This is a genomic window from Mesobacillus sp. AQ2, from assembly GCF_030122805.1.
Lineage (GTDB): Bacteria > Bacillota > Bacilli > Bacillales > Cytobacillaceae > Mesobacillus > Mesobacillus oceanisediminis_A.
This window is the reverse complement of the sequence record NZ_CP126080.1, coordinates 4,650,910-4,708,011: the sequence shown is the minus strand read 5'-3', so window position 1 is coordinate 4,708,011 and position 57,102 is coordinate 4,650,910. Positions and strand designations below refer to the sequence as shown.

The following is a 57,102-nucleotide window of genomic DNA, read 5'->3' as shown; positions in this document are numbered from 1 at the left end:
GTGGATTGCTCCAGGTAAATGCCGCGCTGGTTCAGGTAAAATTCATTGTCCAGGACGGTATTGCTTGTGCTCGTCTGGATGATGAGCCCGAATGAACGGGATCCCTGGTTGAAAGAAAACTGGTTCTCCTTCAATAAGATGTTCTGCGAATGCATGATGGCCGCGCCGCCGGTATTCTTATTGAAGCGGTTTTTATAAAAAACATTGTCATTAGAGTACATATAGTGCAGTCCGTACCTTGTTTCACTTACAAAATTATTGCGGATTTCATTTTTATCGGCGTATTCGACATAAATGCCGTCGCGTGTATTGGAAATCGTAGAGTCTTCAATAATATTGTTGGATGTGCGTACAAGCTGGATGCCGTTTCCCTGGCTGCCAAGCTTGCCTGTTCCCTGGCCAGTGACTTTGATATTTTTGACGAGAGTGTACTTTGAACTATTAATATAGAGTCCATGGTAAACATCGTGGATAACTAGATTAATAAACTGGTTATGCTCTCCCATCGTGCGGATCCCCGAATATTCCTCGTCGGAGCTCCTGTTTAGGCTGCCGTGTTCAATCTTTAAGTTTTTCAACGTAACATTCGAAGCTTTGATCAGGACGACATTTCCTTTCCCGTCGCCCCGGATCGTCGTGCCTTTTTTTCCAATGATTGTGATTGGTTTCTTAATCTCAACATTGCCATCGTATTGCTTGTTCTCTAAAATCAATTCGCCGTTAATTGGAGTTTCATCAATCAGCTGCTGCAGGGAGGCATCTGCCGAGACAGGCAGGGTGGATAAAATCCAGACGCCTATCCCAACAAAAAGGATCAGTAGCCTGTTCATCTTCGGCGCTCCAGCCAGAACGGCAGAAGTGTAAGGATGAAGGCTGCCCCGAGCAGGAAGGAACCTGTTGTGAAATAGCTGTGGGTCACAAAATTAGCAAGGATGTTTTCTCCAATGATCGGCGGTACGAATGGATCAAGTTCAATCGGTGCTTTCGGATCAAGCTCAGTTCCGAACTTCGTCAGCCAGCGGTGCATGTCATAGATGCCAAGAGCACCACCAACAGCCAGCAGTCCAATCGGAAAATAAAGCAGGCTTTTCCTTCTGACTAAAGCAATGATGATGAAAAGAATTGCCATCCCGATGATCAGGCTGGGCAGGTATTGAAGCTCAGGAAAGCTTTCATTGCTGAAGGGAGACATGCCGATATAATGGTTCAGGCCGTTGACGATATCGATGTCGCCGTCAAGCTTGCTTGGATAAACGACAATATCAAGACCTTCAGGATATTGCGGTGCGAAAAATTTCATCCCCCACCAGGGGAACTTGATAGAGGCAAATAGGAATGCTGCAGCCCCGATAAGACTAGCCATAGAACCGGCAGATATTTTCTTTGCCATCTGAATCATCTCCTAAAAGAAATGCGCATTGCCTCGATCAGGCTGGTCATTTCTCGATTTACAATCTTTATTAAAGGCTGTTTTCGTAATGATTGTTGTTAAAATCCTAAAGCCGATTTTAACGTATGATCAGGCATATTGCTGGTCGGTATCTAGTTTGAAAGCTCTTTTCTCATCCAAATCGTCCATTTAGCGAAGTTACCTAGGTCATCACTGCAATTTTGCAGTAATAGCAGCAAAGTTTTAGAAAAGAGCCTTTTTAAAAAGGGAGAAAGGGTATCGGCGAATACTCAATACCCTTTTCCGCCTTCAATTCCAGCTGTTACTTCGGTTCAACAAGCAGGTAGCCGCTCATTTCCTGGTGAAGCGCTGAACAGAAGTTTGTGCAATAAATTGGGAATGTACCGGCTTTGTCAGCTGTAAATTCGATGGTGCTCGTCTGGCCTGGCTGTACTTCATAGTTCAGGTCATGGTCCATGATGCCGAAGCCGTGGGTGATATCCTGGTCAAGGTCGATGTTCGTCAGGTGGATGACGACTTTGTCTCCCTGGTTGACCTTGATTTCATCCGGGCGCTTCGCTTTTGCATCGAAGACGAACTTGGAACGCATCGCGATTCCGTAAACATGGACTTCGTTGCCCTTGCGTTCGATCCGTGTATCTTCCTGTTTCCAAACTGAGTTTTCGCGGTTTACATCCTTTTCATAAATCTTCAGCGTCTTGATCTTGTCACGGTGGATCGTCTGCGCATAATGCGGTTCAGGATCGACCGGAGCTGTATAAGTCAGTGACATCTTGTCGCCGGAGATATCGATCAATTCCATTGATTCAGGGTGTGAAGGTCCGACAGACAGGAAATTGTCCTTCGCAATTTTATTCAAGGATACGATCCATTTGCCATCAGGAGAGGCTGTGTCACCCTCCGTTGCTGTTGAGTGTCCTGGTGAATAGTGGACAGGTGTACGGTCTAAAATTTCACCAGTATCGATTTTCCATTTAACGATCTCAGATGAAATGAACATCGTATTGTATGCATTGCCTCTGTCGTCAAATTGAGTGTGAAGCGGCCCCAATGCTCCCGGAGGATCGACTTCACGTTCAACTACCTTGTCGTATGGCAGGACAGGAATTCCGAACTTCTCTGTTTCAAAATTGCCAGACTTGATGGCTTCGAATGCTTTTTCAAAAGAGAACACTGTCATCAAAGGAGCCAGTTTTCCGGACGCGATGAAGCGTGTTCCATCTGGAGTGACGTCAACGCCGTGCGGTGATTTTGCGACAGGTACAGCGTAAATGGATCCTTTGTGCTTGCGCGGGTCAATCATCTTCGCACCGTTGACTTCCTCATACTCTCCTGCTGCTACTTTTTTCTCAAGCTCTTTCCAGTTCAATAAAACAATATAGTCACGGTCATTCTGGGATGCGTTGATTTCGTTATTGGTTGTCGCGAATTCTGTGTTGTAAGTCGTCATGACAATCCAGTCGCCAGACATCTTTTTGCCGGCGTCAGACAGGTCATAGGACCATGGCGGAAGCATGATCTGGTAAGCAAGGTCAAGGTTCTTCTTTTTCTGGTCAAAAGTGACCATGGATACAACGCCTTTATATTTCTCCTCGAATTCATCAAGAGGAGCATATTCTTTTCCAATCGGTACCGAGAAGCGGGTAGGCATCACAATGTATTCCGTATTCTGGGTGACGAACGTACCGGCGTGCGGTCCGCCCATATTCGGCATTTCCATGATATCGGCGGTATGGAATACACTTAAGTCGACTGCGGCGATCCGGTTATTGGCTACATCATTCGCAAACAAGAATTTGCCGTCATATTCAGCGTTTGTCTCAGAAATTGCTGGGTGGTGGAAATCCCCCCAAGTATATTTGCCCAGCATTTCTTTCGAGTCTTTGTCAAAACCATAACCTGTGGCCGGATCTGGCGAGAATACAGGCACGGTGCGAATTTTCCTCATGGAAGGCAGTCCGTATACAAATAGCTGGCCAGAATGTCCTCCTGATGAAAGCATGTAATACTCATCCAGCTCGCCATACGGTACATACACTTTTTCAGCATTTGACTTCTTTGAGTTGTTATCACTGCTTGCCGTTCCTTTAGGTCCTGGTGAAAAATCAGCGAAAAATACTGTTGCCGCCATAAAACCGGCGAGCAGCCCTGAAGCTGCGGGAACCCATTTTTTCATTAACACTGCACCACCTTTGGTTTATTTTTCAGAAGCTTCCTTCAAAATTTCTACGACTTGATTGATTTCTTCATCTGTCAGCGGGTTGCCGCCGATGACGCCTGACATGACTGCGGAGGTAGGCTCTTTCAAAAATTCATTGACAGGTTTGCCATGCTTTCCTTCGACATTATTGAATGCCTGGGACAGGTCCGGTCCGGTTGCTCCGCCTTTAAGGTTCAATGCTTCGACAGAGTGGCAGCCAAGGCAGCCTTTTGATTGCAGGATGCTTTCATCACCAGCAGAAGCTGTAGAAGTCTCAGTTGACTTCTTTTCTTCCTTGGCGGGTTCCTTAGCCTTTGGTGACTGATCGACAGCCGTGACTTCTTTTTCCTGCCCATTGCCTTGCGGGATGACGTCGTAGGCTATATAACCAATACCGAGTCCGAGTACAGCACTTAAGATGAAATGAATGACTGGTTTGTTCACTTTCTTCCCCCCTAGATTGATTTACAATTACATCCTAACTTTTTCAAAAAAACGTCAGTGTGATGTACGGCACACAAATTTGTGTTTATTGTGAATGATTTGTGAAAGCGCTATGAGGGGATGTGAAGAACATCACTTGCCCGGGAAATAAAGTTTAAAAATAGACAAAATTACATTTGCAGTTGGGCATTCACCCAGCGCTTAAGCCCTGCATATAGTAATGGGGAAGCAAAAACTTGCCGTTATGGTCAACGGCTGGAGGGAGTGCGATTAAATGGCAGGAAGAATCCTCAACTTTTTCGCCGGAGGCAACACTGCCCGCGGTTTTTACAGCTTGTATGATTCAAGCTTGCAGGGCTTGTCACGGTTGTTCATATTAAAGGGCGGTCCTGGAACAGGGAAGTCATCTCTCATGAAAAAGATCGGTAATGAATGGCAGGAAAAAGGATATGATATTCAATTTCTGCATTGCTCCTCTGATAATAAATCGATTGATGGTGTACTGATTCCTGAATTGAACGCGGGAATTGTGGACGGCACAGCCCCGCATGTCATCGAGCCTAAGGCTCCGGGGGCGGTAGAGGAGTATATCAATCTTGGGGAAGCATGGAATTCCGGGAAGCTGCAGGAGCATAAGGAGACAATCACGGAGCTGACTGAAAAAATCAGCGGAGCATTCAACACAGCATACAGCCTTTTTGCTGAAGCGCTGAGAATTCATGATGAATGGGAAAAAATCTATATAGAAAATATGGATTTTGAAAAAGCGAATGGCCTGACAAACAGATTGATCGAGAGCTTCTTTGGCGACAGCAGGTCAGAAACAGGAAATGGGCGAGTGTATGACCGGTTTCTCGGTGCCGCAACACCAGCTGGAGCAGTTGATTTTGTTCCGAACCTGACAGAGACCGTCGGGAAAAGATACTTCATTAAAGGACGTCCAGGCTCTGGAAAGTCGACGATGCTGAAAAAGTTGGCAGCGGAAGCGCAGTCTCGAGGATATGATGTAGAAGTTTACCACTGCGGATTTGATCCCCACAGCATTGATATGGTGATTGTCCGCGAGCTTGATTTTGCGATTTTTGACAGTACCGCACCACATGAGTATTTTCCTGAAAGAGAAACCGATGAAATTATCGATATGTACGATGAGCTGATCACACCGGGAACTGACGAGAGGTATGCCGCAGAAATCAAGGATGTCGGCGGAAGGTACAAAGATAAAATGAATGAAGCAATCGCCTCACTGGCAAATGCAAAAGAACTGCGCGACCAATTGGAGGCCATCTATATCGAAGCCATGGACTTTGCAAAGGTAGATGAACTCACCGGCAAGATCAAAAAAGAATTTGAAAAACTTGGTGCCATCTAGCACCAAACTGGGCGATTCGCATAGATTACATGGAATACATCAAGAGAGGGGATATGAGTTTGGATAACAACAACTTCTACCCATACGGACCTAATCAACAATTTGAAAATGATTATGATTGCTATGAAAATGAGTACGACCAGAATGTGGATATGAGGACAGTTGGCGGGTTTCCTGGAGGATTTCCAGGCAGCCCAGGAGGATTCCCGGGAGGCCCTGGTGGGTTTCCGGGCAGTCCAGGAGGATTCCCAGGAGGCCCTGGCGGGTTTCCGGGCGGTGCAGGAGGATTCCCGGGAGGTCCCGGCGGTTCACCAGGCGGAGGCCAGGCAGGAGGCCCGCCATCGTCACCGCCGCCAGCCTTTGTACCGCAAGAACAGGCGACTGCCTTTGCGGTCGACCCGGGAGGAATCCGGAGATGCATGTTCCGTTTCACTTACATCTGGCTGATTGATGGCAGAAGCTTCTGGTTCTATCCAGTCTTCCTGGGCCGCAATTCAGTTGCCGGCTGGAGATGGAGCCGCCGCCGCGGATGGGTTTACTTCGGCATAGACCTGAGACAGATTCGGTCATTCCAGTGTTAATAAGAGGAATTGAGAAGAGAAGCGTTTTGCTTCTCTTTTTTAACTGGGAAAAATCACGGGTTTTTTTCAGTTCGCGGAATTTGGTTTTGTTTTCGCGGAATTCAGTGCGATTTTCGCGGAATTGCTTTACGATGAAAAAACCGGCTGGCACTGTGCCAACCGGTTTATATTGATTTACATCTTCTAGATGGATCGTTGTTTGCCAAAATTACTTAAAAGAGCATATGCGCAACCAGTACGATGATTGGCAGTGTCACAATTGTACGCTGCAGGAAGATGATGAATAGTTCCCAGAATGAAACGGGAATTTTTGATCCTAGCAATAATCCGCCGACCTCTGACATGTAGATCAGCTGGGTTACGGAAACAGCCGCAACAATGAACCTTGTCATCGGGCTTGCTATATCGGCACCGATAACGGAAGGAAGGAACATGTCTGCAAAGCCGACGACCAGTGTTTCGGATGCAGCCTTCGCTTCAGGAACCTGCATAAGTTCAAGCAGCGGAATGAACGGCATTCCTAGCCATTGGAATACTGGTGTGTATTCAGCGACGATCAATGCCAGGGTTCCAAGCGCCATGACGATTGGGGCAACGCCCATCCACATATCAAGGATATTGCGGACACCGGCAAGGAGGAAATCCTTGAGGCTTTTATTGCTGCCTGCTTTTTCGACAGCCTGGGCCATCCCCCAGGAGAATGGTGTATAGCCTTCCGGGATGTTTTCCTCAGAGTAGTCATTGTTCTGCTCCACGAAATACGTATCCTGCTTCCTTGAAAGAGGCGGGATTCTCGGGAGCAGGATCGCAGCCACGACGCCAGCACCTGTCACCGTAAGATAAAACGGGACAAACATGCGGGCCAGGTCAACCTGGGAAATGACAACCAGGCTGAAAGTGATCGAAACAACCGAGAAGGTCGTACCGATGACAGCGGCTTCTCTTTTTGTATAGTAGCCCTCTTCATACTGCTTGCTTGTCAGCAGGACACCGATTGTACCATCGCCCAGCCATGATGTCAGACAGTCAATCGAAGAGCGGCCAGGCAATTTAAAAATCGGGCGCATCACTTTTGTCAGCAATGTTCCAAATAACTCAAGCAAACCGAAGTTCAAGAGCAATGGAAGGAACAAGCCCGCAAACAGGAAGACAGCGAACAGGATTGGCAAAAGGTCATTGAGCAGCAGTCCGCCTGTGTTCGGCGACCAAACGGCTTCTGGACCTAATTTGAATAAGGTCATAATCGCAAAAGTGGCGCCTAAGATACGCGCAACAAACCAGACCATCGGAACATCGAATAATGCTTTAAGAAAATGATTGCGATTCAGGATTTCCGGCCGGATGGTTTTTATTAAAAGTGTACCGATTAATGTCAACACAATGATGACAGTCATGATCGCTGGCAGTGTGCCGCCAAGCAATTCCTGGACCCAGCCTGACAATACCGCGATGGGAATCGTAATTTCTCCTTTATAGGAGATTGGTATCATGAAAAAGAATATTCCTATTAAAGAGGGGATGAGGAACGCTAATAAATCCCCTGTTGATCTTGTTTTACGCAATGGTTTTTCCAAAATTCATTCACCCTTAATACATATTTATAAGCCAAAAAACATTTTAATTCATTGCCCCTGATTTGCCAACCCTTTTCTCAGTCCAATTCCTTCCTGTGTTATATTCTCCTAAAGCTAGCAAGCTAAACTGTAAACAGACACCTTTTTAGTCAAATTCATTATTTACAAAAGGAATCCATCAATAAAAGCAGGATTTCTAACAGGACTAAAACCTTGTTTTCGACGAATGAATGTACTCTTGGAACAAAAAACAGGATGGGGAAGAGGTTACTTATCAAACATGTTTAATGGTATAAGCAAAGGGAGTGCCTCTATTAAGGCACTCCCTTTATGATTATTTAATATAAACCCTTGTTTCATAAGGCTTTAATGTTAACTCTGTCGCATGTCCATGCTCTTCCACTTCATAATTGTTAAGCAAAAGCTTGCTTGTCTCAAGCGGGAATCCACCAAATTCAAAGCTTGCCGGTTCACCAGAAAGGTTTGAAATCACAATTGCCTGCTTGTCGCCCAATGTTCGCGTATATGCATAGAGTTGGTCATGGTCTTCCACAACCAAATCATATATGCCGTAAGTGAACACTTCATGGGCCTTTTTCATCTGGATCATTTTTTTGTAAAAATGAAGGATGGAATCTGGGTCCTTTAGTTGTGCTTCGACATTGATGCCGGTGTAATTCGGGTTCATGCCCAGCCATGGATTTCCTGTCGTGAACCCGGCATTTTCAGCATCGGACCATTGCATAGGTGTCCTTGAGTTGTCACGGCTTGTTGCCCAAATGAAATCCATGATTTCTTCATGAGAGACTCCGTTTTCACGGCGGATTTTGTACAGGTTTTTGATGGCAACATCATCATAGTCATCGATGGAAGGGAACTGGACATTCGTCATGCCAATTTCCTGTCCCTGATAGATGAATGGTGTACCCTGCATCAGGAAATACATTGACGCAAGCGCTGTCGCACTTTCGCGCCAATACTCCTTGTCATCTCCCCAGGTCGAAACAATCCGCGCCTTATCATGGTTTTCAATGAATAATGCATTCCAGCCGTGGCCTTCAAGGCCTTTTTGCCAGCGGGTAAAAGTATTCTTCAATTTTGCCAGATCCAGTGCTTTCTTTTCAGAGTCCCACAGGTCAAGGTGTTCAAACTGGAAGACCATATTGAACTTGCCCTGTTCCTCGCCGACCCAGAGATCCGCTTCCTCGATGCTGACACCATTTGCTTCGCCGACTGTCATGATGTCGTATTTTGAAAAGGTCTCCTGTTTCAGCTCCTCAAGGAAAGTCTGGATTCCATTGACATTCATATGCTTGTCAAAGGAAGACACATACTGCAGTCCTTCAGGGTTTGGCATATCCTTCAGGCCTTCTTCCTTTTTGATATGGCTGATCGCATCAACACGGAAACCATCAATTCCCTTATCAAGCCACCAGTTGATCATGTCGTACAATGCCGTGCGGACCTCTTTGTTTTCCCAGTTCAGGTCCGGCTGTTTGCGGGAGAAGATATGCAGGAAGTACTGATCTGTCGTCTCATCATACTCCCAGGCAGATCCGCCAAAAATGCTCTCCCAGTTGTTAGGCTCAGCGCCGTCCTTGCCATCGCGCCAGATATACCAGTCGCGCTTAGGGCTTTCCTTGGATTCACGGGATTCGATAAACCATTGATGCTCATCGCTCGTATGGTTGATGACAAGGTCAATGATCAGCTTCATGCCGCGCTTGTGCGTCTCAGCAAGCAGTTGGTCAAAGTCCTCCATCGTTCCGAACTCATCCATGATATCCTGATAATCGCTGATATCATAACCGTTATCGTCATTAGGGGACTTGTACATCGGGCAAATCCAGATGACATCGATCCCTAAATCCTTTAAGTAATCAAGCTTTGAAATCATTCCTTGCAAATCGCCGATGCCGTCACCGTTGGAATCCATGAAGCTCCTTGGATATACCTGATAGGCAACAGCCTCTTTCCACCATGTATGTTTCAATGTGAACCCTCATTTCATTGTTTAATCCTGATGTAACCTGTCATTTCATAAGGCTCTTTTCTCAAACTTTGTTGCTATTGCCTAAATAATAGGATTGAATTACCTAAGATTATTCACACAATTAACGCTTATGCTGAGAAAAGAGCTTGCAAACTTAGTACCGACATACAAAATGGCTATTATCACGTTAAAATCGGCTTTAGGATTTTAACAACAATCTTTACGAAAACAGCCTTTCATTTTAATCATTTTGCGCTGCCAGTAACTTACTTATTAATTTCACTGCAAGATTTTCGCTCAATCATTTTTGCCGGGATTGTGACCCTTTTCGGCAAAGCGTCCGGATTCTTGATAAGCTCGATTAAACAGTTGGCCGCTTCGAATCCCAGCTGGAAAATGTCGATATTGACTGAAGTCAGCTGCGGTTTCATATGCTCTGCCAGCGGTACGTCATTGAAGCTGACAATCGAGATATCATCCGGAACCAATATATTCAATTCCTCTGAATAACTCATCAGTTCGATTGCTGTAAAATCATCCGCTACTACCAGGGCAGTAGGGGGCTCATGAGAGGAAAGGAACGACTGAATGCCTTCTTTCCCCTCGGATTTCAAGCATTGTTCATGAATGATATATTCCTTTTCAAAAGGAATGTTCGCTTCCTCAAGAGCCTGTTTGAAGCCTTCAAGCCGGTCAATCGTGAAAACATATTCAGTATTGACCCCGATAAACGCGATCCTTCTGTGGCCAAGGCTGATCAGATAGTCTGTCACTTGCCTGGTGATATAGATATTATCATTATCGACATACGTAATCCGCTCGGCATTCTTGCTCGGACGGCCGATGACGGTAAAAGGGAATTTTTGATTCAGCAGATATTTCATGATCTTATCGTCGGTCTTCGAGTAGAGGAGGATGATACCGTCAACCCTGCGGCCCTGTACCATCGAAACGACCTGCTGATAAATTTCTTCATCGGTGATGCCGGTTGTTAAATATACCCCAAATTGGTGTTCATGGGCTTTCATGCTTATTCCCCTGATGACTTCAGGGAAAAAAGGATTTTGCAATGCCTGGGTAGCCGAATTTGGCATGACGATCCCGATCGTTTCTGTACTTTTTCCCACGAGACTGCGTGCCTGGTAATTAGGATGATACCCCTTTTCATCCATCACCTTTCGCACACGTTTCTTCGTTTCGTCATTGATATGAGGATGGTCCCCAATTACCCGGGAAACGGTGGAAGGTGACACACCGGCTGCCCTGGCTACATCTTTGATTGTGACTGCCATTGGTCGTCTCTCCTATAGTATCGATTATTTTACCGAACCTTCTGAAACTCCCTTAATGATTTGTTTTTGCAGGAAGAAGTAGATGATGATGACCGGGATGATCGCGATCGTCAATCCTGCGAGCGCCAGATGCCATTGCTTTGTATATTCCCCAAAGAAGAAGAACATCTTTAGCGGTATTGTTTCCATTCCCTGCTGGTTGATGACAAGAGAAGGAAGCAGGTAGTCGTTCCAGATCCAGATGATGTTTAAAATTGCCACAGTAACGGAAACAGGCTTTAACATCGGGAAAATGATGTACCAGAAAATCTGGAACCGGTTCGCTCCGTCGATTGTCGCCGCTTCATCAAGCGACTTTGAAATCCCGCTCAATGTTCCATGATAAAGGAAAATGGACAGGCTCGCGCCAAAACCAAGATACATGAAAACCAGGCCGGCTCTGTTCAGCATTTCGAGCTTTCCGAAAATGGATACGAGCGGGATCATGACCGATTGGAAAGGAATCAGCATTGCCGCAACGAACAGCATGAAGATGATTCCGCTCGTTTTTCCGCCTCGTCTTGATAGGGCATAAGCAGCCATCGAGGAGAAAATGATGATCACTGCAACTGCTAGCACAGTAATCAGCACAGAGTTGAAAAATGTTTTGATAAAATCAAGCCGCTCAAACGCAATCGTATAGTTTTCGAATGAAAAAACATCCGGAAGCTTCAAAGTGTCCTCGAACATTTCCCGTTTCGTCTTAAACGAGTTGACGATCATCAAATAAAACGGGGAAAGCCAGATCAGCGCAAGAATGATGCCGAGAATTTCAAGAATGATTCGGCTTTGCTTCTTCTTTTTCATTACATCTCGACCTCCCGTTTCTTATTGATATACACCTGTGTCAACGAAATGGCCGCGACGATCAGGAAGAAGATGACTGCTTTTGCCTGTGCGAAAGCCATGGCGTTTTCGACGAACGCGGTCTTGAAAATTTCCATTGCGACCATCTGGGTGGAGTTGTAAGGACCTCCACCAGTAAGTGATAAGTTCTGATCATAAAGCTTGAAAGAGTTAGACAGTGTCAGGAACAAGCTGACCGTGAAAGCCGGCATGACCAGCGGGAACGTGACATGGTAAAAGCGCTGGAAGCTGTTCGCACCGTCAATTTCAGCTGCTTCAAGCAATTCCTGCGGCACGCCTTCCAGGAATGAGATATAGATGACCATGATGTAACCGGCCATTTGCCAGCTCATTAAAATTGCCATTGCCCAGAAGCCGGTCGTTTCAGTCGACAGCCAGCCCTGGAGACCTTCCACCCCGATCAATTCACCAATGCTGGCGAAAACCTTTGTGAAAATGAACTGCCAGATGAATCCAAGGATCAATCCGCCGATCAGGTTCGGCATGAAGAAAATCGTTCTCAGGATATTGTTCGTCCTGAATTTCTGTGTAACCAGCAAAGCCAGGGAAAGGCCAAAAAAGTTGATCAGGAACACAGAAACAACAGTGAATTTTGTAGTGAACCACAGGGCATCCCTGAATTCTTCTTCAGCAAATAGTGCTTTATAATGTTCTAGACCTACAAAAGATGGGGTCTTAATCCCATTCCAGTCTGTAAATGAGTAATAAACGCCGTAAGCCAGCGGCAGAAGAACCACCACAGCCAGGGCAAGCAAAGCTGGAGCAAGGAAAAGCCAGTACCAAAGATTCCGGTTGCGCATCTGTAAATCCTCCTATTCTTAATGGTGTAATAATCTAATTTAAATAAATGATGCTCCAATAGCGCTGCAGAAGAATTATGAAAAAACCAGCAGCAGGGCTTTTTCATAATTCCGCAAAAATCAGCGGCGGAGCGATAGCCTCCCAGAAAAAAGATAGGAAACAAAACAGCCGCGGCCGTTCTGTTTCCTTCTCTGATGAAAAGCTATTATTTACGAGCGTCTGCCCAAGCTTTGGAAGACTCTTTTACTAGTTCATCCCAGCTCATTTCACCGCTTACATACTTCTGGATGTTGACACCAAGCTTTTCTTGTCCCCAGCCAGTTGGGTAACCCATGAATGTCCAAGCCAAAGTCTTGCCAGCTGAAGAGTATTCATAGATTTCTTTTGCAAGAGGGTCAGAGATCTTGCCAGCGTCGTATCCTTCATATGCTGGAATGAATTTGAAATCTTCGATTACAGCAGTTTTTCCTTCTTCAGAAGTATATAGCCAGTCTAAGAATTCCTTAGCTGCTGCGACTTCTTTGTCATCCTTGTTGCTGTTTACAGCCCAATACATTGGCACGCCAACCGGGATTGAATCTTCTTTGTAGCCTTCAACTGGAATAGGAAGGATTCCTACGCCGCTGTTAGCAAGCTCTTCGTCGATTCCAGCGATTGAACCAGATACCCAGTTACCTTGCTGAATGATCGCTGCTTTGCCAGTAGAGAATAATTCTTCAACTTGTTTAGCATAGTCAAGGCTTACAGTAGGCTGGTCAGAATATTTGTTTTGCAGGTCAAGAATCTTCTTGAACGCATCACCATGCTTGAAAGTGACTTCCTTCGCATTGAATGCGTTGATTACGTTCTGGTCAAATTCAGGTGCCAGGAAGACGTTTGAAAGGTGAAGTCCTGTTACCCAAGTTTCTTTTGCAGGTAGAGCGAATACAGATGTAAGACCAAGGTCTTTCTTCTTGCTGTCTAAAGTCTTTACTGCATCTTCTAAAGCTTTGTAGCTAGTGATGCTCTTTGGATCGATACCAGCTTTTTCAAAAATGCCTTTGTTATAGATGAAGCCATAGCCTTCCTGGTTGTATGGAAGTCCAAGTACTTTGTCGTCTTTTGTTACGCCTTCAAGAGTTCCGCTAAGAGCTGCTTTAGCAGCATCTGTGTCAGAAAGGTCTGCCAGCTTATCTTCCCAGTCTGCAACGTCCTGTGGTCCGCCAACGTTGTAGATGGTAGGTTCATTGCCAGAAGCGAACTTGGATTTAAGTGCTGCACCGTAATCTTCCCCGCCGCCGACAGTAGTGATGTTGATGTCAACATCTTTATTAGCTTCTTCATAAGCCTTTGCAATGTCTTCGAACTGATCCTTGAATTCAACCTTGAATTGGAAAATGTCAACGGTAACCTGGTCGCCGCCGCCATCTCCTGATTTTTTCGCGTCATCATCTGATGAACATCCTGCCAGTCCGCCGCCAACTAAAAGCCCAAGAGAAAGAACTGCTGGAAATAGCTTTTTTGCTTTCATTGCTGAGATACCCCCAAATATTTTGTTTTTTGCGTGCAATACCTGCGTTCCGAAAGCGTTTGCATATTTTGCATAGATTCTAGGAAGATATTGATAATATACAACACCTTAAAAACGCTTACATAAAAGGGTAAAAAGTCTGCAAACACTAGCGTTATTGGACTTTTTGGCAAAAATAGAAGAGTGCTGCCCTTGTATGCAAACGATTGCAGCTTGTGGCTACATAATAGCATATGATTTTTCCGATGACAATATGAAAGTTTCAGAGAATTTAAGTTTGCCAAAAAGTTAGATAGTTGGAGATCAAAGCATAGCATGATGTATATACACGTATTATTTGCTTGTGGTGGGTTTGAAGGTCTATCATGGATGATAATACTGAAAAATAATAGCAGAAGGTGAAGACATGATTAAGTGCATAGCAACTGATATGGATGGAACATTATTGACGGCAACCCAGGAGATTACGCCTGAAAACCGCGAAGCGATTTTAAAAGCGAAGGAGCAGGGGGTCGAAGTAGTTGTCGCGACCGGGCGCTCTTACCAGGAGGCAAGATTCGTGGTGGAGGAAGCAGGACTTAAGCTGCCGATGATCTGTGTGAATGGTGCCGAGGTCCGTTCGGAAGCAGGCGAGGTTGTTGCCTCGAATCCACTGGAAAAGGCAAAGGCCCGTCAGGCTGCACTGCGTCTTGTGGAAAACGGTGTCTATTTCGAGGTGTATACAAACAAAGGAACATTCACGGAAGATGAAGATAAAGCGGTCTCGATCATCGCCGATATTTTTTCAACAGCCAATCCAGAAGTGCCAATCGAACAGATTGCCGCTGCGGCTGAGGAAAGGATGCATAAAGGACTAATTACAAAGATTGATCAATATGACCAGTTATTCGAGGATGACCAATACGAAATATACAAACTTCTGGCTTTTTCTCTCGATGATGCCAAGCTTGGTGCTGCCAGGTCTGGTTTGAAGGAAATTGCCGGATTAGCAGTAAGTTCATCCGGACGGGAGAATATCGAAATCACAAGCCTTGACGCCCAAAAAGGCATCGCTCTTGAAAAATTCGTTCAATCAAGAGGGATAAGCCTCGAAGAAACGATGGCCCTCGGAGATAATTTCAATGATGTGTCGATGCTTGAAAAAGTCGGGAAACCGGTCGCAATGGGCAATGCAGCTGAAGAAATAAAAGTCATATGCGGCGAAGTGACATTGACGAATGAAGAGAGCGGTGTAGGAAAGGCGATTATGAAGGTGTTGGAAGACTGATTTAAGAAAGGACTGGTGTCATGAAAAGAATTTTGTATGTGCTGCTGGCGATGCTGATGGTTTTATCAGGATGTACAGGCAGTGATGAAGAAACAAAGCCTGCCGGTGAAGCGAATGATAATCAAGCGGACGAGGAAGCTGTGGCCCAGGTTGGCGAGCTTGAGGTTGTGGCGGAAAATTTGCAAGTGCCGTGGTCGATCAATAAAAGCGGGGAAAGCTTTTACCTCAGTGAGCGTCCTGGTTCGATTGTAAAAGTGTCTGGTGAAAACATGACGCGACAAAATGTTTCATTGAAAAAGGACTTATCACAAGCCTCTGAAGCCGGTTTGCTTGGATTTGTCCTGGCACCAGGTTTCGAGCAATCGCAGAAGGCATTTGCATACTACACATACAAGAATGGCACCGGCCAGTTCAATCGGATTGTCGAGCTAACTTTGAAAAATGATGAATGGACGGAAGGGAAGTTGTTGCTCGATAACATCCCGAGCGGACGCTTCCATCATGGCGGCAGGCTGAAAATCGGTCCGGACGGAAAATTATATGCCACTGCAGGGGACGCGGCAACAAACCCGGAAATCGCTCAGGATTTAACCTCGCTCGGCGGAAAAATTCTGCGGATGAACCTTGATGGGTCTGTTCCCGAGGATAACCCGTTCAAAAATTCATACGTATACAGCTACGGCCACCGCAATCCTCAGGGAATCGCCTGGTCGGAGGATGGAACGATGTATTCCAGCGAGCACGGGCCTTCCGCTCATGATGAAATCAATCGGATTGAAGCGGGTAAAAACTACGGCTGGCCGGAGATTACAGGCGATGATACAAAGCAGGGCATGGAAACACCCATTTTCCAGTCTGGCAGCGATACATGGGCACCATCTGGCATGGCAGCGCATGATGGCAAGCTATATGTCGCAACGTTAAGGGGCAATGCACTCCGTGAATTCGATCCAGCTGCAAAAACGACGAAAGAGGTCGTTACCGGAGTCGGCCGGATCAGGGACGTAATGGCGGATGGGGAGTATCTGTATTTTATCAGCAATAATACAGACGGCCGCGGCACCCCAAGTGAGGGCGATGACAAACTATATCGCGTTAAACTTGAAGAATTGCGTTAAAATTGTACAGAAGAAGCACTTAAAACGGTGCTTCTTTTCTTTTTTGGGGAGAAAGGAGAGTTTTAACTTCCTATTATAAAGGCGCTAATCATTTTATTGGCGAAAATCGAGTTTTATTGGCGAAGTTCACAACTTTATTGGCGAAAATCAAAATTTATTGGCGAACTGGTAATTTTCCGTGATTTTTTCCAATTAAATAAACCGGGCACCCACACCCGGTTCAATTCTTACTGTTTGGTCCTGCCAATCCATGCATGATGAACTGGATTGTCCGTTCTGTTTCTGCTTCATCGTCCCAGTCTGCTTCGGGCAGAATCATATAGCGTGCAATCAAATAGCCGAAGATAGAGGAAAACGTCATCCTGAATACACTGTAGGCTGGAATATCAATAATTTGGCCTTTAGCCTGATAATGCTCAACAAGCCTTTCGAATTGGGCATATACTTTAAGGGCGATATGTTCCTTGAATAATTCCTTCAATTCAGGGTGGAACGGAATTTCCTGCACCAGAATTTTAACGGTAGCAAGGTTTTTGACAAGGAAATCACGGCGATTCATAAGCATTGCTGTAAGGAAGTCTTCAAAATGCTCATAATCCTGATGAAGGATCTTTTTTAAATCTTTTATGATAAAAGGAGCCACGAACTTTGCCATTACTGGTGAAACAATCGCCAGCAGCAAATCCTTTTTCGTTTTATAATGCCTGAAGATCGTTCCTTCCGCTACGCCTGCCTTTTTGGCGATTTCGCTGGTTGATGTAGCTGAAAATCCTTTTTCGGCGAAGGATTCAATCGCAGAGACAATAATCTTCTTCTGCTTATCTGTCAGCTCTTCTCCGTCCATCAACTCATCTATTGTTAAGTCTGGATCTGTCATTGTTTACTCCTTTCGCCGGTGTTTAGACTGCGCGGTGCTTTCTCAGCGCTAAAATATTCAGGAACATGAACAGAGCAGAGAACCCGGCAAGCATCAGCATATTCCCGTAAATAGCATCCCATCCGTATCCTCTCACCATAATATCACGCAATGCATCAGCAGCATAATAGAGCGGTGTGATCGGTCCAAGCCAGCTCAGCCAATCGGAAATCGTCTCAAGATTGATCAGGCCGGAGAAGAAAAACTGCGGCACGATGATGATCGGGATGAACTGAATCATCTGGAACTCGTTGTTCGCGAACGCCGACAGCAGTGTCCCGAGTGTCAGGGCCGTCATGGAAAGCATCAGCGTAATCAGCAGTACATAGATGAACGAACCTTCCATCAGCATTCCGAGAATATAGATCGCATACCAGGCGATCAAGGTAGCCTGCAGCAAGGTGAACAGCCCAAATCCAAGAATATAGCCGACAACAATCTCCCATTTCCTCAATGGACTCGACAGCAATTTTTCAAGGGTGCCGCTCGTTCTCTCCCGCAAAAATGAAATCCCGGAAATGATGAATACAAAGAAGAAGGCGAAGAATCCAAGCAAGACAGGCCCAAAATAATCAAATTGTCCCATATCCTCCGATCCGTGCAGGTATTCAGCGTTCAATTCAGGATTGCCTTGTGAAGGCATTAGCTGCTTGGCAGCCTGTTGGAACCACTTCATAAAAGCACCGTTACCGGATGGGTCGCTTCCTTCAAGCACAATTTTATCCACCATTGGACCTTCAAATACAACATATCCGTCAAGAGTATGGTCGAGGGCGGCTTCTTTCGCAATTTTTTCAGAGTCATATTCTGTCATTTTGACATCTTTTAAATTCAGTTTGTTAATGATTGTATCAGGGGCATTGACCAAACCGACCTTGGGAATATAGTTTTCGCCATTAAAGACAAGGTGGAGCATCGTCAAGATCAAGAGAGGAGCAACGAGCATCATCGCAAGCGTCCTTTTATCCCTCAGAAATTGCCGGATAATCCTGGTTGCCAGAGCTCTAATTCGCATGTTGGACACCTCCGTATGCTAAAAATGCTTCCTCGACGCTGGCTGAACCGGTCTTTTCCTTCAACTCGGCAGGAGTGCCGACTGCAATCAGTTTTCCGTCGCGGATCAGCCCCAGCCTGTCGCACTTTTCTGCTTCATCCATGACATGTGTTGTGACAATCAGCGTTTTGCCGCTGTTTTTCAAATCATAAAATCCTGACCAAATACTTTGACGGAGAACAGGGTCGATCCCAACGGTCGGCTCATCGAGGATCAGCAGCTCAGGCTCGTGCAGCAATGCCGCAGCAAGGGAGAGGCGCCGCTTCATGCCGCCAGAGTAATTGGTTACCAGTTTGTTAAGATGGTCGGACAAGTCCACCAGCTCCATCACTTCCAGAATTCGCTTTTTTCGCTGCGCACCCTTCAGGCCGAACAATGAAGCGAAGAATTCAAGGTTTTCCTTGGCGGATAATTCGGTATAAAGCGCGTCGGATTGAGCCATATAGCCAATTCTTTCAATCAGCTGCAATGATGGCATTTTTTCACCGAAAAGATAGTTTTCGCCTTCTGTCGGTGTTTCCAGTCCGACGAGCTGCCTGACAAGAGTGGTTTTTCCAGCACCTGAGGGACCCAGCAGTCCAAAGATTTCCCCGCTTTCAATCTCGAGATTGAGATCTTTTAAGACTTCATGAGTACCGTAACGTTTACTTACGTTTTTTATCGAAACAATCATTTGAGTTCACCTTCCTTTTTAGAAGTGAGTAATCACTCACTAAGAGCATAATGCATTCACATAAATTTGTATAGTGAGTAATCACTCACAAATTCACTTATAATCCGACAATTTTAATTGAAGCCAGGGTAATATGCTATTATAGGAAGTGACTGAAAATTTTAAAAAATGGGGAAGTGGTTGCTTGTTCCTGAAAAAGAAGAGATGGGTATTGATTCTTGCTCCGGTCTTGTTAATCGCTGGCCTTTACTTCTATGATGTGAACCTTGATGTGTATACCAGCAAAACAAGCGGGGTCCTGATCTTTAAGGACCAGGAATTCCATACCGGCTATGAAACGTATCAGAAATTTTATCATAATGGGGAACGGAATTTCGAAATCGACAGGTTGATCGGCAAGACAAACAACAGTAAATTCCTTGGATTCAAGGAATCAGTGTGGAAAATCAAAGGAGAGCCAGCCGAGGAAGTGGTGTTCGTGAAAGGCCTGATGATTGAAGGAGTATATGAAAGAAAATGAAAAATCCACCTGCAACAGGTGGATTAAAATTTATAGGTCCAAAAGCGTTCATTATTGAGCCACGCCATCGTTTGTGGATCTTTCTCTTTCAGCTTTTCCGCCATATTCTCAAGCATCAGCTCGGTTTGCGAGCGGTGGGCACGAATAGCATCCAGCTTGATATCGGCAACGGCGCTGATATTATGGACGATATCCGGTTCACCGAGCTCTTCAACACAGTTGCGCGAGAACGCTACGCAATGCAGTTTTGGCCGGTCTGCTTCAGGGATTTTCTCTACTGCGCGCACCACTGCTGCACCTGTTGCCTCGTGGTCCGGGTGTACGGAATAGCCAGGGTAGAATGTGATGACGAGTGAAGGGTTCAATTCAGCAATCAGTGAGGACATAAGGTTTGTCAGCATATTTTCATCCTCGAACTCAACCGTTTTGTCACGGAATCCAAGCTTCCGCAAATCGTTGATGCCCATAGCCCGTGCTGCGTTGTCTAATTCTTGCTCACGGATCGCAGGAAGGGTTTCCCTGTTTGCGAATGGCGGATTTCCCATATTTCGTCCCATCTGTCCAAGTGTCAAACACGCATATGTAACAGGTGTACCCATATTGACATGGGATGCGATTGTTCCTGAAACACCAAATGCCTCATCATCAGGATGAGGGAACACGACAAGTACCTGCCTTTCTTTTTCCATCGTAAGATCTCTCCTTTCTGTACGCTATTTATTCGAACGGCGTTTCGCTTATTTCAAGGGCGACGGCTAACTTCCCATTAAAATCATGGCCTGCAAGCAGCAGCCTGCCTTTATCATCAATTTCAAAATGGGTGATTCCTTCTGCGTAAACCCAGCCGAAGGGTATCTTTAAACCAGCCCGATATGGACCTTCGCCAGCAATCTTCGCGCGTTCATAAGTGACCTTCGCATTTCGAATATATGCGCCTGATGAAAAGAACGACTCATCGTTATGGGATGCGTATGCCCCATTTGTTGTTTCCAAATGAATATAGACTTCTTTGTCTTTAAAACGGTCCAATGCTTCCTGGACATCTGACAAAATCACCGGATCCATCCTTGTTCCTCCTTCCCGGATTTCGATGTTTTCAATTTATAATAGCCGAAGGGACAGCCTTCTATGTGAAAAATGAATGATTCGCCTTTCGGTCTATCGACAAGTTTTCGCGGCTTCGTCCTTCTGCTTTTGATTGCATCAATCTTTTTAAAATCGATTATATCTATATTACTAAAAAATCTTTCTTAAAGCGAAATGTACGCTCGGAGGTTTTACAGTAAGTGTTTAATCAGGAAAGTAAATGGAAATAGTGAAGGGAAAAGGAGGGAGCATATGGAGCACTCAAAAGCATTGCTGATTAAAGCCATCATGACATTTGCCATCCTGCTTCTGTTTTTGGGCAGTTATGCAGGGTTAGGAGACATCCTGATCATCACCCTTGTCCTTGGAGCTATATCCTACCTGGCTGGTGATTTGTTTATTCTTCCAAAAACAAGCAATCTGACAGCTTCACTTGCAGATTTTGCATTGTCGTTTCTCGTAATATGGGGACTGGGGCTGTTGTTGTTTGAACAGACTAATGGCTTGATTGGAGCGTCACTTTTTGCAGCTGCCCTGATCGCCTCTGGTGAATGGTTCTTCCATAGTTATGTCGCAGATCGGGTTCTTCATATCAACCGGAAAATATAATAGAAAAAATAGGCTGGATAATAGCTGTTAGACTCTTGGAGGTCGCTGTATAGTGGGCAGGAGAAGAGTCTATTGGACAAAAAGATGACGATTGCTGGTGTCCATTAGAAGAGCTCTAACGGACAAAAAGATGACGAATTCCCTGAAAAATGTCCGTAAGAGGGGCTCTAATGGACAAAAATAAAGAGAAATCCCAGAAAAGTGTCCATGAGAAGGGCCCTAATGGACAAAAACATGAGGAATTCCTGAAAAAGTGTCCGTAAGAAGGGCTCTAATGGACAAAAACAAGAGAAATTCCTGAAGAAGTGTCCATGAGAGGGGCTCTAATGGACAAAAATATAGAAGAATCCCAGAAAAGTGTCCATAAAAAGGGCTCTACCAGGCAAAAAGGCTTTTAAAATATCATTAGAAACAGAAATAGGGATAGAAAAAAGGATGGCGGCTGCCATCCTTTTTATTATGGTTTATTCTCCGCGGTTGCCGTCTGCGTATTTGTTGTAAGCAAGATGCGCGGTTGGTCCTACATATTCGTTCAGTCTGAAGCCATGCTTGATTGCTTCTGTGATGAATTTTTTTGCGACTTCCAGTGCTTCAGGGACTGTTTTGCCTTTTGCCAGCTGAGCTGTGATCGCTGACGCGAATGTGCAGCCTGCGCCATGCGTGAAGCTTGTTTCAACTTTTTCTGATTCGAATAGAGTGAAGTCTTTTCCATCATATAGAAGGTCGACTGCTTTTTCATGGTTCAGTTTGTTTCCGCCCTTGATCATGACGTTCTTCGCGCCAAGGTCATGGATTTTAGCAGCTGCTTCTTTCATGTCATCAATTGTGCGGATTGGTCCTGTCTGTGCCAGCTGCCATGCTTCGAAAAGGTTAGGCGTAACAACAGTCGCTCTTGGAAGAAGCAATTCCCTCATAGCATCTGTGTTTTCAGGCATCAAAACCTCATCTTCTCCCTTGCAGACCATGACAGGGTCGATGACAACTCTGTCCAAGTTATATTCATCGATTTTACGGGCAGAAAGCTCGATGATCTCAACCGTTCCCAGCATTCCTGTCTTCATGGCGTCAATTCCGACGGAAAGGATTGTTTCCAGCTGTTTTTCGACCAGCTCCACTGGCTGAGGGAAGACTTCATGATGCCAGTGATTCTTTGGGTCCATTGTCACGACCGTTGTTAGAGCGGTCATTCCGTAAACGCCAAGTTCCTGGAACGTTTTTAGGTCAGCCTGGATGCCGGCGCCGCCGCTTGTATCGGATCCTGCGATTGTTAACACCTTTTTCAAACTCATGTGAACTACCTCCATTTATAGAATGGCGGCTGCCTGAATGGACAGGCCTGTCGCCTTCAACACTTTCTTATAATTATACCAATTCTGTAAGAATAGACAAAGAATTGGTTTTTGAGAAAGGTGTATTAGGTAAAAATTAACTTTTGACAATTCTGTGGCATTAGTGCGTTGACGTGATGAAAGTTACTGAGCGGAAAAATAATTTGATATAGCATGGGAAATGTGTAATTTGGCTCAGAACAAATTTTTCGTAAAACGAAAATATAGATTTAAGCATTTGTTAAAGAAATAGACAATTTTCATCTATATTATTGTAACAATTGAAACGGTTACAACCATTCGTTTTCCCGTACATTTAAGGCATAGGGGTATTATTCCTTTTTGCATAGTGAAATGTTTTTTAATGTATGGCACAGCAACCTTGTAATTGATTCAGAAAGGCCGTTTTCAAGGATTTCAAAGCATTTAATGTTACTGAGTGAATTATAGAGATTGCCAGTTTGCGAGATTGATCACAGTCTTTCAATTCCAATGAACTGGGAGATATCGATTGCTGAACCGGACCCAGAGATGACCGAACAGATAAGGGGTGAAGAACATGACAAAGAAAGGCTGTCCTGAAGAATATCCAATCAGCCTGAAGCTGAATGGATATGAAATTGCGGTTTTCCAGCTGACCAATCAGGATCTCGAAGATTGGGTATACGGCTACCTTTTCTCAGAAGGGTTGATCGATGGCCCGGAGGATGTCGTCAGTGTTGATTTTAGTGAAAAGACTGGCACATTGAATGTGTCGTTATGCAATTCCTTCGATCCTGAACAGATGTTTTCGAAAAAGAAGCACTATACAGCGGGCTGCGGCCGGGGAGTGACCTTCTTTTCAATGACGGATGTCAAAAAGTTCAATAAAGTGAATTCCGATGAAACCTATTCGTTGACCTATTTATTGAAAAAACGGGCGGAATTCGCGCAAAATTCGCCATTGTACCTGGAAACAGGCGGCATGCATGGCGCATGTATCATCCTGGAGGATGGCAGTATCAAGGTCCGGGAAGACATCGGCAGGCATAATGCTGTCGATAAGATTATCGGACACGCAATTCGAAAGCGTTTGCAGCCCGACCGGCTCGTCCTGCTGACGACCGGCAGGGTTTCATATGAAATGCTCTCAAAAGCAGCAAAATTTGGCTTTGCCGTCATCGGTTCCCGTACAGCTGCCACCAAGCAGGCGGTACAGCTGGCAAGATTCCTCAATATTGAGGTTGTCGGCTACCTTCGCGGGAAAATGGCGACGATTTATACATCGGCCGGGAGGATCAACAATGATTTAACCCCGCCCGCTGCTGCGGATGACCTGCTTGAAAGGGGGGAAGCCCAGCAAGTATTGAATTAACACCAACTGTGGGATTACGGATGTTCAAGCAACTATTGGGAAGGAGAGAGAGAGATGGTTGAAATCAACCTGAATCGCAGGCAGTTTTTGAAGCTGTCAGGAGCCACTGCGGCAACCCTGGCGATTGTTGAACTTGGCTTCAACGAAAAAGAAGTCCATGCGAAAACAAAAGAATTCAAGATTGCCAAAGCTACTGTTACACCAACCATTTGTCCATACTGCGCTGTGGGCTGCGGGATTTTAGTCCATACGAAAAACAATGATGTGGTATATACGGAAGGGGATCCGGATCATCCCATCAACGAAGGAAGCCTGTGCAGTAAAGGGACAACGATCAGACAATTATTCACCTCAGAAAAACGCGTCCTGAAGCCTCGTTACCGGGCTCCTGGAAGCGATAAGTGGGAAGAAAAAGATTGGGGATGGATGCTTGATACCATTGCCAAGCGCGTGAAGGAAACACGTGACAAGACATTCGTTGAAAAAACAAACGGAATTTTTGTCAATAAAACAGAAGCGATCGCAAGCCTAGGCGGCGCGGCACTTGATAATGAAGAAACTTATTTGCTCGCGAAAATGATGAGAGGGCTTGGTGTCACCTATTTAGAGCACCAGGCACGAATATGACACAGTTCAACGGTTGCCGGTCTGGCACCTTCATTTGGTCGTGGAGCAATGACAAATCACTGGAATGATCTGCAGCATACCGATTGTGCGCTGATCATTGGCGCGAACCCTGCTGAAAACCATCCAGTCAGCTTTAGATGGCTTTTAAAGGCAAGGGAAAACGGAGGGAAAATACTATCAGTCGATCCGCGTTTCACAAGAACGTCATCACAGGCTGACACTTATGCTCCGCTCCGTTCTGGAACCGATATTCCTTTTATCGGCGGTTTGATCAGTTATGCGATCGAAAATAACCTTTTCCACAAAGAGTATGTTGCTAAATATACAAATGCCTCCTTTATCGTCAAGGAAGGCTTCGAATTCGAGGACGGCTTGTTCAGCGGATATGATTCAAAAACCCGTTCATATGACAAGGCTAGCTGGTCTTTTGAAACACAAGAAGACGGGACCCCGGTCAAGGATGAAACACTACAGCATCCTCGCAGCGTGTTCCAGCTGATGAAAAAGCATTATTCCCGTTATGATGTTGACACTGTGTCAACAGTGACAGGAACACCTAAGGAAGACTACCTGAAGGTGGCTGACGCTTTCTGTTCAACAGGAAAGCCTGGAAAAGCAGGTACGATCCTTTATGCGATGGGTACAACCCAGCATACGGTCGGTACCCAGAACGTCCGCTCATATGCCATGCTGCAGCTGCTTCTTGGCAACATCGGTATGCCTGGCGGCGGAGTAAACGCGCTTCGCGGTGAATCAAACGTACAAGGCTCAACAGACTTCGGTCTTTTGTTCGGGGATCTTCCAGGATATCTGGGAGCGCCGAAAGAGCTTCCTGAACATGCAACTCTTAAGGCCTATCTTGAAAAAGAAACGCCTGCTGCTGGATATTGGAGCAATAAGCCAAAATTCGTCGTCAGCCTTCTCAAGGCATGGTATGGCCCTAACGCGACAAAGGACAATGAGTTCTGCTATCAATATCTTCCTAAAGGAAACAAGAATTACTCCCATATCGCCCTTTTCAATGCGATGTATAAAGGCGAATTGGATGGCGCATTCCTGTTTGGAACCAATCCTGTAGTCGGCGGCCCGAATGCAGGCAAGGAAAAAGAAGCACTCAGCAACCTTGACTGGCTGGTTGCAATTGACCTTTGGGAGACAGAAACTTCAGCATTCTGGCAAAAAGAAGCTGGCAGCGATCCATCAAAAATCAACACAGAGGTATTCCTGCTTCCGGCCGCATCCTCATACGAGAAAGAAGGAACGGTTTCGAACAGCGGACGCTGGATGCAGTACCGCTGGAAGGCAATTGAGCCTAAAGGCGAATCAAAGGCAGACATGGAAATCATCCATATGCTGATGCAAAGAATCAAAGGCATGTACAAAAATGAAAGCTCACCTGCTGCAAAAGCTATCAATGCACTGTACTGGAATTACGGTGAACATGATCATCCAGAATTCGATCTAGTCGCCCGTGAAATCAACGGTTATTACACTAAGACAGGCAAACAGGTCGAGAACTTCGGTTCGCTTGCTGATGACGGGTCCACATGCTCCGGAAACTGGATTTATTCAGGCTTCTATCCGGAAGAAGGCAACCTGTCCAAGCGCCGTGACAACAAGGATAATGGCATGGGCAACTTCCTGAACTGGTCTTATGCATGGCCTATGAACCGCCGGATTCTTTATAATCGCGCATCTGCAGATCCAGCCGGCAAGCCATGGAACAAGGATAAGGCAGTCATCTGGTGGGATGGCCTGGCTAAAAAATGGACTGGACATGATATTCCTGACTTCAAGGCAGTGGTCGCTCCTTCTGACAAGGGAGGCACGAATCCATTCATCATGCTGAAGGATGGCGTCGGCGGCATGTTTGCTCCAACGCTCAATGACGGACCGTTCCCAGAACACTATGAGCCGTTTGAAAGTCCGGTGCCGAATGCGTTCTCCAGCCAGGAATTCAACCCGACCATCAAGGTCTGGGATGGCGACTTCAACCTTAAAGGCACGAAGAAGCAGTACCCGATCGTGGCGACAACGTATCGTGTAAGTGAACACTGGCAATCAGGCTCGATGACAAGGAACCAGCAATGGCTGTCAGAATTGATGGGCCATATGTACATCGAGATGAGTGAAGAGCTAGCGAAGGAAAAAGGCATCAAGAACAAGGACGAGGTTATCGTGACATCAGCTCGCGGCGAGGTTAAAGCCTATGCGATGGTGACGAAACGCTTCAAGCCGCACACTGTAAACGGCAAGAAAGTCCACCAGATTGGCATGCCTTGGCACTTCGGATATAAAGGATATGCAACAGGGGATACAGCAAACCGCTTAACACCTCATATTGGGGACGCCAACACGATGATTCCTGAATATAAGGCATTCCTCTGCGACGTAAGGAGGGCTGACTAATGGCGAAGGCTGAATATGTAAAATTTGTTGACGTGACCAAGTGTGATGGCTGCCGCGCATGTATGGTCGCCTGCAAAAACTGGAATGACCTTCCGGCTGAGCCGGAAGCTTTCCAGGGCAGCGTCCAATCACATGCGAATGTAACGGCAAATACCTGGAACGTGCTGTCATTCATTGAACACGAAAACGGAAAAGGAAATCTTGAATACCTTTTCCGTCATTCATCCTGTTTCCATTGTACGGAAGCTGCCTGCGTTAAGGTGTGCCCGGAGGATGCCATGCACTACACAGAATTCGGCACGGTCGATGTGAACACGGATAAATGCGTTGGCTGCGGCTACTGTGTACAGAACTGCCCATTCGATGTCGTCCAGCTGGCAACATACAAAGACAAGAATGGCAAGGAATACAAGAAGGCCCAGAAATGCACGATGTGTGTTGACCGCCTTGAGGAAGGCATGCAGCCGGCTTGTGTCACTACCTGCCATACAGACGCAATGGAGTTCGGCACAAAAGATGAAATGCTCAAGAAAGCTGAAAAGCGCCTGAGCGAAATCAAGGGCCGTTTCCCTAACGCCATGATCTACAACCCAGAAGGAGTCGGCGGTACACATACGATTTATGTCCTAGCTGAAAAGCCTTCCGTTTACGGATTGCCTGAAAAGCCTAAGGTTCCAACTTCAGCGGTAGTCTGGAAGGATTACGCACAGCCAATCGGCAAAATGATGCTTGGAGCGACAAGCATGGCACTTGTTGGCGCATTCGTCAGCAATAAGCTGTTCAATAAAGAGGACAAAGGCCATGAAGAAGATGGAGGTGGCAGCCATGAGTAAAACGCAGTACTCAGGTGTGAAGGTCAAACGTTTTTCAAAAGGCTTTGTCTTAGCGCATGCTGTGAACGCCATTTCATTCTTCGCCCTGTATATCACGGCCTTGCCGATGTATACAGAATGGTTTGACTGGCTATACCCTGTGCTTGGCGGACCAGAAGGTGCCAGATTGCTCCATAGGATTTTCGCTGTCGCGTTCGTCACGCCGACTTTCATCTGGATGATCATGGATCCAAAAGGCCTGCTTCGCTGGGGCAAGGAACTCGTTACCTGGAAAAAGAGGGATATCCAGTTTTTCACGGAGTTCGTTAAAGAACTGTTCGGCTTTAAGTTCAAGCATGTAAAACAGACATTCTTCAACGCGGGTGAAAAAATCAACTCGATCATCCAGATCTTCACAGCAATTTTGATCATCGGTTCGGGATTCCCGATGTGGTTCCCGGCCTTGTTCCCGAAAGCAATGGTTCAGTGGGCATATGTCGCCCATAACGTTGGCTTCGGTCTTGCGATCGCAGTCGTGGTCGGCCACATCTATCTGAGTGTCATCCACAAAAATTCACGTCCAGGATATACGGGCGTCATTACAGGTGAGGTTCCGGCAGAGTGGGCAAAAGACCACTATACAGAATGGTATGAAGAAGAAGTCAAGAAAGGCAACTTCCCTGATCTTGACAAAGGCAAGAACAAGAAAAAAGGCGCTTAAAACCTTTGACAGAGGGAATGGGTTCACCAAATGGGCCCATTCCCTCAAAATTTAAATCGTCGCCGCTTAATAAAATCTGATGAAAAGAGGCTACAGCAATGAAAAAGTCCGTTGTCTCAAAAGAGTACCAGAAACTGCAGAAAGATATTATCACGTTGCAGGAACAATGGAAAACATCACTCAACCCTGACCGTATCGAGCCTAAGCTTGACAAAGCGGCCATGGAAACAGGGGTGCCTGTCGCTGCATTGACGGCCATTGATTTTGATATTCCCCTATTCTTACAGTGGATAGAGGATATAGGTGAACTTTTAGCGAAGTATCAACCAGAGCTCGAAAAAACAATGGAATCAATCAAGAGACTATTAGATGAAGAGACAGCAACACGCTGGATTGATGAGGCTTTTGCTTTTAACCATATTTATTTTGCCAGCTTTGCAGAAGAGCAGGGTGTCGATGCGTGGATTCCCCAATTTATCGCCGAAACCGTGCTGCGTCCCTATTTGCAGCTGACCGCTGAAAAAGTCCAGGATGAAATCCAATATGCTGTTCACGGCGCCGGATGTCCTGTCTGCGGTGAACCAGTCCGCCTTGCTCAGCTGGAAGACGGAGGAAAAAAGGTATTGCATTGCCCTCGCTGTCTGGCCCACTGGCATGATAAACGCATTACATGCTCGCATTGTGGCAATGAAGATCATGAAACAGTCCAGTTCCTGACCATCGAGGGTGAGTCCGCTGCCCAGATCCAGGTTTGTGAGGAATGCAAGGGCTACACGAAAGTAATCGATACAAGACAATATATTGTGAAGCCGACACCGGCAATGCTAGACTTGAATACAATCCACCTCGATTTTGTTGCACAGGAAAATGGCTACAAAGCCGCTGGGGAAACCAAACAGACAAATTAAAAGAAGGTGCTGTGGGATGAAAGCCGGAGCGATTATTTTAGCAGGCGGCAAATCTAGCAGGATGGGAACGAATAAAGCTCTCCTGAAATTTCACGAAAAAACGAATATTGAGAGAATTAAGGATGAGTTACAGCACGTTTTTGATGATATAATTCTAGTAACAAATGATCCTGAAACCTATCAATTTTTAAATATCAAAAGTGTGACAGACCAATATCCGGGTTCTGGACCGCTGGCGGGAATACATGCGGGGCTCGAGGCATCAGATTACGAAGAGAATTTCATCGTTGCCTGTGATATGCCATTTGTATCCGCAGAGCTTGCCGAGAACCTTGTGAAAGCCCTCAAGCACCACGATGCAGTCGTGCCCGTCAGTGATGGCCGGAAGCATCCGCTTTTTGCGGCGTACCAAAAACGCGTGGCCCGCGAAGCGGTGAAATGCATTGAGGACGGAACGTTGAGGATCAGGCATATGCTTGAAAAACTGAATGTCCGATACCTCGATGAGTCAGATTTGCAACTCTATTGCGGAAACAATCTTGAACGCGTCTTTTTCAATATGAACCATCCCGAAGAATATGAAAATGCGAAGAAGTGGACGGAATCCGGGGAATAGTTTTCAGGTGCCAGAAAGGAAGATAGGCAGCATGCAATTTTTCAAAGTGAAAACGGTTGAAGATACCTTTGCGTTAATTGATGAGAAAATCAGCAAGATCAAAGAAACCGAGGTTCGCACGCTTGATGAGGCACTTCATTACATCCTGGCCGAGGACATCAGAGCAGAAGAAAATGTGCCGGGCTTTGACCGATCGACCGTTGATGGTTATGCCGTCATCGCCAGGGACACCTATGGCTCTTCTGAATCCATGCCTGGATTCCTGAATGTCGCCGGTGAGGTCCATATGGGCGAAGAAGCAGTAAAACCGGTGGGCAGGGGAGAAGCAATCTATGTCCCGACGGGCGGAATGCTTCCTCCGGGCAGCGACAGCGTCCTGATGATCGAGCATAGCGAGGAAATCGGCGGGCTGTTGAATACTTACAAGCAGATTGCCCCGGGCGAAAACGTCATCCGATCAGGGGAAGATATCCGCTCAGGCGAGGTGCTGTTGACACAAGGGACAAAATTGCGGCCTCAGGAGCTCGGAGCCCTGGCGGCACTAGGCGTTTCCGAGGTGAAAGTCTACCGCAAACTGAAAGCTGCTTACCTTTCTTCAGGGGACGAAATCGTTCCTTATGAAACCAAAACACTTGAAACCGGGCAAATCCGCGATATCAATTACCTGACTGTCAAAGGCCTGGCCAATGAATGGGACATCGAGGTCATATATGGCGGCATCACCCGCGATGACTATCAGGAGTTCGCAAGCAAGGCCCGCGAATTGTATGAACAGGCGGACTGCCTTATTTTATCAGGGGGAAGTTCTGTTGGCACGAAGGATTACACGACCGAGGTCATCCAGTCACTTGGAGATCCAGGCGTATTTGTCCATGGAATCTCGATCAAGCCAGGCAAGCCGACGATTCTAGCGGTGGCGGATGGAAAACCGGTCATCGGACTGCCGGGGCATCCAGCATCGGCAATGATCATCTTCAAGCTGTTTGGCGAACAGGTCTTCAGGAAGCTGAAGGGTGAAAAATACGAACAGAAGCCCGAGCGGATTTTTGCCCGGATTGTTAAAAATATTGCCTCCTCACCAGGGCGATCTGACTATATCAGGGTGAGACTTGAGGAAAGAGATGGAGAATGGTGGGCCGAGCCGATCATCGGCAAATCAGGCCTGATCACAACTTTGGTAAAAAGCGATGGAATCGTGGAGATTGTTTCCGAAAAAGAGGGGATTTCTCAAGGCGAATACGTTCCAGTCATTTTGACGAGATAGGGGGAGCAGCATCATGGACCAAATACGTTATAACCGAAAGATTTATCTTGAAGACAAGCCGCGCGTGCAAGCCAGAGATGAAGTGCTGGCTGCGTTCGACCTGCCTCAGGAAAAAGAATGGATTCCGGCTGCCGCTGCCCTTGGCCGAATTACTGCTGAACCTGTTTTCGCCAATGTGTCGATGCCTTTTTACCATGCATCCGCGATGGATGGAGTTGCTGTCAACGCTGAGGATACTTATGAAGCCCATGAGCAGCGCCCGCTCCATTTAAAAAAGGATGAGCAGTTTAAATACGTTGATACCGGTAATGCGATCCCGCAAGAGTTCAATGCCGTCATTATGGTCGAAAACATTCATGTCATTGACGATGAGACCATCGAAATCATCGAGCCGGCAACTCCCTGGCAGCATATCCGCCCGATCGGTGAGGATATCGTCCAGGAGGAGATGTTGTTCACGCAGGGGCATCAGCTGCGTCCTGCCGACCTTGGCGCACTCCTTGCAGCACAGGTGACCGAAGTGTGCGTTGTGAAGAAACCGCTGGTAACGATCATCCCGACAGGAAATGAACTGGTCAGCGCAGATGCGTCGCTGTCTTCAGGAAGGATCATCGAGTTCAATGGCACCGTTTTTAGCGCATATGTAGAAGATTGGGGCGGCAACCCTTATTTGCATCCAATCGTGAAGGATGAACCGGAAAAAATCAGGGAAGCATTGCTGAACGCGGTAGAAACATCTGATATTGTCGTGATTAATGCTGGTTCTTCCGCAGGTTCAAAAGATTATACCGTACACATCCTTGAGGAGCTAGGCACTGTTTTTACCCATGGTGTCGCGACAAGGCCGGGTAAGCCAGTCATCCTTGGGAAAATTAAAGATAAAGTGGTCGTAGGCGTGCCTGGATATCCAGTGTCGGCCTACATGGCGCTTGAGTGGTTCGTCAGGCCGCTCGTTTGCAAGTATCTGGGGATACCAGAACCCGAAAGGCCAAAGCTAGAAGTGAAGCTTGGCCGCAGGATCGTCTCCACAATGGGGGCGGAGGACTTTGTCCGAATGAATATCGGCTATGTGGATGGACAATTTGTCGCCAATCCGCTGACACGCGCGGCGGGCGTCACGATGTCACTGGTGCGTGCGGACGGCTTGCTCGTTGTTCCGCCCGAGGAGTTAGGATATGAACAGGGAGATACCGTCGAGGTCGAGCTATACAGACCGGTTGAAGAAATCAAGAACGCGATCGTCTTCAGCGGCAGCCATGACTTGACGATTGACCTTTTGTCCTCCCAGCTCAAAAATCAGCGCACCGACATGAAAATTGTTTCTTCCCATGTTGGCAGCATGGCCGGTTTGATGGCAATCAGAAAAGGGGAAGCCCATGTAGCGGGCATTCATTTGCTTGACCCGGAGACGAAAGAATATAATGTTACCTACGTAAGGAAATTTCTTGCCGGGCAAGACGCAGTCCTTTATCCTTTCTTGAAAAGAACCCAGGGCTGGATGCTGCCAAAAGGCAATCCGCTCGGAATCGAAAATGTCAGCGACATCGCTGTGAAGGGCGCAGATTATGCCAACAGGCAAAAAGGCGCCGGTACACGGATCCTGTTTGATTTAATGTTAAAAGATGCAGGCATTGACGCAGACCAGGTCAACGGCTATGACCGTGAAATGTTCTCCCATTTGAGCGTCGCTGCTGAAGTGAAGGGGAACGACAATGCGGCGGGACTCGGCATATTCCCGGCTGCCAGGGCAATGGGGCTCGACTTCATCCCGGTCGCAGACGAAAGCTACGATTTGCTGATGACAAAAGCATTCTTCGAAAGCGAAAAGGGTATATGGTTAAGGTCAGTGATCCAATCACAGTCCTTCAAAGCCGAAGTCGACAAAATTGGCGGATACGCAGTTGTTGAGAATCCTGAGCCTGTTTATTTTTAAGGCTCTGTTAAAGCCCAATGATGTTTATACACCTGTTGATTGTAGTGGAAGGCGCGTAGACTCCTGCGGGCGCAGCTGGTCAGGTGAGACCCCGCAGGAGCAGAGCGACGAGGAGGCTCAGCGCCAGCCCCGCGGAAAGCGATGCGCCTGGAACGAAAATCAACAGTCTTGTTTAACAGAGCCATTTTTAAAGGGACACTCTAATGGACAAAACGGAGCCAGAACCCGGAAAAAGTGTCCATAAACATATTAAATCCTGATCCGGATCAGTTTATTGAGGTGATTTTGATGAATTATGAAATAGCGAAAGATCCAATCAACGTTCAATCTGTCATTGATAAAGTGGTCCAGCGTGAAGCAGGGGCAATCACGACATTCATTGGCACTGTCCGTGAATTGACGAAGGGAAAGAAAACCCTTTATCTTATATATGAAGCTTATGAGCCGATGGCTGTCAAAAAGCTTGAGCAGATTGGCACGGAAATCCAGGAACGCTGGGATGGCGCGCAGGTCGCGATCACCCATCGGGTCGGCAAGCTCGACATCACGGATATTGCTGTCGTGATCGCCGTTTCCACACCTCACCGCAACGATGCATATGAAGCCAATCGTTATGCGATCGAGCGCATCAAGGAAATCGTCCCAATCTGGAAGAAAGAGCATTGGGAAGACGGGGAAGAATGGATTGGCAACCAACTAGAAACTGTCCCATATCCGACAGGGAAACCGGAGGAGAAGGATCTCAATGAATAAAATATTATTTTTTGCCCACCTGCGTGACGAAGCAGGCCATGAATCAGTCGAAATCGAAGCAGCAGGCAAGACAGTTGCCGAACTGAAGCAAATAGTCGCAGAAAAATATGGTGTCCAAAAGCTTGATACTTCAATGACAGCGATCAATGAAGAATTTTCATCTAATGATGAAGTCATTAAAGAAGGAGACACAATTGCCTTCATACCGCCTGTTTCCGGCGGTTGATCCATAGCAAATTACGGCGCCCCGTTCCGTTGACAGGATTGTCGATGGAATCAGGGCGTTTGTTTTACAGGAGGGGGTACACCCTATGTCAGAAAGATATTCACGCCAGACGCTGTTTCCTCAAATAGGCAAGGGAGGCCAGGACAAAATCCGCAGCAAGCATGTCCTGATGATTGGCGCAGGTGCACTTGGTTCAGGGAATGCCGAGCTGCTGGTTAGAGCAGGTATCGGCCGTCTGACGATTGTCGACCGGGATTATGTCGAAGCAAGCAACCTGCAAAGACAGCAATTATATACTGAAGAGGATGTCGCTGAGAAGCTTCCAAAGGCTGCAGCGGCTGAAAAAAGATTGAAGGCGATCAACTCTGACGTTGAAATCACCGCATTGATTGCGGATGCCACTCCCGAAAAACTGGCTGAGCTTGTTGATGGCGTCGATTTGATTATCGATGCTACCGATAATTTTGAAACAAGGATGGCCATTAATGATATTTCGCAGAAGTACCAGATTCCGTGGATATATGGTGCCTGCGTTGCCAGCTTTGGCATGAGTTTCTCCATTATTCCTGGAAAAACACCATGTCTGAACTGTTTGCTGAAGACGGTGCCGCTGCACGGGCTGACCTGCGATACCGGCGGAATCATCGGGCCTGCCGTACAGATGGTCATTGCCCACCAGGGTGCCGAAGCACTGAAGATCCTTGTGGAAGACTGGGATGCGGTCAGAACTTCTTTTGTCAGCTTTGATCTGTGGCGGAATCAGTATACAAGCATGAAAATGTCAAAAGCGAAGGACCCTGGCTGTCTCTCATGCGGCGACAATCCGGAATATCCGTATTTGGATGTTGAAAATATGACCAAAACGACTGTCCTGTGCGGCCGTGATACCGTACAGATCAGGCCGCCGAAACAGCAGCAGCTTAACCTCCAGGAGACGGCTGAAAAAATGAGGGATTTGGGTTATCAGGTAAAAGGAAACCCTTATCTGGTATCTGTTGAAATGGATGATAACAGGATGGTCATTTTCCAGGATGGACGTGCATTGATCCATGGAACGAAGGATCTGGCACAGGCCCGCAGCATCTACCAGCGCTTCTTTGGCTAGAAATCTTTAAACTCGCAAACCCCCTGCCGGCTTCGGCAGGGGGTTTCTATGATAAACGATCACAGCGGATCGGATATACCATTGCTGATTAATGGCTTTATTTTACTTCATCGGTTGCGACAAGGACTAAACGGCCTTTGTCCAATTCGACCTCATACTGCTCAGCTTCTTGCTTTGAAAGTCCGAGGGATTCGAATTTGTTTCGCAGTTCGTCTCCGCGGGACTTGAACATATTGCCGATGGAATCAAAGAAGCCCTGTTCCTTGAAGCCCATACCGCCTGTTTCGGTAGCATCTGTCAAGTGCTCGCTTCGGTCTTCATCATGAGCGAAAATATAAATGTTTTCTTTTCCGAAACCTGCAGCTTCCAGAGAGCTGATTTTTTCAGTTGCCTGTACGCCGTTTTCCACAACTTCTACTTTCAACATAATATCTTCCTCCTTAAGTGTTTTTAACCTATACTAGTTTGGGATGCTTTTATAGCCTTCCGCGTCTACACTATTTATATAACCGTTATTTGCTCTATTAAACATGCTGGAAAATGTTCACATACCTTTTTGGAAATCGGGTAGTTAGATAGTAGAGAAAGGAGCGATCACGATGCGTTCGATGCAAAACGGCTGGGCACCACTGCTGGCAGAGGAGTTTGAAAAAGCTTATTATTTGGATTTAAGAGAGTTCTTGATGGAAGAATACCAGAACAAAACGGTTTATCCCGATAAGGAAGACATCTTCAATGCATTGCGGTATACAGACTATGATAAGGTAAAAGTGGTCATCCTTGGCCAGGATCCATACCATGGACCGGGTCAGGCACATGGCTTAAGTTTTTCGGTAAAACCAGAGGTTGAAATCCCGCCATCACTCCGGAACATGTTCAAGGAGCTAAAGGCTGACCTTGGCTGTGAGATACCCAATCACGGATATTTGAAAAAGTGGGCAGACCAGGGTGTGCTGCTTTTGAATACGGTGCTTACAGTCAGGAAGGGTGAAGCGCATTCCCACAAGGGGAAAGGCTGGGAAACCTTCACCGATAAAGTCATCACCCTGTTGAATGACCGTCAGGAACCAGTCATTTTCATCCTTTGGGGCAAACCGGCTCAAAGTAAATTGAAGTTGATTGATGAAAGCAAACATAAGATCATCACGTCTGCACATCCAAGCCCTTTGTCCGCAAGAAGAGGTTTCTTTGGAAGCAAGCCATTCTCAAGAGTAAACGAGATTTTGCGAGAGTGGGGCAGACAGGAAATCGATTGGCAAATCGACGATATGAAAAATTATTAGCTCTGGGGGACCAGAGTTTTTTTCTGGTCGACTGAGTTCTTTTTTTAAAAATCGACATGTTCCACGTGGAACTGACAGCAAATTCTTATACAGTCGAAAATATAACAGATTTATTGTAGAATGGAACCGTACAGCATGATCGAGTCGGATCCTACATATAAGGTACCGCCCGTGGAGGTGAGTTAATGAATATTTCACTGCAAAAATTGCTTTTGAAAATGGAAGAAGAATTAAGCCGGGCCAAATCGGCACAATCTGAAGCTGCACAGCGGGAACGAATCCAGTCGATTAAAACGCTTTGTGAACTTGTTCTTGATGAACCACAGCAGGGGTCAGGCAAGCCCTGGCAAAGCCATATCATCCAGCAGCCAGCACAGCAACTTATTCCTGCTCAACCAGTCTTTCCTCAGCAGCAGATGCCAGTAAGCCAGCCATCAACAATGGTTCCGCAGCCGAAAAAACTGGAAATGGATGATGATTCAAACGGAGACTCGCTATTCGATTTCTAATTTAGGTTGTTTTCGTAAAGATTGTTGTTAAAATCTTAAAGCCGATTTTAACGTGCTATTAAGCCATTTTGCAGTTCGTTTTTAAGTGTGCAAGCTCTTTTCTCATAATAAGCTTTTTTATGCAGAAAACTAGGTCATTCAATCCCATTTTGTAATCAATGGCAACATAGTTTGAGAAAAGAGCCTTAATTTAAAGATAGAGGTGGAAATGATGAAGTTATTTATCATAATAGGGGCAATCAATGCCTTTCTTGCAGTCGCACTCGGAGCCTTTGGAGCACATGGGCTGGAAGGCAAGGTCGAACCAAAATATCTAGAAACCTGGAAAACCGGTGTTACATACCAGATGTTCCACGCAACCGGAATCTTGATAATTGGAGTCCTGCTGGGAAAACTCCCTGCAACTTCACTGCTGAACTGGTCAGGCTGGCTGATGCTGATCGGAATCATCCTGTTTTCCGGAAGCCTGTATGCCTTGACCCTTACAAAAATCAGCATCCTTGGGGCCATCACCCCGCTTGGCGGAGTATCATTCCTCGCCGCCTGGGTATTGTTGATCATTGCCGCAGTTAAATACTTATAATCAAAGAGCATGCCGGCTGGCATGCTCTTTTTACAGGCTCATTAAGATTCTTTGACAATCGTCTTATTGATTTCAACACGCTCTTTTCCCATGAAAAAGACCGCAATTGCCGAAATAGCAATTGGAATTAAAGCAAGTGCGAAAATATGAGTGATTGAAGAAGACATCGCCTCGACGATTTTATCCAGGACAAATCCCGGGATTTGCGAACGTTGTCCAGACTGGAATAATTGCTGCGGGTCTCCCATCAGCTGGTTCCCTTGGCCGCCGCCCATTCCAGCAAAGGCACTTTTTAGCTGGTCCATAAAACTATTATTCTGGATAGTCCCAAATATGGTGATGCCCAGTGTCATTCCAAGCGAGCGAAGGAATGAATTAGTTGAATTCGCCGATCCTCGGTGCCGCGGGTCGAGGTTGTGTATGGAAGCTGTAGGGAGGAGGGAGAAAGAGAATCCCATTCCAAATCCGACCAATATCATGCAAAGTGTCAGGACCAGTCTCGACGTATCAGGTGACATCATGCTGAGCAGCAGCATCCCTGCAAAGTAGGCGATAACCGAAATGAACATAAGGTTCCGATAGCTGGTCTTTGTCTGGAATATGCCGCCAACCGCACTGCCGGCAACAGAACCTAGCATCATCGGTGTCAAAATCAGTCCAGCCGTTTTAGCCGAGCCCCCATAAACCGCCTGTACAAAAATAGGGATATAGACTGCGAGAATGATGAATGTTGCTCCGTAGAGGAAGGCCAGAACCTGTGATGCAGCAAACAGCCGCCTTTTAAACATCCAAAAAGAAATGATCGGTTCCTCTGCTTTTCTTTCAGCAAAAATAAATACTAAAAAGAATAGAGCGAAACTTGAAAACAAACCAATGATTTGGACTGAGCCCCAGTCATATTCTTTTCCGCCGAGTTCGAGGGCGAACATTAAGCTGACAACTGCGACAACTAATGTGAAGGCGCCAGCCCAGTCAATTTTCTGCCTGGAATGCTGAGTGGATTCATGATAATACTTCCCAATAAAGATTAAAGAGACAATGCCAATCGGGACATTAATGTAAAACACCCAATGCCAGCTGAACCAGTCAGTGATATAAGCACCAAGGAGTGGTCCAAGGACACTTGAAGTCCCGAAAACGGCGCCAAGCAGTCCAGTCATTTTGCCGCGCCTTTCGGGAGGGAAGATATCAAAAACAATCGTGAACGCAATCGGCATCAAAGCTCCGCCGCCGATTCCCTGGATCGCCCTGAAAATGCTTAGCTGCACCATTGTTTGGGCAATTCCGCAAAGCGCGGAGCCTATTAAAAAAACGAGCAAGCCAAATATGTAAAATCGTTTCCGGCCATACATATCTGACAGCTTCCCAAAAATGGGCATTCCGGCCATCACGGTAACCATATAAGCAGAGGTCACCCAGATAAACTTGTCAAAGTCGCCAAGGTCCGCAACAATTGTTCCCATTGCCGTCGCCACAATCGTATTATCCATTGCAGCCATCAAGATCCCAAGCAGCAAACCTGCCACTACAAGCCTAATATTGCTTTCATTTGAAACCATCACATACACCAGCTTCCTTAAACGGATATAGTAAGTATATAAATTTTATTTTCCGAGTAGAATCATTGTCAAGAATCTGTAGGTTGAACTATGACCTGCTTTTTAACTGATTGGATCATGATTAACTGTCCCAACTACATGTTTTCTGTCATCCTGTCAGAAAAAAGGTTGTTTAAAAATAATGAATGATACCACAACAAAAAAACGGCCGAAGCCGCTTTGGAGAATTAGTAGTTTTCATTATCTTGGTGGGTATACCGTCAGTCCAGCTCCGCCGCCGAATGGATATTCGTACTCGATTTCTTCATCGAAAGTAACATAATCAAGGTAAATCATTGGCAGGAGAATCCGTTTTCCTGTTTGCGGGTCACTGAGGATGAGATGGTCACGTCCAGCAGCTTCTATGAGTCCCTGGAAAATTTTCGCATTCCATTCGGTATTGTTTTCAAAAGTAGCATACACTGTTGCGAGTTTTCCTTTGTTCAGGCGAAGGATATTCTCGATGTAGGATGCTTCAATTGGAAGCATTCCTGGTACCTGGACACCTCCAACTGCACCTGCACTTGTACCTGGAAAGGCACCGCCAGACTGGGTTGGGAATGATGTTGCCTGCGGGAATCCTGGCTGGCCCATTTGCCCCATTTGCCCCATCTGTCCCATCTGAGACATCTGCGGCACCTGGGCTTGTGCTGCCGATTTTTCTTCTGTGCCGCTATAAGGCTGATACATCTGTGGATAGGTTCTGTAGTTATAGTATGGGTTATTGTATTGAGTCATTGTGTAGCCTCCTTAAAATTATTTTCTTTTCATTCATTTCACCTTATTTATGTAAATGGTGAAATTGAGCTTTAATAGGATAGGGTACAAGTAAAATGAATCCTCACTATTTCATTCATATGAGGGAAGCTGCATTTTATGACTCAAATATTTTGGATGGAGGGGCGTAAGAAAGGGGCATAAACAATGCTTCATATTCATGAGAACGGACAAAAAAATCCCCGGGCATCAGCCCGGGGATTTATCGAATCATTAGACATTCAGGAATGAAACAACGCGGTCTTCTTCCAGCAGGTTTCCTACGAAGAATGAACCGAATTCGCCATAGCGTGCGCTGACTTCGTCAAAACGCATTTCATATACTAGCTTTTTGAATTGAAGGACATCGTCCGCGAACAATGTTACGCCCCACTCATAGTCGTCGAAGCCGACGGAACCAGTGATGATCTGCTTGACTTTGCCTGCATACTGGCGGCCGATCATGCCGTGGCTGCGCATCATATTGCGGCGGTCTTCCATAGGCAGCATGTACCAGTTGTCTTCGCCCTGACGGCGCTTGTCCATTGGATAGAAGCAAACATACTTCGCCTTTGGAAGTTCAGGGTAAAGGCGGGCAAGGATTTGCGGGTTCTGGTAAGGATCTTCGCCTGCTGGCAGATAGTTGCTGAGCTCGACAACAGAAACATAAGAATGAGCAGGAATCGTGTATTCAGCAAGTCTGGATTTGTTGAATTCTGTCTCGATTTCATTCAATTCTTCCATCGTAGGGCGCAGGATCATCATCATGAAATCTGCTTTTTGGCCAACGATTGTATACAGGGCATGGCTGCCTTGTTTTTCAGCCTGCGTTTTATTCCACTTTTCCACAAGGCCGAGGAATTCCTGGATGATTTCCTGGCGCTCTTCAGCCGGAAGCATTTTCCAGGTTGTCCAATCAACAGTGCGGAAATCATGAAGGGCATACCAGCCATCCAAAGTCTGTGCTGCTTCAGTCATTTTATATCACTCCTATAAATCAACAATATACCAATATCATATCATAGTTTCGCCATTCGTCATGTTAATAAACCCCGTTTGTTTATCCTGATGGGAAAAAGGATATTTTGTTAAAGATTGCAAATAGTAAAAGGGGCAGGAAAAACATGCTTGAAAATTTTCAATAAAAAGACTTCAGGGCTGTAAACGGTAACATTCTTGAATTTTAGGACTGGTAAAGTATGCTATAAGTATAGATAAAAGGAGGAGTCAGCATGAGTGATTTATTTGAAGGCTTAAAAGCCAAATTAAGCGGACAAAATTTACGGATCGTGTTTCCGGAAGGCCTCGACGAACGGATTCTTGCTGCAGCGGGAAGACTGGCTGCAGACGGAGTATTAACACCAATTTTAGTAGGTAATATTGAACAGATTCAGGCGAAAGCTGCTGATATGGGTGTATCGTTGGATGCGGCAGAAATTTATGATCCTGTCAACTTCGCGATGATGGATGAGCTTGTCGCTGCATTCGTTGAGAGAAGGAAAGGAAAAGCAACAGAAGAGCAGGCGCGCAAAATCCTTCTCGATGAAAACTACTTCGGTACGATGCTCGTGTATTCGAACAAAGCAGACGGTCTTGTAAGCGGTGCGGCACACTCGACTGCGGACACAGTAAGACCGGCATTGCAGATCATCAAGACGAAGGAAGGCGTACGCAAAACCTCCGGTGTCTTCATTATGGTACGTGAAGATGAGAAGTATGTCTTCGCTGACTGCGCGATCAATATCGCTCCCGACAGCCAGGACCTTGCTGAAATCGCGGTCGAAAGTGCAAAGACAGCAAGAATGTTCGATGTAGAGCCGCGCGTGGCCATGCTTAGCTTCTCCACAAAAGGCTCAGCTGTTTCTCCTGAGACTGAAAGAGTGTCCAAAGCAGTCGAAGAAGCCAAGCTTCGCGACCCATTATTAATCGTTGACGGAGAGTTCCAATTCGATGCAGCTTTCGTTCCATCTGTTGCTGAAAAGAAAGCTCCCGATTCAGTGATCATGGGCAATGCGAATGTTTTCGTATTCCCAAGCCTTGAAGCAGGGAATATCGGCTATAAGATTGCTCAGCGCTTAGGAGGATTCGAAGCAGTTGGACCAATTTTGCAGGGCTTGAACCGTCCGGTAAACGACCTGTCCCGCGGCTGCAGCGAAGAAGACGTGTACAAGCTTGCGCTCATAACGGCAGCACAGGCACTTACGAAGTAAAAATAATGAATTTCTGAGCCGGTCGGAACTTTTCGATCGGCTTTTTTAAATCGGCTATCGTATTAGCTGCCGGCCCAGATATGCTATAATATCAACGAAAAAGCTAGAGATAGAAAAGAGGAAACCACGATGGATGAGGCGCTTAATTTACTGCGTCAGGATAAATGGAGATTGATCGACCAGTCGGCGCTCGGCACGCAATTTCATGCCCTGCAGTCATTCGGGACGGATGATACATTATGCGAATCGGTCGGCAAAGGACAGTCACCGGCAACTGCAAGGGCATGGGTCCATCATGACACAGTTGTCCTCGGAATCCAGGATACAAGGCTTCCTCATCTCCAGGAAGGTCTCGACTACCTCGAGGAGCAGGGCTATCAGTATATCGTCCGCAATTCAGGCGGACTTGCTGTCGTGCTGGACGAAGGTGTCCTGAATCTTTCACTCATTTTACCTGAAAAGGAAAAAGGGATTGACATCAATCGCGGCTATGATGCTATGTGGTTATTGATCAAGGAGATGTTCGCTGACTTCAATAAAAAGATTGAGGCAAGGGAAATTTCTGCTTCCTATTGTCCTGGAAGCTATGATTTGAGCATCGCCGGTAAAAAATTCGCTGGCATCTCGCAACGCCGCCTGAAAAAAGGGGTAGCTGTGCAAATCTATCTTTGTGTGACGGGAAGCGGCAGCCAGAGGGCTGAATTGATCCGTGGATTTTACGATCGCGCCAAAAAAGGGGAGATCACGAAATTCACCTATCCGGAAGTCCAGCCAGAGGTCATGGCCTCCTTGTCCGAATTATTCGGGATTGAGCTGACCATTCAGGATGTTATGCTGCGGTTTTTGACATTCCTGCATGCCAACAGCAACGAGCTCACTTCAGGATATTTGAACGGAGACGAGATTGGGCTTTTTGATCATTATTATAATCGTGTCATCGAACGGAATGAAAAATTCCTGGATTAATGCAATGAAAGCCGGAAATCTGTGATTTCCGGCTTTTTTTAAAAAACATAAGAGGGGGCAGCTGCCAAAGTCTCCTTCTCCATCTATTATCTATTTATTTTATAACTAGATATCTATTCGGCTACTTTTTCGAGATTGCCATTGCGGTCCATCTTGAATTTGGTTGCCGGACGCTCTTCTTCTTCAAACAGGGCAAGCTTGCGGGCGCGGTTCATGATTTTCATGAGTGTTTCGTAATCTTCCTGCATGGTGTTCGTATTTTCCTCAAGCCTGTTGATTTTTTGCTGCAGTTCTTCATTGTGTTTTCTTAAACTATGGATTTCACGCTTCAATCTTTCATTCTCGCTCTTATAAATATCAACCTGCAGCGATGAGCCGTTCAGGCTTTGCAGATAGGCGATGACATGTCCCATTGTCAGGCCGGTTGGCGGGACAGTGTGACGGACAGGTGCCGTATGGGTTACTCGTGTTTGTACAGCCTGGACCGGCATTTCGGACACTTCTTCAGCCGTTTCCACTGAGTAATCCTTTTGCGCGTTCTCCTTGTTCACTAATTCTTGCATTTCTGCCATGAGTGCAGCATCGATCTGTTTATCATCTTGTTCAAGAACGGATAGGTCGAAGGTAGGCTGGGCCATTTCAGTTAGTTCTTCTGCTGGCAACGATCCTGTCAAACTTTCATCCAATGTTGGAACCGGCGGGTTGTATAGCAGTTTTTTCTTGCCGCCCTGATCTTTTCCTAGGATTCTCTGTCTCTGTTTACGCTGCTTTTTGGCAAGCTGCAAGGCTTTTTCATAGTTATGCCTCACAACGGCGTTCCAGCGGAATCCGCAGGCAGCGGAAGTACGGTCGAGCTTGTCGCCCACCTCTTCAAAAGCATTCAATTGGGTGCTGCCTTCTCTTACATGGCGGAGCACGGTTTCAGCCAGCAATAAATCATTTTCATCTGTCCAGGCATCCTGGCGTGTTTTCATTCTTCTTCAACTCCCTTTTACTTTGGTTAACTATTGAAACTTCTATTTCAATCTTGTCCTGAAATTGGAAACCTTATACATCGTATAATTGGAGGATAGTAGATTTTTTGCGGGAAATACGTGTTTTCCATATAGATAGATAAGCAAGTGGGCCTGTTCAACAGCTTGCATTCAAGTCCAATTAGAGGTAAAATACGCTTTAGTCTTAAAGAAAAGCGCAACCGCCTTGTCAGCCATAAAGCAAAGCTGGATCGGGACAGCAATCCGGATTCCTGCTAAGGCACTTGGAGGGGCGGCGCAGCTGGACAGTTTTTAAAGAAAGGGTTGTCCTAAATGGCAAACGAATTCCGTGTTTGCGACGATTGTCAGGCCGTAAACCTTAAAACATTGATACCGAAGCTCAAGCAGCTTGATCCTGAAGCAACAGTTGACATCGGCTGCCAGTCCTACTGCGGACCAGGCAGGAAGAAGACTTTCGCATTCGTCAACAATCGGCCAGTCGCTGCACTGTCTGAGGAAGAGCTCATGGAAAAAGTGCAAAAGAAGCTTAAATAAACTTTTTCCTTATAAAATAGATAAATCACCTTTAAACCACCGTTTAGAGGTGATTTTTTTTCCCGCGCAAACTTGCAAACTAGTTTATACATCCGGGAATATTGGAATGAAGGGAATAGGATTTTAATAACAGTATGCAATTTTTGTAAAAAAATGCAGAAAATCGAGATGATTTGACGAATGAAACAGGCTATAATAAAAACAAGCTAATCAGGAAGAAGGAGAACGATGGAATATTCGGAAGAAAAATTACTTGAAGAAAAAGTATTCAAAGATCCAGTACACCGGTATGTCCATGTCCGTGACCGTGTCATCTGGGATTTGATCGGGACAAAGGAATTCCAGCGCCTGAGAAGGATCAAGCAGCTCGGCACAACGTACCTGACCTTCCACGGAGCTGAACACAGCCGCTTCAACCATTCACTGGGAGTCTATGAAATCACCCGGCGGATCGTTGACAATGCGTTCGCATCCCGCCCTGAATGGAATGAAGGAGAGCGCCTGCTATCGTTATGCGCCGCCCTGCTTCATGACCTTGGCCATGGACCGTTTTCGCACTCGTTCGAGAAGGTATTCGACCTTGATCATGAGGATTTCACAAGGGAAATCATCCTTGGCGATACAGAAGTGAATCAGGTGCTTTCAAAGGTTGCCGCAGATTTCCCGAAGAAGGTTGCTGAAGTGATCGAAAAAACCTATGAGAATAAGCTTGTCATCAGCCTGATTTCGAGCCAGATTGATGCCGACCGGATGGATTACCTGCAAAGGGATGCTTATTTTACCGGGGTCAGCTACGGACATTTTGATATGGAACGGATTTTGCGCGTCATGCGCCCGCGCGAGGACCAGGTCGTCATCAAACAGAGCGGGATGCATGCGGTCGAGGACTACATAATGAGCCGCTACCAGATGTATTGGCAAGTTTATTTCCACCCAGTGACAAGGAGTGCCGAGGTCATCCTGACGAAAATCCTGCACCGTGCCAAACACCTTCATGAGCAAAACTACACATTTAAACATAAACCGCACCATTTTTACTCAATCTTTGAGGACCGCATGACTTTGCAAGACTATTTAAAATTGGATGAAGCCGTGTTCCTCTATTATTTCCAGATATGGGAGGAAGAGGAGGACCAGATCCTGAGCGATTTGTGCCGCCGCTTCAATAACCGAAATCTATTTAAATATGTCGAGTTCGACCCTGCAAAAGAATACAAGAAGCTGGCAAAGCTTTCTGTGTTATTCGAGCAGGCTGGTCTTGACCCTGAATACTACCTGGTGGTCGATTCATCATCAGACCTTCCATACGATTTTTACCGTCCTGGCGAGGAGGAAGAACGCCTCCCAATCCACCTGCTGAAGAAAAACGGCGAAATCCGCGAACTTTCACGCGAGTCAGAGATTGTCGACGCCATTTCCGGAAAAAGAAGGACCGACCACAAACTTTATTATCCTGCCGATTTCCTGGAAAGGGAAAAAGCCCGACCTGAAATCAGGCAGATTGCACAGATTCTTGAACTGAACTTAGACAATGGGACCATTTGATACAGGAGTTGACTCGTTTTGTTAAAAGACCACGCTAAAATCATACATGCCATTTCAGTTTCTGGAGAAGTCATCGGCAGGAAAAAGCTTCAGAAGATGATCTATATCGCCAAAAAGATGGAGTTCCCATTCCAGGAACGATTCCAGTTCCATTTTTACGGACCCTATTCCGAAGAACTGACCCTTAGGGTGGAAGAGCTATGCAATATGGGCTTCCTCGACGAAGTGAAGGAAAAGAAAGGCGGCTACTATCAATACCGCTACACCCTGACAGAAGCAGGCCAGGAATTCCTCGGTGAAAACAGCATCGAGATGCCGTGCCTCGGCGACTGCCTGACCGACATCAACGACCAGAATGCAAGATTCCTTGAACTCGTTTCAACGGTTTTATATTTTGATAACTTGCCAGAAGCCGAAGTCCGCGAGAAAATCCAGACCGTGAAAAAGAGCCAGAAATACACAGACGAAGAAATTGATGAGGCTTATGATTATATCGCGAGTTTGAAAAGCAAGTCAAAGCAATTATTAGCATAAGCAGATTTTTACTTGGAATCGAGTATGGGCCCTTATAGGGTTTTGTGCTCGGTTTTTTTATGTAAAAAAAGAAAAGGTATTATGCGACCGTTAGAGGTGTGAAATTGAAATGGCGGCCATATAATAGGGAAACATGTGCCCGTGCAAAGGAGAAGCCGAGGTCACGGTCACAAGAAAGGGAAACATGTGCCCGTGAAAAGAGAAAATCGTGGATCACGGTCACAAGAAAGGGAAACATGTGCACGTAAAACGAGAAAATCACGGTTTACGGGCACAAAAAGAAAAAAGCCCAGATTTCTCTGAGCTTTTAGGAGTCCTATTCGTCACTTAACCTTTTGCCAGCTACCGCATAATGGTTCTTCGCCATTTCCTCGATGAACACAACGACTTTCTCCTTTGGTGCGCCTGTTGTTTCGCTGACAGCGTCTGTTACCTTTTCAACTAGTGCTTTCTTTTGGTCCTCTGTGCGGCCTTCAATCATTTTTACTGTTACGTATGGCATTTGTTTTGCCTCCTTAAAATGAAAGATATGTAAATCTAAATTGAGTTTTTCATAATTCGCGGAAATTCGCAAGTCTGGTGAAAGATTGTCTTTTTCACATTCCAACGAGAATGGGTTATACTTTAGGGAAAAGACAATAAAAGGGGAATGGAATGTGAGCTTACCCTATTCGTTAGAACAAATTCCGTTTGTAGCTGCAGCTTTGATGATCGCTTTCGCGGTCCATGAATTCGCGCACGCCTGGGTGGCGTATAAGTTTGGCGACCCGACTGCCCAGAGACAGGGACGGTTGACCTTGAATCCGATCAAGCATCTGGATCCGCTGGGGACTATCTTGATTTTTATCGCTGGATTCGGGTGGGCAAGGCCGGTTCCAGTCAATCGATTCATGTTCAAGAATCCCAGGCTTGCCGGTGTGCTTGTATCGGTTGCCGGGCCAATAAGCAATCTTATTCTTGTGTTCCTGGCTTTTGCAATCTGGTACATATTTGTCACGCTCGGTTTGGCCCAGGGAGTTCCGGAATTTTTCCTGGAATTCCTGAATATATTTATCGGGCTGAATGCGATGCTGTTCGTATTCAACCTTCTGCCGTTCCCGCCGCTTGATGGCTACCGGATCATCGAGGACCTGGCACCAGCGGACATCCGGGCAAAAATGACCCAATACGAAGCATACGGTTCAATCATTTTCTTGATCCTGGTGATCACACCCCTTGACCAATATACAATCCAGCCGATTTTCAGCTATTTGATTCCGGCTGTGACTGATGGAATATCCAATCTGTTTTTCTAGGAGGTATTTTTCATGGAAGAAAAAAAGGGAAAGAATATTGGCTTCAATATTATAAAAAATGACCCTATGGATGGCCATAAGGGTTTTGGTAAAGGCGTCCTTACACTTGATAATGTATCACCGGTCATCATTGACGTGGATGCAGGCGAGGCAGCTGTTGAAGTCGGTGCAATGCATGCCCGAAGTGCTGTTGAAAAAGGCATCAAGTTCCTTCCTGACCGCAATGAAGTGTCGGATGCCAAGCTATACTGGGTTGTCTGGGTGACAATTGACAGGAAGGAAGAGGGGCCATATTACGCTGGCGTCACTGCCTGTGAAATGACCGTCAACCGTGAAATCCGCCGTGGCTATAAATCGCTTCCGGAACATGTGAACCGTCTCGACAAGTCAATCAAGCGCCATATCATCGTCGACCATATGGATGAAAAATCCAAGAAAATTCTCAGAGACTTCCTGAAGAACCATGACCCTGGAATGTGGGAGCGGTCTGAAGAGAAGTTGAAGACTGATTTATCCGCAGAGTAGCGATTGGATAATTATTCTAAAAAAGTGTCTAAATTGTGACATTTGATAGCAAGTGACAATATCTGGCTTGCTCAATTTCAATAAAAAAAGTAAACTGATAACAGCGTAAAACACATTTTATGCTAGGACGAGAAAAACCCCGGAGCTATGCTTCCGGGGTTTTTCTTTTGATATATGTGGTTCTATAATCCGAACCAGCGCTTGTACCAAGGCTTCTTCTCTTTCTTCATTTCAGATGTTTCTTCTTTATGCTCCTCGTGTGCAAGATGGTCTGTGCAATATTCGGTTGGCTCGGTTCCTGCCGCGAACCAAGTAAGTCTTTTAACTGGGCAGCCATCGGAGGCGAGGTTTCCGTTAGCGGGATCCACATAGACGGCGACCGTGCCTTTGGCTGCCTTGAATTTTTTGACAGGTTCATTGTCGAGCGATTTTTCCATAAAATCCATCCAGATATTTTTAGCGTAGGATTTTTCCACGGTCAGCTCAATCGGTTTCCCTTTGTCATATCCCGTCCAAACTGCCGACACGAGCTGCGGGGTATAGCCAACCATCCAGCTGTCCGTTTCTGTCGTGCCTGATTTTGCTGCGTATGGCCGAGTCATCTTTTTGATCAGCGTGCTTCCTGTCACGGAAGAATAGCCATTCAATTTTTTATCGAAGATGCCTGTCAGCATATGGGTCATCACCGATGCGAGTTCGGGCTTCAATACCTCTTTCTTTTCACCCTCATATTCATAGATGACCTCGCCTTTATGGTTTTCGACCTTTGTGATCAGGACTGGTTCTACTTTTTTCCCGCCATTGGCTAAAATGCTGTATGCATTGGCCATCTCGATGACTCTGACGCCTGAGGTACCCAGGGCGAGAGAGGGAACCTTCTCCATCTCTGTCTTGATTCCAAAGCGCTTCGCTGTCTTGATCAGCGTATCCTCGCCCAGGAACAGATGGGTTTTTACGGCATAGACGTTATCCGACAATGCCAGGGCCTGCGCCATTGTGATATCCTCTTCAGCGTATTTATTGTTGAAATTATGCGGCGTATACTCCGAACGACCATCATCGAACAGGAAGGTCGTCAACTGGCTTTTCATCGTTGTCGACGGCGTGAAGCCATTCTCGAGAGCAGCATAGTACAGGATTGGCTTCATCGTCGACCCTGGCTGCCTGACAGCCTGCACTGCCCGGTTAAAAGGGCTCACCTTATAATCCCTGCCGCCGACGAGTGCCTTTACATAACCATTTTTCGGATTCATCGCCACCAATCCTGCCTGGATTTCTGAATCAGTCGCGATCATTTTGCTGATCGATTTTTCGGCCACTTCCTGCTGCTCAAGGTCAAGTGTTGTGTAAACCCTCAAACCGCCGAGTGAAATCGTCCGGTCATCAAAATTCAACGAGTTCCGGAGTGCATTTTGAACAGCATCCTGGAAGTAAGGTGCCGTGCCAATCCGGTTATGCTGGTGCTCACCGACAAGCTTCAGCTTTTCCGTGCCTGCTTTTTGCGCGGCAAGCTCTGTGATATACCCATTGGATTTCATTGTATTTAAAATCGTCTGCTGACGCTGCTTTGCTTTTTCCATAGATGAAAAAGGCGAGTAGATGCTTGGTCCTTTCGGAATCCCTGCAAGCATGGAAGCTTCCGCCAGGGATAAATCCTTTGCATCCTTGCCAAAATAATAAAGGCTCGCTGCCTGGACGCCGTATGCTCCGTGGCCGTAATAAATCGTATTCAGATAGCCTTCGAGAATCTCATCTTTGGAATAATTCATCTCAAGGCGCAAGGTGTAGAGCGCCTCGGTCGCTTTCCGTGACCATGTCTTATCATGCTCGAGGAAAAGGTTCCTTGCATACTGCTGTGTGATCGTGCTCGCGCCCTGGACTTTGGACATTGCCTTCATATCCGCAATTGCGGCACCTGCAATTCGCTTATAATCAAACCCGTTATGGGTAAAAAAGGTCTTATCCTCTATCGAAACCGTCGCATTGATCAAATGGGGCGAGATATCCTTGAGCGCCACCCAATAGCGCTTCTGTCCCGAATGGCTTTCGCCGATTACCGTCCCATCGTTTGAAAATAACAAGGTCGATTGCGGCACGGCGAGAGGGGGCGGACCCTGGATTTTCGCATAGCCGATCAGCGAAAAATAGACGATCATCGCCAATGCAAGCCCCGCAAGCCCGAAAAAGATCAAAGCACGCAAATATTTGATTGTTTTGCGAAACCGCTGGTCGGTCATCAGCTCCATACTGCTTCCCCCTAAAAAGATAGATAGTATCAGTATGAAAAAAAACAGCTGTTTTTAAACATAGAATCAAATTTTGCTTGCATTTTTGCTAGATTCAACTATACTTTTTCTGATGTTTGTATTCGTGATGTTGGGGAAGTATAACAAATAAATGTAAGCGCAATGCTTGATTCATATAAAATTTGGTCAGTGGCTCCCACCATGAAAAATTCGCCGCAACATAACGGAAAATTTTTTTGCCGAAAGGAAGGAAGAAAAATGGGTCTTTGGTTTACAGAAAAGCAGACAGAAAACTTTGGTATTACAATGAAAGTGAACAAGACGTTACATACAGAACAGACAGAATTCCAGAAGCTTGACATGGTTGAAACAGAAGAGTGGGGCAATATGCTTCTGCTTGATGACATGGTTATGACTTCTGTAAAAGATGAGTTCGTTTACCACGAAATGGTTGCGCATATTCCGTTGTTCACACACCCGAACCCTGAGCAGGTATTGGTAGTAGGCGGCGGCGACGGCGGTGTCATCCGTGAAGTGCTTAAGCACCCAAGCGTGAAAAAGGCGACTCTTGTCGATATCGATGGGAAAGTCATCGAGTACTCAAAGAAATACCTGCCTGAAATCGCAGGCAAGCTGGACGACCCGCGCGTCGATGTCCAGGTTGGCGACGGCTTCATGCATATCGCCGAAAGCGACAACCAGTATGATGTCATCATGGTTGACTCGACTGAACCAGTTGGCCCTGCGGTGAACCTTTTCACAAAAGGCTTTTACGCTGGAATTTCAAAGGCACTGAAGGAAGACGGAATTTTCGTTGCCCAGTCTGACAACCCATGGTTCAAGGCTGACCTGATCCGCAACGTTCAAAAGGATGTAAAGGAAATCTTTCCGATCACTCGCCTTTATGTGGCGAATATCCCGACATACCCAAGCGGAATGTGGGCATTCACACTTGGATCCAAGAAGCACGATCCGCTTGAAGTGGGCGAGGAGCGTTTCCACGACATCGAAACAAAGTACTACACGAAAGAGCTTCACAAAGCAGCTTTCGTCTTGCCTAAATTTGTTGGCGACCTTGTAAAATAATCAAAATCTCAATCGGCTTCCCGGTTTCCCGGGGGCCGTTTTACTGTAAAAATATTTTTAAAAAGAGGTGTTTGCAATGCGTTTTGATGAAGCCTATTCTGGCAATGTGTTTATCGGCAGCCATTCAAACTATGGAGAAAGCAAGGCTGTCCTTTACGGAATGCCAATGGACTGGACTGTCAGCTACCGTCCGGGTTCACGTTTCGGCCCGACCCGCATCCGTGAGGTATCGATCGGCCTTGAAGAATACAGCCCGTATCTTGACCGCGAGATGGCAGACCTTAACTACTTCGATGCAGGAGACATCCCGCTGCCATTCGGTAATGCCCAGAAGAGCCTTGATTTAATCGAGGAGTACGTGGACAAGCTTTTGGCTGAGGAAAAATTCCCGCTTGGAATGGGCGGCGAGCACCTCGTGTCATGGCCGGTCATGAAGGCATTCGCGAAAAAGTATGAAGACCTTGCCATCATTCACTTTGATGCACACACTGACCTGCGTGAGCATTATGAGGGCGAGCCATTGTCACACTCCACGCCAATCCGTAAGATCGCTGAGCACATCGGACCGAAGAATGTTTATTCATTCGGGATCCGTTCAGGGATGAAGGAAGAATTCGAATGGGCCAAGGAAGTGGGCATGCATATTTCTAAGTTTGAGGTTCTTGAACCGTTGAAGGAAGTATTGCCGAAGCTTGCTGAGCGTCCGGTTTATGTGACGATCGATATCGATGTTCTTGACCCGGCTCACGCTCCTGGAACAGGAACGGTTGACGCTGGCGGCATCACTTCCAAGGAACTGCTGGCTTCCATCCATGCGATCGCAAACTCTGAAGTCAATGTAGTAGGAGCCGACCTTGTGGAAGTAGCGCCAATCTACGATACATCCGAAATGACCGCAAACACAGCTAGCAAAATCATACGTGAAATGCTGCTTGGATTTGTAAAATAAGAAAGTTAAGCAATGCTCCCTTTATTGAGGGGGCATTTTTTTATGGTTATTTACGGCTCTATTAAAAGCTGAAGGTTGATTTTTAAACCTTGTTGATTGTAGTGGAAGGCGAGTAGACTCCTCCGAAAATGCTAACGCATTTCCATCGTGCGTGGGCAAACTCGAGGAAGCCCATTCAGTGTCCTGCGGGTGTGTCTGGTCAGGTGAGACCTAGGTGAAATGATTCGCGTGAGGGATCATTTGCACCCCGCAGCAGCAAAGCGACGAGGAGGCTCAGCGCCAGCCCCAAGGAAGAATTGTTTATGAAAAAGACGGCAGTTGGTCTTTTTCATATTCTTCCAGCGGAAAGCGAAGCGCCTGGAACGAAAATCAACAGTCTTGTATAGGGATTTTTTAAAAACCAAGTATTAATAGTTGGTATTAAAAGAAGGAATATTCCGAAATGTATAGAAAATATAGTATTTATGAAGGTAACTACTAAAAAGGAGGTAATAAGGATGAAAATGTTGGTTTCTTTTTTCAACCGCCTGATGCAGCGGTATTTGCCTGATCCATTTCTTTTTGTCATTATCCTAACTTTTGTTGTATTTGGATTGGGCCTTATTTTTACTGACAGTGGTCCTTATCAAATGGCCCAGCATTGGGGCGGCGGCTTCTGGAGCCTGCTGACGTTCTCGATGCAGATGGTGCTCGTGCTTGTGACAGGGCATGTTCTCGCGAGCAGCAATATCTTTAAAAAAGGATTGGGTGCGCTGGCATCGCTGGCGAAATCGCCGGGGCAGGCGATTGTGATCGTCACGGTCGTTTCAATGATCGCAAGCTTGATCAACTGGGGATTTGGTCTGGTCATAGGTGCTCTATTCGCGAAAGAGCTGGCGAAAAAGATTCAAAATGTCGACTACAGACTGTTAATTGCAAGCGCTTACGGGGGCTTCATCGTCTGGCATGGCGGCATCTCTGGTTCGATTCCGCTGACGATTGCGACGGAGGGGCACTTCTCCCAGGATCTGATTGGAATCATCCCGACTGACCAGACGATTTTTGCAGGCTTCAATCTTTTGATTATCTTAATCTTGCTTATCGTCTTGCCGGTAGTTAACCGAATGATGATGCCATCTAAGGATCAAACAGTGATGGTCGATCCTGTATTGCTTGAAGCGGATGTTCAGGCAGCGGCAATTGAGCAGGGAGCGATGACACCTGCAGAAAAACTGGAAAACAGCAGAATCATTTCTTTATTGATTGGAATAATGGGCCTTGTTTTCCTGTTTTACTATTTTGCAACAAACGGATTCAAGCTAAATCTCGATATAGTTAACTTCTTGTTCCTATTCCTCGGAATCCTGTTCCATGGAACGCCAAAGCGATTCCTTGACGCGGTGGTGAATGCGGTAAAAGGGGCAAGCGGAATCATCATCCAATTCCCTTTCTACGCGGGGATCATGGGTATGATGACAGCTTCTGGCCTGGCAGCGGTCATGTCGGAAGGCTTCGTGTCGATTTCGAATGAATTCACCTTCCCGTTCTTCACCTTCCTGAGCGCGGGACTAGTCAACTTCTTTGTACCGTCTGGCGGAGGACAATGGGCAGTCCAGGCGCCTGTCATGCTTGACGCAGCACAGACTCTTGGTGTTTCGATCCCAAAAACGGCGATGGCTGTTGCCTGGGGTGATGCATGGACCAACCTGATCCAGCCGTTCTGGGCACTGCCAGCACTGGCAATTGCCGGTTTGAAGGCAAAAGATATCATGGGATACTGTGTCCTCATGCTGGTTGTTTCAGGAGTTGTCATTTCAGCTGGAATGCTATTTTTCTAACTGGTAAAAATCTCGAGTTTTTTCCAGTTCGCGGGATCGGGGTTGTTTTTGGCGGAATTAGGGGAGACTTTCGCGGGATAGGGGGGTATTTTTCGCGGAATCGAGGCTAGTTTTCGCGGGATAATGAGGGATATCACTGGATTCCCTGAACATGATAAAACCGGCAGGCATTTCGCCAGCCGGTTTTTCACATTCTTACATCTTTTCGAATGTATCACAAATGGTTTCGCGTTCATTTAGTGCCTGTTTTCCTGAATTCGCAACGACAAGGATTGAATCAGCAACACATTTGTCGCCTTCAGCCCAGTATTTGCAGTTTTCTACTTCGCATTTAACTTCAATTTTCATGAAGGCCACCTCCTTAAAAGGTTTTGATAATCAATACCCGCTTTTCAGCAGAGTTAATCCTATCAGGGTATTCCATTTATCATTCAAATCTCCGAGAACCTTGCACTTTCATAGGAGAATATTTATACTTATAAAGTTATAATAGTGTTTGAAAAGGATGTGTTATCGGTGTCAACTGGACCCGCTGAACAGACTCCTGTAAAGGTGACGGTGAAAACGGCAATTTATAGTGGCAGTGAGAAGGATACTTTTGAATTGACCACTTTTGGCCGATACTATAAAAAGGCGAACAGCTCGTACCTCCAGTATGATGAAGTGATGGAGGAAGGGGATGTTCATACGACGGTGAAAATTTCAGGAGATGAAGTGCTGATCCTGCGCAGCGGTGCAATCAAGATGAGGCTTCATTTTCTGCTGAATAAAAAAACCCCTGGCAATTACAAGACGCCATACGGTCTGCTCGAGACTTCTGCGCTGACGAAGCGTCTTGATCTGGATTTTAACGAGGAAAAGCAGGAGGGCCATGTGGACTTGCTGTATGAAATGGCGATCCAGGGCGCGAGTGCAGGTACATACCATATGACGATTAAATATAAGGAGGAAGGCAAATGAATATAGTTGAACAGGTTCAATTGAAGCTGAAGGAAGAAATCAAGCAGGCGATCATCAAGGCCAATCTTGCTGAAGAAGCGCAGATTCCGGCTGTGATCCTTGAAACGCCAAAGGAAAAAGCGCACGGTGACTACTCCACGAATATGGCGATGCAGCTTGCCCGCGTGGCGAAGAAAGCTCCGCGCCAGATCGCTGAACAATTGATCGAGAACTTTGATAAAAGCAAGGCATCCATTGAGAAAATTGAAATTGCCGGTCCGGGCTTCATCAATTTTTACATGGACAATAGCTATCTGACGGATTTGATTCCGGCAATCCTTGAAGCAGGGGATAACTATGGGGAATCAAAGGTAGGAAACGGCGAGAAAATCCAGGTTGAGTTCGTTTCGGCGAACCCGACTGGCGACCTACACCTTGGACATGCGCGCGGCGCGGCTGTCGGCGATACTTTGTGCAATGTGCTCGCTAAAGCGGGTTACGATGTTTCCCGTGAGTACTATATCAATGATGCCGGCAACCAGATCAATAACCTGGCGCTCTCTGTTGAGGCTCGCTATTTCCAGGCGCTTGGCATGGATAAGCAGATGCCTGAGGATGGCTACCATGGCGCTGACATCATTGGGATAGGCCAGACCCTGGCTGAAGAGTTTGGTGATAAGTATGTAAATGTTCCTGAACAGGAGCGTTTTGATGCTTTCCGTGAATATGGCCTGAAATATGAAATGGAAAAACTGAAGCAGGACCTTGAAAACTTCCGTGTTAAGTTCGATGTTTGGTACTCGGAAACATCTCTATATCAAAACGGCAAAATTGACGTGGCGCTTGAAGCATTGCGTGAAAATGGCCATATCTATGAGGAGGACGGCGCAACATGGTTCCGTTCATCAGAGCTTGGAGATGACAAGGACCGCGTGCTGATCAAGCAGGATGGCTCTTATACTTACCTGCTGCCTGATATTGCCTACCATAAAGACAAGCTTGAGCGCGGTTTTGAAAAGCTGATCAACATCTGGGGAGCAGACCACCACGGGTACATCCCGCGGATGAAGGCGGCGATCCAGGCATTGGGCTATGACCGTGATGCGCTTGAAGTCGAAATCATCCAGCTCGTCCACCTGTACAAGAATGGCGAAAAGATGAAGATGAGCAAGCGTACGGGTAAAGCGGTGACAATGCGTGATTTGATTGATGAAGTAGGCCTGGATGCAGTGCGTTACTTCTTCGCAATGAGAAGCGCTGATACTCACATGGACTTCGATCTTGACCTGGCCGTTTCCCAGTCAAACGAAAACCCGGTATTCTACGCACAATATGCTCACGCCCGCATT

General features: G+C 46.2%; 56 protein-coding genes and 1 pseudogene (2 of these 57 cut by a window edge). 33 read left to right on the top strand and 24 right to left on the bottom strand.

Features of this window, described 5'->3' with window-relative positions:
• The 4 genes from nosD to QNH36_RS23460 form a co-directional block, all read right to left on the bottom strand.
• A protein-coding gene (gene nosD, locus QNH36_RS23475; RefSeq protein ID WP_144479299.1) for a nitrous oxide reductase family maturation protein NosD crosses the window boundary here: on the bottom strand, nt 1–830 show its 5' portion. 484 nt of this gene lie to the left of the window's left edge; 830 of the gene's 1,314 nt are visible here — the first part of the coding sequence; the start codon lies at nt 828–830; the stop codon falls past the left edge of the window.
• Complete coding sequence (locus tag QNH36_RS23470) at nt 827–1,390, bottom strand: hypothetical protein (protein WP_144479297.1); 564 nt, start codon at nt 1,388–1,390, stop codon at nt 827–829. The genes nosD and QNH36_RS23470 overlap by 4 nt, the downstream gene beginning before the upstream one ends.
• Nucleotides 1,391–1,712: 322 nt before the next feature.
• Nucleotides 1,713–3,587: a Sec-dependent nitrous-oxide reductase gene (gene nosZ / locus QNH36_RS23465; protein WP_283904390.1), complete on the bottom strand. Its 1,875-nt coding sequence runs from the start codon at nt 3,585–3,587 to the stop codon at nt 1,713–1,715.
• A 21-nt stretch (nt 3,588–3,608) separates the two neighbouring features.
• Nucleotides 3,609–4,055, bottom strand: coding sequence for a cytochrome C (locus QNH36_RS23460; RefSeq protein WP_144479293.1), 447 nt, complete (start codon nt 4,053–4,055; stop codon nt 3,609–3,611).
• A 274-nt stretch (nt 4,056–4,329) separates the two neighbouring features.
• On the opposite strand from QNH36_RS23460, the gene QNH36_RS23455 reads away from it, so the two are divergent.
• Both QNH36_RS23455 and QNH36_RS23450 read left to right on the top strand, forming a co-directional pair.
• The gene (locus QNH36_RS23455; protein ID WP_283904389.1) at nt 4,330–5,427 is read left to right on the top strand and encodes a PRK06851 family protein; all 1,098 of its coding nucleotides are present in this window, start codon (nt 4,330–4,332) and stop codon (nt 5,425–5,427) included.
• A 152-nt stretch (nt 5,428–5,579) separates the two neighbouring features.
• Nucleotides 5,580–6,008, top strand: coding sequence for a collagen-like protein (locus QNH36_RS23450; protein WP_251542804.1), 429 nt, complete (start codon nt 5,580–5,582; stop codon nt 6,006–6,008).
• Between the two features lie 212 nt (nt 6,009–6,220).
• Here QNH36_RS23450 and QNH36_RS23445 read toward each other — a convergent pair whose 3' ends face one another.
• The 6 genes from QNH36_RS23445 to QNH36_RS23420 form a co-directional block, all read right to left on the bottom strand.
• Complete coding sequence (locus QNH36_RS23445; RefSeq protein WP_283904388.1) at nt 6,221–7,582, bottom strand: YjiH family protein; 1,362 nt, start codon at nt 7,580–7,582, stop codon at nt 6,221–6,223.
• Between the two features lie 334 nt (nt 7,583–7,916).
• A complete protein-coding gene (locus tag QNH36_RS23440; RefSeq protein ID WP_283904387.1) occupies nt 7,917–9,575 on the bottom strand; it encodes a glycoside hydrolase family 13 protein in 1,659 nt (552 codons plus the stop codon).
• 266 nt (nt 9,576–9,841) lie between these two features.
• Nucleotides 9,842–10,867 carry a LacI family DNA-binding transcriptional regulator gene (locus QNH36_RS23435; RefSeq protein WP_283904386.1) on the bottom strand — a complete coding sequence of 342 codons (1,026 nt, stop codon included), beginning with the start codon at nt 10,865–10,867 and terminating at the stop codon, nt 9,842–9,844.
• A gap of 24 nt (nt 10,868–10,891) precedes the next feature.
• Nucleotides 10,892–11,713, bottom strand: a complete 822-nt coding sequence (locus QNH36_RS23430; RefSeq protein ID WP_144479283.1) for a carbohydrate ABC transporter permease — start codon at nt 11,711–11,713, stop codon at nt 10,892–10,894.
• Nucleotides 11,713–12,573, bottom strand: a complete 861-nt coding sequence (locus QNH36_RS23425; protein WP_144479281.1) for a carbohydrate ABC transporter permease — start codon at nt 12,571–12,573, stop codon at nt 11,713–11,715. The genes QNH36_RS23430 and QNH36_RS23425 overlap by 1 nt, the downstream gene beginning before the upstream one ends.
• Nucleotides 12,574–12,779: 206 nt before the next feature.
• Nucleotides 12,780–14,084, bottom strand: coding sequence for an ABC transporter substrate-binding protein (locus tag QNH36_RS23420; RefSeq protein ID WP_283904385.1), 1,305 nt, complete (start codon nt 14,082–14,084; stop codon nt 12,780–12,782).
• Between the two features lie 406 nt (nt 14,085–14,490).
• Here QNH36_RS23420 and QNH36_RS23415 point away from each other — a divergent pair, with 406 nt between their 5' ends.
• Nucleotides 14,491–15,351 (top strand): Cof-type HAD-IIB family hydrolase, encoded by an 861-nt coding sequence (locus QNH36_RS23415; RefSeq protein WP_283904384.1) that lies wholly within the window; start codon nt 14,491–14,493, stop codon nt 15,349–15,351.
• 20 nt (nt 15,352–15,371) lie between these two features.
• Nucleotides 15,372–16,469 (top strand): PQQ-dependent sugar dehydrogenase, encoded by a 1,098-nt coding sequence (locus QNH36_RS23410; protein ID WP_283904383.1) that lies wholly within the window; start codon nt 15,372–15,374, stop codon nt 16,467–16,469.
• A 220-nt stretch (nt 16,470–16,689) separates the two neighbouring features.
• On the opposite strand, the gene QNH36_RS23405 is transcribed toward QNH36_RS23410, so the two are convergent.
• Genes QNH36_RS23405 through QNH36_RS23395 form a run of 3 tightly spaced genes read right to left on the bottom strand, consistent with a single transcriptional unit; the run spans nt 16,690 to nt 19,112 of the window.
• Nucleotides 16,690–17,346 carry a TetR/AcrR family transcriptional regulator gene (locus QNH36_RS23405; protein ID WP_251542505.1) on the bottom strand — a complete coding sequence of 219 codons (657 nt, stop codon included), beginning with the start codon at nt 17,344–17,346 and terminating at the stop codon, nt 16,690–16,692.
• Nucleotides 17,347–17,368: 22 nt separating this feature from the next.
• A complete protein-coding gene (locus tag QNH36_RS23400; protein WP_251542507.1) occupies nt 17,369–18,400 on the bottom strand; it encodes an ABC transporter permease in 1,032 nt (343 codons plus the stop codon).
• Nucleotides 18,390–19,112, bottom strand: a complete 723-nt coding sequence (locus QNH36_RS23395; RefSeq protein ID WP_251542509.1) for an ABC transporter ATP-binding protein — start codon at nt 19,110–19,112, stop codon at nt 18,390–18,392. The genes QNH36_RS23400 and QNH36_RS23395 overlap by 11 nt, the downstream gene beginning before the upstream one ends.
• A gap of 184 nt (nt 19,113–19,296) precedes the next feature.
• Between QNH36_RS23395 and QNH36_RS23390 the strand changes: the two genes are divergently transcribed.
• Entirely contained in the window at nt 19,297–19,632 is a 336-nt protein-coding gene (locus QNH36_RS23390; protein WP_251542510.1) for a hypothetical protein, read from the top strand.
• Between the two features lie 23 nt (nt 19,633–19,655).
• Here QNH36_RS23390 and bshB2 read toward each other — a convergent pair whose 3' ends face one another.
• Complete coding sequence (bshB2, locus tag QNH36_RS23385) at nt 19,656–20,321, bottom strand: bacillithiol biosynthesis deacetylase BshB2 (protein WP_144479265.1); 666 nt, start codon at nt 20,319–20,321, stop codon at nt 19,656–19,658.
• Nucleotides 20,322–20,349: 28 nt separating this feature from the next.
• Nucleotides 20,350–20,697, bottom strand: coding sequence for a YojF family protein (locus tag QNH36_RS23380; RefSeq protein WP_144479263.1), 348 nt, complete (start codon nt 20,695–20,697; stop codon nt 20,350–20,352).
• A gap of 273 nt (nt 20,698–20,970) precedes the next feature.
• Between QNH36_RS23380 and QNH36_RS23375 the strand changes: the two genes are divergently transcribed.
• Entirely contained in the window at nt 20,971–21,327 is a 357-nt protein-coding gene (locus QNH36_RS23375; RefSeq protein ID WP_283904382.1) for a DUF2512 family protein, read from the top strand.
• A 464-nt stretch (nt 21,328–21,791) separates the two neighbouring features.
• Here the strand turns inward: QNH36_RS23375 and pdxK are convergent, their stop codons facing one another.
• A complete protein-coding gene (gene pdxK / locus QNH36_RS23370; protein WP_283904381.1) occupies nt 21,792–22,616 on the bottom strand; it encodes a pyridoxine/pyridoxal/pyridoxamine kinase in 825 nt (274 codons plus the stop codon).
• Between the two features lie 598 nt (nt 22,617–23,214).
• On the opposite strand from pdxK, the gene fdhD reads away from it, so the two are divergent.
• The 12 genes and pseudogenes from fdhD to QNH36_RS23315 all read left to right on the top strand — a co-directional run bounded on the left by fdhD (nt 23,215) and on the right by QNH36_RS23315 (nt 35,383).
• The gene (gene fdhD, locus QNH36_RS23365) at nt 23,215–24,009 is read left to right on the top strand and encodes a formate dehydrogenase accessory sulfurtransferase FdhD (RefSeq protein WP_144479257.1); all 795 of its coding nucleotides are present in this window, start codon (nt 23,215–23,217) and stop codon (nt 24,007–24,009) included.
• Between the two features lie 54 nt (nt 24,010–24,063).
• Nucleotides 24,064–24,636, top strand: a complete 573-nt coding sequence (locus QNH36_RS24020) for a twin-arginine translocation signal domain-containing protein (protein ID WP_214710332.1) — start codon at nt 24,064–24,066, stop codon at nt 24,634–24,636.
• Between the two features lie 12 nt (nt 24,637–24,648).
• Nucleotides 24,649–27,045, top strand: a pseudogene (gene fdnG / locus QNH36_RS23360) (formate dehydrogenase-N subunit alpha); the annotation flags it as partial.
• On the top strand, nt 27,045–27,878 hold the full coding sequence (locus tag QNH36_RS23355) for a 4Fe-4S dicluster domain-containing protein (protein ID WP_144479255.1): 834 nt from the start codon (nt 27,045–27,047) through the stop codon (nt 27,876–27,878). The pseudogene fdnG and the gene QNH36_RS23355, both read left to right, overlap by 1 nt.
• Complete coding sequence (locus QNH36_RS23350) at nt 27,871–28,578, top strand: formate dehydrogenase subunit gamma (RefSeq protein WP_144479253.1); 708 nt, start codon at nt 27,871–27,873, stop codon at nt 28,576–28,578. The genes QNH36_RS23355 and QNH36_RS23350 overlap by 8 nt, the downstream gene beginning before the upstream one ends.
• Nucleotides 28,579–28,676: 98 nt before the next feature.
• Nucleotides 28,677–29,486, top strand: a complete 810-nt coding sequence (locus QNH36_RS23345; RefSeq protein ID WP_144479251.1) for a formate dehydrogenase accessory protein FdhE — start codon at nt 28,677–28,679, stop codon at nt 29,484–29,486.
• Nucleotides 29,487–29,502: 16 nt separating this feature from the next.
• On the top strand, nt 29,503–30,102 hold the full coding sequence (gene mobA, locus QNH36_RS23340; protein ID WP_144479249.1) for a molybdenum cofactor guanylyltransferase: 600 nt from the start codon (nt 29,503–29,505) through the stop codon (nt 30,100–30,102).
• A 31-nt stretch (nt 30,103–30,133) separates the two neighbouring features.
• A complete protein-coding gene (locus QNH36_RS23335; RefSeq protein WP_283904380.1) occupies nt 30,134–31,366 on the top strand; it encodes a molybdopterin molybdotransferase MoeA in 1,233 nt (410 codons plus the stop codon).
• A gap of 13 nt (nt 31,367–31,379) precedes the next feature.
• Entirely contained in the window at nt 31,380–33,299 is a 1,920-nt protein-coding gene (locus QNH36_RS23330; protein ID WP_283904379.1) for a molybdopterin biosynthesis protein, read from the top strand.
• A gap of 288 nt (nt 33,300–33,587) precedes the next feature.
• Nucleotides 33,588–34,052, top strand: a complete 465-nt coding sequence (locus QNH36_RS23325; protein ID WP_144479243.1) for a molybdenum cofactor biosynthesis protein MoaE — start codon at nt 33,588–33,590, stop codon at nt 34,050–34,052.
• Nucleotides 34,045–34,278, top strand: coding sequence for a molybdopterin converting factor subunit 1 (gene moaD, locus QNH36_RS23320; RefSeq protein ID WP_144479241.1), 234 nt, complete (start codon nt 34,045–34,047; stop codon nt 34,276–34,278). Before QNH36_RS23325 ends, moaD begins: the two co-directional genes overlap by 8 nt.
• Before the next feature lie 85 nt (nt 34,279–34,363).
• Nucleotides 34,364–35,383, top strand: coding sequence for a thiazole biosynthesis adenylyltransferase ThiF (locus QNH36_RS23315; protein WP_251542527.1), 1,020 nt, complete (start codon nt 34,364–34,366; stop codon nt 35,381–35,383).
• A gap of 97 nt (nt 35,384–35,480) precedes the next feature.
• On the opposite strand, the gene QNH36_RS23310 is transcribed toward QNH36_RS23315, so the two are convergent.
• Nucleotides 35,481–35,810 carry a YflT domain-containing protein gene (locus tag QNH36_RS23310; protein WP_251542529.1) on the bottom strand — a complete coding sequence of 110 codons (330 nt, stop codon included), beginning with the start codon at nt 35,808–35,810 and terminating at the stop codon, nt 35,481–35,483.
• A 172-nt stretch (nt 35,811–35,982) separates the two neighbouring features.
• Between QNH36_RS23310 and QNH36_RS23305 the strand changes: the two genes are divergently transcribed.
• The 3 genes from QNH36_RS23305 to QNH36_RS23295 all read left to right on the top strand — a co-directional run bounded on the left by QNH36_RS23305 (nt 35,983) and on the right by QNH36_RS23295 (nt 37,758).
• On the top strand, nt 35,983–36,666 hold the full coding sequence (locus tag QNH36_RS23305) for a uracil-DNA glycosylase (protein ID WP_251542531.1): 684 nt from the start codon (nt 35,983–35,985) through the stop codon (nt 36,664–36,666).
• Nucleotides 36,667–36,851: 185 nt separating this feature from the next.
• Nucleotides 36,852–37,175, top strand: a complete 324-nt coding sequence (locus tag QNH36_RS23300; protein ID WP_283904378.1) for a YwdI family protein — start codon at nt 36,852–36,854, stop codon at nt 37,173–37,175.
• A 211-nt stretch (nt 37,176–37,386) separates the two neighbouring features.
• Complete coding sequence (locus QNH36_RS23295; protein ID WP_144479482.1) at nt 37,387–37,758, top strand: DUF423 domain-containing protein; 372 nt, start codon at nt 37,387–37,389, stop codon at nt 37,756–37,758.
• Nucleotides 37,759–37,799: 41 nt separating this feature from the next.
• Here the strand turns inward: QNH36_RS23295 and QNH36_RS23290 are convergent, their stop codons facing one another.
• The 3 genes from QNH36_RS23290 to hemQ form a co-directional block, all read right to left on the bottom strand.
• Nucleotides 37,800–39,317: an MDR family MFS transporter gene (locus QNH36_RS23290; RefSeq protein ID WP_283904377.1), complete on the bottom strand. Its 1,518-nt coding sequence runs from the start codon at nt 39,315–39,317 to the stop codon at nt 37,800–37,802.
• Nucleotides 39,318–39,557: 240 nt separating this feature from the next.
• Nucleotides 39,558–40,094, bottom strand: a complete 537-nt coding sequence (gene gerQ / locus QNH36_RS23285; protein ID WP_251542536.1) for a spore coat protein GerQ — start codon at nt 40,092–40,094, stop codon at nt 39,558–39,560.
• Nucleotides 40,095–40,346: 252 nt separating this feature from the next.
• Nucleotides 40,347–41,090, bottom strand: a complete 744-nt coding sequence (gene hemQ / locus QNH36_RS23280; RefSeq protein WP_283904376.1) for a hydrogen peroxide-dependent heme synthase — start codon at nt 41,088–41,090, stop codon at nt 40,347–40,349.
• Between the two features lie 254 nt (nt 41,091–41,344).
• Between hemQ and pta the strand changes: the two genes are divergently transcribed.
• Both pta and lipL read left to right on the top strand, forming a co-directional pair.
• Nucleotides 41,345–42,322 carry a phosphate acetyltransferase gene (gene pta / locus QNH36_RS23275; RefSeq protein ID WP_283904375.1) on the top strand — a complete coding sequence of 326 codons (978 nt, stop codon included), beginning with the start codon at nt 41,345–41,347 and terminating at the stop codon, nt 42,320–42,322.
• Nucleotides 42,323–42,451: 129 nt separating this feature from the next.
• Complete coding sequence (lipL, locus tag QNH36_RS23270) at nt 42,452–43,288, top strand: octanoyl-[GcvH]:protein N-octanoyltransferase (RefSeq protein ID WP_144479225.1); 837 nt, start codon at nt 42,452–42,454, stop codon at nt 43,286–43,288.
• Between the two features lie 113 nt (nt 43,289–43,401).
• On the opposite strand, the gene QNH36_RS23265 is transcribed toward lipL, so the two are convergent.
• The gene (locus QNH36_RS23265) at nt 43,402–44,262 is read right to left on the bottom strand and encodes an RsfA family transcriptional regulator (RefSeq protein ID WP_144479223.1); all 861 of its coding nucleotides are present in this window, start codon (nt 44,260–44,262) and stop codon (nt 43,402–43,404) included.
• 333 nt (nt 44,263–44,595) lie between these two features.
• Between QNH36_RS23265 and QNH36_RS23260 the strand changes: the two genes are divergently transcribed.
• From QNH36_RS23260 to QNH36_RS23250, 3 genes are all read left to right on the top strand, one after another.
• Nucleotides 44,596–44,817 (top strand): YuzB family protein, encoded by a 222-nt coding sequence (locus QNH36_RS23260; protein ID WP_079506214.1) that lies wholly within the window; start codon nt 44,596–44,598, stop codon nt 44,815–44,817.
• Nucleotides 44,818–45,045: 228 nt separating this feature from the next.
• Nucleotides 45,046–46,362, top strand: a complete 1,317-nt coding sequence (locus tag QNH36_RS23255; RefSeq protein ID WP_144479221.1) for an HD domain-containing protein — start codon at nt 45,046–45,048, stop codon at nt 46,360–46,362.
• An 18-nt stretch (nt 46,363–46,380) separates the two neighbouring features.
• Entirely contained in the window at nt 46,381–46,896 is a 516-nt protein-coding gene (locus QNH36_RS23250) for a YwgA family protein (RefSeq protein WP_251542540.1), read from the top strand.
• A 316-nt stretch (nt 46,897–47,212) separates the two neighbouring features.
• Here the strand turns inward: QNH36_RS23250 and QNH36_RS23245 are convergent, their stop codons facing one another.
• Complete coding sequence (locus QNH36_RS23245; RefSeq protein ID WP_349654853.1) at nt 47,213–47,425, bottom strand: 2-hydroxymuconate tautomerase; 213 nt, start codon at nt 47,423–47,425, stop codon at nt 47,213–47,215.
• Nucleotides 47,426–47,603: 178 nt separating this feature from the next.
• On the opposite strand from QNH36_RS23245, the gene QNH36_RS23240 reads away from it, so the two are divergent.
• Both QNH36_RS23240 and QNH36_RS23235 read left to right on the top strand, forming a co-directional pair.
• Entirely contained in the window at nt 47,604–48,191 is a 588-nt protein-coding gene (locus tag QNH36_RS23240; RefSeq protein ID WP_283905460.1) for a site-2 protease family protein, read from the top strand.
• A gap of 12 nt (nt 48,192–48,203) precedes the next feature.
• The gene (locus QNH36_RS23235; protein WP_283904374.1) at nt 48,204–48,716 is read left to right on the top strand and encodes a YwhD family protein; all 513 of its coding nucleotides are present in this window, start codon (nt 48,204–48,206) and stop codon (nt 48,714–48,716) included.
• Between the two features lie 182 nt (nt 48,717–48,898).
• Here QNH36_RS23235 and QNH36_RS23230 read toward each other — a convergent pair whose 3' ends face one another.
• On the bottom strand, nt 48,899–50,962 hold the full coding sequence (locus QNH36_RS23230; RefSeq protein ID WP_144479213.1) for a transglycosylase domain-containing protein: 2,064 nt from the start codon (nt 50,960–50,962) through the stop codon (nt 48,899–48,901).
• 258 nt (nt 50,963–51,220) lie between these two features.
• On the opposite strand from QNH36_RS23230, the gene speE reads away from it, so the two are divergent.
• From speE to QNH36_RS23215, 3 genes are all read left to right on the top strand, one after another.
• Nucleotides 51,221–52,048, top strand: a complete 828-nt coding sequence (gene speE / locus QNH36_RS23225) for a spermidine synthase (RefSeq protein ID WP_251542545.1) — start codon at nt 51,221–51,223, stop codon at nt 52,046–52,048.
• A gap of 76 nt (nt 52,049–52,124) precedes the next feature.
• Nucleotides 52,125–52,997, top strand: a complete 873-nt coding sequence (speB, locus tag QNH36_RS23220) for an agmatinase (RefSeq protein ID WP_144479209.1) — start codon at nt 52,125–52,127, stop codon at nt 52,995–52,997.
• 497 nt (nt 52,998–53,494) lie between these two features.
• Complete coding sequence (locus tag QNH36_RS23215; RefSeq protein WP_144479207.1) at nt 53,495–54,814, top strand: short-chain fatty acid transporter; 1,320 nt, start codon at nt 53,495–53,497, stop codon at nt 54,812–54,814.
• Nucleotides 54,815–55,009: 195 nt separating this feature from the next.
• On the opposite strand, the gene QNH36_RS23210 is transcribed toward QNH36_RS23215, so the two are convergent.
• Nucleotides 55,010–55,162, bottom strand: a complete 153-nt coding sequence (locus tag QNH36_RS23210; protein ID WP_102264619.1) for a DUF1540 domain-containing protein — start codon at nt 55,160–55,162, stop codon at nt 55,010–55,012.
• Between the two features lie 168 nt (nt 55,163–55,330).
• On the opposite strand from QNH36_RS23210, the gene QNH36_RS23205 reads away from it, so the two are divergent.
• Entirely contained in the window at nt 55,331–55,774 is a 444-nt protein-coding gene (locus QNH36_RS23205; RefSeq protein ID WP_251542549.1) for a YwiB family protein, read from the top strand.
• Nucleotides 55,771–57,102, top strand: the 5' portion of a protein-coding gene (gene argS / locus QNH36_RS23200; protein ID WP_283904373.1) for an arginine--tRNA ligase. The gene runs 339 nt beyond the window's last position; 1,332 of the gene's 1,671 nt are visible here — the first part of the coding sequence; its start codon is at nt 55,771–55,773; its stop codon lies beyond the right edge, outside the window. Before QNH36_RS23205 ends, argS begins: the two co-directional genes overlap by 4 nt.

What these genes read in the sequence shown, in the direction of transcription:
- QNH36_RS23470 (WP_144479297.1), bottom strand. Translation starts at nt 1,390, where the DNA reads ATGGCAAAGAAAATATCTGCCGGTTCTATGGCTAGTCTTATCGGGGCT.
- nosZ (WP_283904390.1), bottom strand. Translation starts at nt 3,587, where the DNA reads ATGAAAAAATGGGTTCCCGCAGCTTCAGGGCTGCTCGCCGGTTTTATG.
- QNH36_RS23455 (WP_283904389.1), top strand. Translation starts at nt 4,330, where the DNA reads ATGGCAGGAAGAATCCTCAACTTTTTCGCCGGAGGCAACACTGCCCGC.
- QNH36_RS23450 (WP_251542804.1), top strand. Translation starts at nt 5,580, where the DNA reads ATGAGGACAGTTGGCGGGTTTCCTGGAGGATTTCCAGGCAGCCCAGGA.
- QNH36_RS23435 (WP_283904386.1), bottom strand. Translation starts at nt 10,867, where the DNA reads ATGGCAGTCACAATCAAAGATGTAGCCAGGGCAGCCGGTGTGTCACCT.
- QNH36_RS23430 (WP_144479283.1), bottom strand. Translation starts at nt 11,713, where the DNA reads ATGAAAAAGAAGAAGCAAAGCCGAATCATTCTTGAAATTCTCGGCATC.
- QNH36_RS23425 (WP_144479281.1), bottom strand. Translation starts at nt 12,573, where the DNA reads ATGCGCAACCGGAATCTTTGGTACTGGCTTTTCCTTGCTCCAGCTTTG.
- QNH36_RS23420 (WP_283904385.1), bottom strand. Translation starts at nt 14,084, where the DNA reads ATGAAAGCAAAAAAGCTATTTCCAGCAGTTCTTTCTCTTGGGCTTTTA.
- QNH36_RS23415 (WP_283904384.1), top strand. Translation starts at nt 14,491, where the DNA reads ATGATTAAGTGCATAGCAACTGATATGGATGGAACATTATTGACGGCA.
- QNH36_RS23410 (WP_283904383.1), top strand. Translation starts at nt 15,372, where the DNA reads ATGAAAAGAATTTTGTATGTGCTGCTGGCGATGCTGATGGTTTTATCA.
- QNH36_RS23405 (WP_251542505.1), bottom strand. Translation starts at nt 17,346, where the DNA reads ATGACAGATCCAGACTTAACAATAGATGAGTTGATGGACGGAGAAGAG.
- QNH36_RS23400 (WP_251542507.1), bottom strand. Translation starts at nt 18,400, where the DNA reads ATGCGAATTAGAGCTCTGGCAACCAGGATTATCCGGCAATTTCTGAGG.
- QNH36_RS23395 (WP_251542509.1), bottom strand. Translation starts at nt 19,112, where the DNA reads ATGATTGTTTCGATAAAAAACGTAAGTAAACGTTACGGTACTCATGAA.
- bshB2 (WP_144479265.1), bottom strand. Translation starts at nt 20,321, where the DNA reads ATGGAAAAAGAAAGGCAGGTACTTGTCGTGTTCCCTCATCCTGATGAT.
- QNH36_RS23380 (WP_144479263.1), bottom strand. Translation starts at nt 20,697, where the DNA reads ATGGATCCGGTGATTTTGTCAGATGTCCAGGAAGCATTGGACCGTTTT.
- QNH36_RS23375 (WP_283904382.1), top strand. Translation starts at nt 20,971, where the DNA reads ATGGAGCACTCAAAAGCATTGCTGATTAAAGCCATCATGACATTTGCC.
- pdxK (WP_283904381.1), bottom strand. Translation starts at nt 22,616, where the DNA reads ATGAGTTTGAAAAAGGTGTTAACAATCGCAGGATCCGATACAAGCGGC.
- fdhD (WP_144479257.1), top strand. Translation starts at nt 23,215, where the DNA reads ATGACAAAGAAAGGCTGTCCTGAAGAATATCCAATCAGCCTGAAGCTG.
- QNH36_RS24020 (WP_214710332.1), top strand. Translation starts at nt 24,064, where the DNA reads ATGGTTGAAATCAACCTGAATCGCAGGCAGTTTTTGAAGCTGTCAGGA.
- QNH36_RS23355 (WP_144479255.1), top strand. Translation starts at nt 27,045, where the DNA reads ATGGCGAAGGCTGAATATGTAAAATTTGTTGACGTGACCAAGTGTGAT.
- QNH36_RS23350 (WP_144479253.1), top strand. Translation starts at nt 27,871, where the DNA reads ATGAGTAAAACGCAGTACTCAGGTGTGAAGGTCAAACGTTTTTCAAAA.
- QNH36_RS23345 (WP_144479251.1), top strand. Translation starts at nt 28,677, where the DNA reads ATGAAAAAGTCCGTTGTCTCAAAAGAGTACCAGAAACTGCAGAAAGAT.
- mobA (WP_144479249.1), top strand. Translation starts at nt 29,503, where the DNA reads ATGAAAGCCGGAGCGATTATTTTAGCAGGCGGCAAATCTAGCAGGATG.
- QNH36_RS23335 (WP_283904380.1), top strand. Translation starts at nt 30,134, where the DNA reads ATGCAATTTTTCAAAGTGAAAACGGTTGAAGATACCTTTGCGTTAATT.
- QNH36_RS23330 (WP_283904379.1), top strand. Translation starts at nt 31,380, where the DNA reads ATGGACCAAATACGTTATAACCGAAAGATTTATCTTGAAGACAAGCCG.
- QNH36_RS23325 (WP_144479243.1), top strand. Translation starts at nt 33,588, where the DNA reads ATGAATTATGAAATAGCGAAAGATCCAATCAACGTTCAATCTGTCATT.
- moaD (WP_144479241.1), top strand. Translation starts at nt 34,045, where the DNA reads ATGAATAAAATATTATTTTTTGCCCACCTGCGTGACGAAGCAGGCCAT.
- QNH36_RS23315 (WP_251542527.1), top strand. Translation starts at nt 34,364, where the DNA reads ATGTCAGAAAGATATTCACGCCAGACGCTGTTTCCTCAAATAGGCAAG.
- QNH36_RS23310 (WP_251542529.1), bottom strand. Translation starts at nt 35,810, where the DNA reads ATGTTGAAAGTAGAAGTTGTGGAAAACGGCGTACAGGCAACTGAAAAA.
- QNH36_RS23305 (WP_251542531.1), top strand. Translation starts at nt 35,983, where the DNA reads ATGCGTTCGATGCAAAACGGCTGGGCACCACTGCTGGCAGAGGAGTTT.
- QNH36_RS23300 (WP_283904378.1), top strand. Translation starts at nt 36,852, where the DNA reads ATGAATATTTCACTGCAAAAATTGCTTTTGAAAATGGAAGAAGAATTA.
- QNH36_RS23295 (WP_144479482.1), top strand. Translation starts at nt 37,387, where the DNA reads ATGAAGTTATTTATCATAATAGGGGCAATCAATGCCTTTCTTGCAGTC.
- QNH36_RS23290 (WP_283904377.1), bottom strand. Translation starts at nt 39,317, where the DNA reads ATGGTTTCAAATGAAAGCAATATTAGGCTTGTAGTGGCAGGTTTGCTG.
- gerQ (WP_251542536.1), bottom strand. Translation starts at nt 40,094, where the DNA reads ATGACTCAATACAATAACCCATACTATAACTACAGAACCTATCCACAG.
- hemQ (WP_283904376.1), bottom strand. Translation starts at nt 41,090, where the DNA reads ATGACTGAAGCAGCACAGACTTTGGATGGCTGGTATGCCCTTCATGAT.
- pta (WP_283904375.1), top strand. Translation starts at nt 41,345, where the DNA reads ATGAGTGATTTATTTGAAGGCTTAAAAGCCAAATTAAGCGGACAAAAT.
- lipL (WP_144479225.1), top strand. Translation starts at nt 42,452, where the DNA reads ATGGATGAGGCGCTTAATTTACTGCGTCAGGATAAATGGAGATTGATC.
- QNH36_RS23265 (WP_144479223.1), bottom strand. Translation starts at nt 44,262, where the DNA reads ATGAAAACACGCCAGGATGCCTGGACAGATGAAAATGATTTATTGCTG.
- QNH36_RS23260 (WP_079506214.1), top strand. Translation starts at nt 44,596, where the DNA reads ATGGCAAACGAATTCCGTGTTTGCGACGATTGTCAGGCCGTAAACCTT.
- QNH36_RS23255 (WP_144479221.1), top strand. Translation starts at nt 45,046, where the DNA reads ATGGAATATTCGGAAGAAAAATTACTTGAAGAAAAAGTATTCAAAGAT.
- QNH36_RS23240 (WP_283905460.1), top strand. Translation starts at nt 47,604, where the DNA reads ATGATCGCTTTCGCGGTCCATGAATTCGCGCACGCCTGGGTGGCGTAT.
- QNH36_RS23235 (WP_283904374.1), top strand. Translation starts at nt 48,204, where the DNA reads ATGGAAGAAAAAAAGGGAAAGAATATTGGCTTCAATATTATAAAAAAT.
- QNH36_RS23230 (WP_144479213.1), bottom strand. Translation starts at nt 50,962, where the DNA reads ATGGAGCTGATGACCGACCAGCGGTTTCGCAAAACAATCAAATATTTG.
- speE (WP_251542545.1), top strand. Translation starts at nt 51,221, where the DNA reads ATGGGTCTTTGGTTTACAGAAAAGCAGACAGAAAACTTTGGTATTACA.
- speB (WP_144479209.1), top strand. Translation starts at nt 52,125, where the DNA reads ATGCGTTTTGATGAAGCCTATTCTGGCAATGTGTTTATCGGCAGCCAT.
- QNH36_RS23215 (WP_144479207.1), top strand. Translation starts at nt 53,495, where the DNA reads ATGAAAATGTTGGTTTCTTTTTTCAACCGCCTGATGCAGCGGTATTTG.
- QNH36_RS23210 (WP_102264619.1), bottom strand. Translation starts at nt 55,162, where the DNA reads ATGAAAATTGAAGTTAAATGCGAAGTAGAAAACTGCAAATACTGGGCT.